This window comes from Streptosporangium sp. NPDC005286, assembly GCF_040607515.1.
In the GTDB taxonomy this organism is placed as follows: Bacteria; Actinomycetota; Actinomycetes; order Streptosporangiales; family Streptosporangiaceae; genus Streptosporangium.
The window spans coordinates 1-55,074 of the sequence record NZ_JBEXGU010000020.1 but is presented as its reverse complement, the minus strand read 5'-3'; the positions used below and the strand labels follow the sequence as shown (position 1 = coordinate 55,074).

Here is a 55,074-nt window from a genome sequence, read left to right as displayed (position 1 = left end):
TGGCCGGTGACCTGGTCCTGCAGGGCGTCGTCGGCGAGGAGGTCGGCGACCACGAGGCGGGCACCACCGCGGTGCTGGAGGCCGGGTTCGGCGCGGACGCGGCCATCGTCTGCGAGCCGTCCGGGCAGGCGGGCACCCTGCCGGCGTCGGTGCCGGTGACGCCGGGCCTGCTCTGGTTCAGCGTCTCCCTGGAGGGCAAGACCGCGCACTCCGGGCTGCGGGGCATGACCGTGCACCCGACCCTGGAGGGCGACGCGCTCGGCGTCAACACCGTCGACAAGTTCTGGGTCGTCTACCAGGCGCTGCGCGCGCTGGAGGACGACTGGGCCCGGCACAACCGGCACCCGCTCTTCCCGCCCGGCTACTTCAACCTGCTGCCCGGCGTGCTGCGGGCCAACCCCTCGGGCATCCTGGTGCCCTTCTTCCTCGCCGACGAACTGGTCGTGGAGTACTGCGTCTACCACCACCCCGACCGGTCCAACGAGGAGGTCATGGCCGAGATCGAGTCCCGGGTCATGGACGCCTGCCGCACCGACCCGTGGCTGCGCGAGCACCCGCCGGTGTTCGAGTGGAAGCTGCTCTGGCCGCCGTACTCGCTGCCCGACGACGCCCCGCTGAGCGCGACGCTGGTCGGCGCGCACACCACGGCGGCCGGCGGGCAGCCGCCGCTGACGACCGGTTTCATGGGCGTGTGCGACCTGACCTGGATGGACCGCAAGGGCATCGGCGGCCTGGTGTACGGCCCGGGCGTCGGCTACACCGCGCACGCGGAGAACGAGTACGTGGAGATCGCCCAGTTGGTGCAGTCGGCGAAGACCTACGCGCTGACCGCGATCGACTGGTGCGGGCTCGCGGACGAGCGGTGAGCACCGGACGGCCGCGAGGCTGGGAACCGCCGATGGGCGGTGGGCGATGGGCCGCGAGCGGCGAGTGAGCGGTGGACGTCCGCCGGGCGGCGCTCGATCCGAGGACGGCGTTCTCTTTTCGTACGGTTCGTGGCATGATCCCTTCCTTGCGACGCGCCGCACGATCCGGCGGTCGTCCATGAGGAGGCAACATGCTCGGCACCCCTGAGCCGCGCACCGTCGCGGCCCAGCTCCGCGACGTGCTGCCCAAGCTGCCCCGTGCGGAGCAGCGGGTCGCCCGCACCCTGCTCGCGGGCTACCCGACCGCCGGTCTGGAGCCGCTGGCGACCGTCGCGAGCCAGGCCCAGACCAGCCCGGCCACCGTGCTGCGGCTGGCCTACCGGCTGGGCTTCGAGGGCTACCCGGAGTTGCAGCAGGCGCTCAAGCGCGAGACCCAGCAGCGCTACTCCTCTCCCCTGGCCCAGTACGGCAGTGCCGAGGAGGACACCGGCAGGGTGCTGAGCCGGTCCCGCCGGGTGCTGCTGGACGCCACCGCCATGACCTTCGACCAGCTTCCCGAGGGAGAGCTGGTCAAGGCCGCGGAACTGCTGGCCGACCCCGGCCGCCGCATCTCGGCGGCCGGTGGCCGGTTCAGCACCATCCTGGCCCAGTACCTCATCGCCCACCTGCACCAGTTGCGTCCCAACGCGACGTACATCGCCGGGTCCACCGCCGACCACGCCGCCCACCTGCTCGACATGGGCCGCCGCGACGTGCTGGTGCTCTTCGACTACCGGCGCTACCAGCGCGAGACGATCGCCTTCGCCCGCGCCGCCGCGGCGCGCAATGTGAAGATCGTGCTGCTGACCGACCCGTGGCTGTCGCCCGCCGCCACGGTGGCGGATGTCGTGCTGCCCGCCCAGGTCCGCTCGCCTTCCCCGTTCGACTCGCTGACCCCGGCGGTCGCGCTGCTCGAAACGCTGGTCGCCGCGGTGGTCGAGCAGCTCGGCGAGGCGGGCAGGAGCCGGGTGGCCGAGTACGACCAGATGGCCGACGACGTGCTGCGCGAGGACGACGGGCCGCTCACCCCGACCGGCCCCGGCACCGAGCCGCCCCGCGGGACCCGGACGACCTCGGAAACCCACTCCTGACGACACTCCCGACGGTGCCCCGTACGCGTTGACCGCCACCGTGTGCCAACGAGTACGGGTCACGCCCGATGCCCTCGGAGGCTCGGTCGTCAGGCCGCGCAGCCGGCGTACTCGTCGCGGCGCCGGAGCATGGCGGCCAGCATCAGCGGGAACATCGCCACGTGGGCGAGCGCCATCATGGCCCCGCCGTCGACGAGACCCAGCCAGAGCAGCGGGAAGAGTGGCACGACGGGGACGAACATGGCCGCGCACATCTCCAGGGTGGCCGCCCAGCCGTGGCCCCGGTAACGCATCCAGATCGCCATGCCGACGGACATGTCGAACGCCATCAGCAGGTAGGCGAGCTCGGGCTGCCGCTCGTGGGAGAAGCCGAGCCCGACGGCGGACAGGAGCATTCCCAGGACGAACATGCCGGCGAACATCGCGATGACCATCTCGACGTAGTGCCGGGCGAACCTGCGCCGGCGGCGGGTGACGGGTGCTGTCTGAGTCATGCCTCCACCGTGCCGCCGTACCGGCCGCGTACCAAGAAAGGCCGTCGCAGAGGTCCGGAAACCTGGGATTCCTGTCCTTTCTGACATACGCTCGCCCCGTGATCGAACGCCGGATCGCCGTCATCGGATACGACGCGGCGGAGTTGCTCGACATCGCCTGCGTGACCACGACTCTGGAGAGCGCGAACTGGCACGGCGCCGATCCCTTCTACCTCCTTCGCCTGGCCACCCCCGGAGGCCGTCCCATCACCTGCGGCACCGGCCTGACGCTCCAGGCCCAGGAGGCCCTCGAACGGGTCACCGGGCCGCTCGACACGCTCATCGTGTCGGGAGGCATGGGCCACGAGGCCGCGGCCGGCAACCGATTGATCGTCGCTCACGTCCGCCGCCTGGCACGCGAGAGCCGCCGCGTCGCGTCGGTGTGCACCGGAGCCGACATCCTGGCCGCCGCGGGCCTGCTCGACGGCCGGCGCGCCACCACCCACTGGCAGTCTGCGCACGAGATCGCCGCCCGCTACCCGAAGGTCGACATCGATCCCGGCCCGATCTTCATCCGGGACGGGGACACCTACACCTCCGCCGGCATCACCAGCGCGCTGGACCTCACCCTCGCCCTCATCGAGGAGGACCACGGCGCCGAGCTGGCACGGCGGGTGGCGCGGAGCCTGGTGACCTACCTACAACGCCCCGGCAACCAGGCGCAGATGAGCATGTTCACCGCCGTCGGATCTCCGGAGAACGGCCTGGTCAAGCAGGTCGTCGAGCACATCACGGGACACCTGGACACCGACCTGACCACGGCCACGCTGGCGAGCGGCGCGGGCGTGAGCGAGCGGCACCTGACCCGCCTGTTCCTCAGGCACCTCGGGCGGACCCCGGGCCGGTTCGTCCGCCAGGCCCGCACCGAGGCCGCCGCGCACCTGCTGGTCTCCACCTCCCTGCCGATGGCCAGGGTGGCGGCCCGCTGCGGCTTCGGAACCACGGAGACACTGCGCCAGGCATTCGCCGACCGCTACGGAATCCCCCCTTCGCGCTACCGCGCCACGGCGACCTCCACAGGGCAGGATCACCTGAAAGTCGCCGGGAGAACCTCGACACAGTAAGTGATCCTGTCTCGGCGGCAGGCCTCACCCGACAATGTCAGCGCCCTTGAAGACGAGCCTGCCTACGCCACCGCGGAGCACGGAGGTGGCGGCAATGACGACCCCGAGGAAATCAAGGCGGCCGTGCTGGAGGCTTAGGGAGTCCCGAGCCGAGGTCACTCCGCGCTCGGGCGACGCGATTACTTTCTTTCTTTAAGTGTTCTCTTGTATTCAGCGAGAGCGGTACGGATGTCGGCGGTGGCGCTGTCCTTTCCGAACATGCTGTAGACGGTGATCTCATGCTCCGCGGACTCGCCGAAAGGCTCGTCGCCGCCACCGTCACTATCCCACCGGCGCTCTCGCTGGTACTCATCGTAGTGTCCGATGAGGGTGGCGCACCCGGCCTGGACACGTTTCGCGCCCGCCCAGGCTCCACCACACGCCGGACGTTCAGTGAAGACCCAGTCGAGAACGTATATCCTGGGCCAGTCTTCCGTCCTCTTGAGTTCGACGAGCCTCTCGTTGAAATGAAAGAACTGATACTCTGAGTGACTGTCGTTGACTCTGGCCTTCTTCCCATGAATGCCGTACTCCACCATCACCCCAACGCCCGTGCTGGTCGCGGTGAGCACCAGGTCGGGGAATACATCCGGCGAACACAGGGTCGGATTTTTTTCGCGTCGGGTGAAATGGAACGTTGCAATGTTCTGGCCGGGCGTGACTCCCCCGCCCATGCGGAGCCTGGCCGCCGCCGACGTGTACACGCCCTGACCGTACGCCTCATTTTGCACCCATTCGTACTTCATGCATTCCCCCTTTGCCTTGCGGGCTTTCACGACATTCGGACGTTACGTCACGGTACGCAATCTGTCGAGTTATACACATCTCCCCCAAACGCCTATATCACCAGCCACCATCCTTATGCGACAGGGCGTTAATCACCCTGATTTGCCGTGACCATACTCCGCCGCCGCCGACTCGATCATCAATACAAGAAGAAATAATCGTGTACTCAATTCACGTAAGCTTCGGTGGAATCGGGAGACCGGCCGCACTCCGACGGTGTCACCGCACGAGAAACGCCGCCACCAGGGCGAGTTGCGGGAAAAAGCGAGCACCACGCTAACCACGGGTTGAACGTCTGCCGACCTACCCGCTCCTAACGTTTCCATAGTCGACAAAAGTCGGCGTCGGACCGAAGGGGTGGGTCATGCGGCGGCTGAGAAGTGAGCGGCGAAGGCCCGGTGTGATCACCCCCCTGATCGGGCTGGCGGCGTGCGTCCTGTCCGCCTGTGCGGGCGAGCGACCGGCGTCGGCGCCGGGCCCGCTTCACCACGCCGGGGCCGCCGGTGGGACGCCGACCGCCACATCGCCGGGCGGTGCGGCGAGCGCCCCGGCCACCGGATCGGCCGATCCGGTGGACGTCTACGCCCACGACCGGCCCGGCATGCTCAGTCCGGTCGTGGCGAGGTTCCCCGAGCGGGTCTACGTGCCCAACAGCGAGAGCAACACCGTCAGCGTGATCGACCCGCGTACCTACCGGGTGCTCCGCACCTTCAGGGTGGACGGGCGGCCGCAGCACGTCGTCCCCTCGTGGGACCTGAAGACGCTCTGGGTCAACAACAACGACGGCAACTCCCTGACACCGATCAACCCCATGACCGGCAAGGTCGGCAAGCCGGTGTTCGTCGACGACCCCTACAACCTGTACTTCACCCCGGACGGCCGCACCGCCCTGGTGATGGCCGAGCGGGAGAACCGGCTCGACTTCCTCAACCCGCGCACCATGCGGCTCCGGCACTCGCTGCACATGCCCTGCCGGGGGATCAACCACGCGGACTTCACCGCCGACGGGACCCTCCTCCTCGGCAGCTGCGAGTTCTCCGGCCAGCTGGTGGTCATCGACACAGCCGCCCGTAAGGTCCGCGCCGTCATCGACCTGGCGGACGGCACCACGCGCCGCAAGGGCATCCGGCGCACAGCCCCGCAGGGTGACAACGCGTCGTACGAACTGGAACACGACATGGCGCACGACGCCATGCGGCACGGACACATGCCGTACCCCAACATGCCGCAGGACGTGAAGCTCTCCCCGGACGGCACCACCTTCTACGTCGCCGACATGGCCAAGGACGGCGTGTGGCTCGTCGACGCCGGGGAGTTCCGGGTCACGGGTTTCGTCAAAACCGGCGCGGGCGCTCACGGGCTCTACGTCAGCCGGGACTCGGAGGTGCTGTACGTCTCCAACCGGGGCGCCGGATCGGTCTCGGTCGTCTCCTTCGCCCTTCGCCAGCCGATCGACACCTGGCACATCCCCGGTGGCGGTTCACCGGACATGGGCGGCGTGTCGGCCGACGGCCGCCGCCTGTGGCTGTCCGGACGCTATGACGGGGTGGTCTACGTGTTCGACACCGAGAACGGCAGCCTCATCCGCAAGATCGCCGTCGACGCCGGCCCGCACGGCCTGGCCATCTACCCCCAGCCCGGACGCTACTCACTCGGCCACACGGGGGTCTTCCGCTGAGGTCCGACCACGGCCCACCGGAGCCCCAGATGACACGGGTGCGCCCGATGACAGCGGCATCCGCATCGGCGGCGGCTGACACCTAAGGCGGCGTGCGGAGACGCCACCGCTCCGGCGCGGGTGGCGAGGGGTGCCCTACCGGGGGCGGACCAGCGGCAAACCGGACACCTGGGCGACCAAAGCATGAAACGTCCCGGTAACAGATGCAATCAGGCTATTGACCCCTCTTGCGGGAGCCTCCTATGGTTCCCTCCATATTCTATAGAATCCAGAATATGGAGGGGATGGATGAGGGCAGCGGCGCGAGCAGCAGTCGTCATGGACGCCGCAGGGGCGGTGGAGGTCCGCTCCTACCCCGTCCCCGACCCCGGCCCGGGTGAGTTCGTCGTCAAGCTGGAACTGTGCGGCGTCTGCGGCACCGACGCGCACATCTACCAGGGACGCCTCGACAGGATCACCTTTCCCGCCCTGCTGGGGCACGAGATCGTCGGCACCCTGGCCGCTCTCGGCGAGGGAGTGAGCGCCGATCACAGCGGGCAGCCCGTGGCCGTGGGCGATCGTGTCGGCGTCTTCCCCGCGCTGAGCTGCGGGCGCTGCTACCAGTGCCAGGTGCGGCACCGTCCCGCCAACTGTCCTGACCGGCGCCCGTCCTACGGGTTCACCTCACCGGTGACGGCTCCACCGCATCTGACGGGCGGATACGCCGACTACCTGCACGCCGCCAACGCGGGCACGGTGTTCTACCGGACGTCCCTGCCCGCCGAGGTGGCGGTCCTGCAGGAGCCGATGTCGGTGGCACTGCACGGGATCGCCCGGGGCTCGGTCGGCGTCGGCTCCACCGTGGTCGTCCAGGGAGTGGGCGCGATCGGGCTGATGGCCGTGGTCGCGGCCCGCGTGGCGGGAGCGCACCGGGTCGTCGCGGTGGGTGCCCCGGCCGCGCGGCTGGAACTGGCGGCGGCGCTCGGGGCGGACGCGACGGTGAGCATCCAGGAGCTGACCGGCGTGACCGAACGCCGCGATGCGGTGTTCGACGCGCTCGGCGCGCCCGGAGCCGACTGCGTGATAGGCGCCAGCGGCTCGCCGGCCGCCTTCATGGAGGCCATCGGCCTGGTAACCGACGGTGGCGTGCTCGCCGAGCTGGGCAACTTCACCGATCGGGGGACGGTCCCCTTCAATCCCTTCAGCGACCTGCTGAAACGGGACATCACCATCGCCGGCGTCTACGGCGCGGGCCCCGACATGCTGCGCCACTACCGTCAGGCGCTGCTCATCCTGGAACGCGGTGGCCGGCCGTACGACCGTGTGGTCAGCCACCGGGTGCCACTGGAACGGGTGGGCGAGGCCCTTGCCGCCCTCGGCGACGGCTCCCCCCTCGACGGCCGGGACATCGTCAAGCTCGCGATCGACCCCACCCGCTGATTTCTTCTCCGCACCACCCCTTTCCCCACCCCGTACAACCCCCGAGAGGAGGACCGGCCATGCGCCGTTCCCTCCGGTTGACCGCAGCAGCAGCCGCGCTCGGCCTGACCATCACAGCGTGCGGCTCGACGGCGTCCGAGGTCTCCGCCGACGGCGGCGGACTCGGCACGGCGGAGAGCCCCGTGTCCATCAGGGTCATCGCCAACGACGCCTTCGCCAAGCAGTGGCAGGACCAGCTGGTCCCCGAGTTCAACAAGAAGTACCCGAACATCAAGGTCACGGTGGACGGCGTGCCGTACAACGACCAGCTCCCCAAGACCATGCTGGAGCTGACCGGGCCCACCCCGACCTACGACGTGGTGCTCGGCGACGACTCGTGGATCCCGCAGCTGGCCAAGACCGGCGGCCTGATGGACCTCAAGGCCGACGTGAGCAAGTGGACCGACCCGGGCTACGACTGGGCCGACTTCAACCCCACCCCGCTCGCCGCGGGTCAGTGGGACGGCAAGCAGTACGCCGTCCCGGTCCGCTCCAACCTGCTGCTGATGTTCTACAACAAGAAGCTGTACAAGAAGGCCGGTGTCCAGGAGCCCACGGCGGAGACGACGTGGGAGCAGTACTTCGCCGACGCCAAGAAGCTGGTCCAGGACACCGACGGCGACGGCAAGGTCGACGCCTGGGCGGCCGGTACCTACTTCACCAAGGACCCGCTCACCCCGACCGTCTGGCAGACCGTCCTGAACTCCGACGGCGTGGCGCTGCTGGACGACGACCTCAAGGTCGCGTTCAACAACGAGACCGGGGTGAAGGCCCTGCAGACCCACGTCGACCTGCTGAAGTACGCCCCGCCGGGAGCGAGCACCTACCAGTTCAACGAGCCGCTCGAGGCCTTCCGCCAGGGCCGGACCGCCACCATGTTCATGTGGGGCAGCGTCTACAAGGGCACGGCCGTGGACGAGGCGTCCACCACGCTGAAGCCGGAGGAGGTCGGCCTCACCACCCTCCCGGCGGGTTCGGCCGGTCCGGGCGCGCACCGCGGCATCTGGTCGGCGGGCATCGCCAAGAAGACGCAGCACCCGGCCGCCGCGTGGACGTGGCTGCAGTGGGTCACCTCCAAGGAGGGCGAGCAGTTCACCGGCAGCGCGTTCGGAACGTTCCCGGCGCGCAACTCCACGCTGAACGGCACTCCGCCGGCCGAGTGGGCCGCCCCGGTCTATGAGGCGCTGAAGGCCGGTTACGCCGCGGTGGAGAAGAACAAGATGTGGCGGCCGCGGCTCCCCGAGGCCGACGCGGTCCAGCAGATCCTCGCCCTGCAGACGAGCCGGGCGATGTCCGGTCAGGCGACCGCCGAGCAGGCGATCGACGAGGCGGCCAAGGAGATCACCGAGCTGCTGAAGTCCAAGGGTTACCCGCAGTGAGTGTCTCCACCCGCACACACCGGGCAGGGGCCGGCCAGGCCCCTGCCCGGGGGGCCGGTCCCAAGACCGCCCAGCGGTTCCGGCTCGGCGAGCCGGGTACCGCGTGGTTGTTCATGACCCCGGCGCTCGTCCTGCTGGCGGGCATGCTGCTCTATCCGATCTTCTACACGCTCTGGGTGAGCTTCTCCGACTTCGACCTGGCGCTCTTCGAACCCGTCGGCTGGGTGGGCTGGAAGAACTACGAGATGGTCCTGAAGGACCCGGGCTTCCTGGAGTCGCTCAAGGTCACCGGGATCTACCTGGTGATCGCGCTGCCGCTGCAGATGATCCTCGGGTTCGCCATCGCCTTCCTGCTCAACGTGGAGTGGCGGGGCCGCGGCGTGCTGCGCGCGCTGTTCCTCATCCCCATGGTGGTCGCCCCGGTCGTGGCCGGCGGTGTCTGGCGGATGCTGCTCGACCCGCTCTGGGGCGTGGTCAACTACACGCTCGGCCTGGTCGGCATCGGCCCGGTGGAGTGGATCGGCGACCCGACCCTCGCCATGGTGAGCATGATCCTGATCGACACCTGGCGGTGGACGCCGTTCGTGGTCCTCATCGCCGCGGCCGGGATCATGGCCCTGCCGGGTGACGTGTACGAGGCGGCCAAGTCCGACGGCGCCGGCCGCTGGCAGACGTTGTGGCATATCACGCTGCCGCTGCTAGTACCGGTGATGGCCGCGGCCTTCGTGGTCCGGTGGCTCGGTGCGGTGAAGATGTTCGACATCGCGCTCGCCGCGACCAAGGGGGGCCCGGGCAACGCCACCAACGTGGTGAACCTCTACATCTACGAGAAGGGCTTCCGCAGCCTGGAGTTCGGCTCAGCCTCCTCGATGGCGACGATAGTGCTGATCATCACGATCGTTCTCACCTACTTCCTGTTCAGCATCAGCCGTCGTCTGGAGAACCGATGGTGAGCACCGCCGCCCCCGCCTTCGGGAGCCGGAAGACCGGCCGGGCCCGCCTGGGACGGATCGCGACGATCACTGCCGCGATCCTGGTCACGCTGGCCTTCCTGTATCCCGTGATCTTCATGATCAGCATCTCGTTCAAGCTGCCCAAGGACATCTTCACCATCCCGCCGAAGTGGATCAGCGAGATCACCTTCGACAACTACGTCAGCTACTTCCATCAGGCCCGCATCCTGCCCCGCATGATCAACACGATCATCGTGGCGACGGGGGCGGCGATCATCTCGATGGTCGCCGGCTCGATGGCCGGCTACGCGCTGTCCAGGATGAGGATGCGCGGCGCGGGTGTCATGGGCGGCCTCATCCTGGCCTCGCGCGCGGTACCACCGATCGCACTGGTCGTGCCGATGTTCCTGGTGGCCCGCAAGCTGGGGCTGACCGACCAGTACATCACCGTGATCCTCGCCTACGTGACCTTCCTGGTTCCGTACGTCGTCTGGCTGATGCGCGCGTTCTTCAAGAGCCTGCCCAAGGAGCTGGAGGAAGCCGCGATGATCGACGGCTGCTCCCGGATCGGGGCGTTCTTCCGGATCATCGTGCCGTGCAGCCTCACCGGCATGGTCTCCACGTTGATCTTCTGCATCATCCTGGCCTGGGAGGAGCTGCTGTTCGCCCTGATCCTCACCAACGACAAGGCCGTCACCATCCCGGTGGCCATCGCCGGGATCGCGGCCGACACCGAGAAGGGCGGGCTCTGGGGCCCGCTGGCCGCCGTGGGCACGCTCACCGTGCTGCCTGTGGTGATCTTCGCACTGGCCGTGCAGAAGTATCTGATCAAGGGTCTCGCCGACGGCGCGACCAAGGGATGAGGCGGCAATGAGGATCAGAGATGTCCGGGCACGCCTCATTGAACTGCCCTATCCACGCCCCTTCGCCCCGTCGTGGGCCCCCGAGGGCGCCCACCACAGCATGTCCGCCGTGATCGTCGAGGTCGAGACCGACGAGGGCGTGGTCGGCGTGGCGGGCGGCGACATGGGCCACGCCACCGGCCCGTTGCTGCTGGAGACCATCAGGGGATGGATCCGCCCCCGGCTGGTCGGGATGGACCTGTTCGCCACCGGCCACATCGCCAACCACCTGCGCTACGTGGCCGAGTACGTCTTCCCGCGCCCGTGGGTGGTGAGCGTGGCCGTCTGGGACGCCGTCGGCAAGGCCTGCGGGCGCCCGCTGTACCAGCTCTGGGGCGGGCATGCCGGCCAGGTCCGCGCCTACGCCAGCTTCGGCGAGGTCCGCGCCCCCGAGCAGCGGGCCGAGGACGCGCTGCGCGTGGTGTCCGAGGGCTTCACCGGGGTGAAACTGCGCGTCCACGCCGACACGATCGCCGAGGACATCGCCCAGGTGGCCGCGGTCCGCGAGGCCGTGGGCCCGGAGATCGCCATCATGGTGGACGCCAACCAGGCGGCGGCGCGCTGGCGCTACCGGCCCGACGGCAGCCGCATGATGTGGGATTTCGACCGGGCCCTGACCACCGCCAGGGAACTGGCCGATCTCGGCGTCGCCTGGCTGGAGGAGCCACTCCCCCGCCACGACTACCGCGCGCTGTGCGAGCTCACCGCGGCCTCGCCGATCCCGATCGCCGGCGGCGAGCACAACCGGGGCATCGGCCAGCTCGTCCGGCTGCTGGAGGATGACTGCTTCAGCATCTACCAGCCGGATGCCAACGAGAGCGAGGACATCGCGGCGCTGCGCGACTTCGGCGCGATGGCCGCGGCCAGGCACCGCCGGGTCGTCCCGCACGCCTGGGCCACCGGACTCGGGGTGGCGGGCAACCTGCAGCTCTGCGCCTCACTGCCCAACTGCGACTGGCTGGAATACCCCTACGATCCTCCGGTGATCGTTCCGGAGGTTTTCCACGTCATGCTCACCGAACCACTGCTGCCCGATTCCAACGGGGTTGTAGCCGTTCCGGACCGCCCCGGTCTCGGTGTAGAGCTGGACCACGCGGCGATCGAGCCGCTGACCGTCCAACGGGTTTGAGGGGTGTCCAACAGCGATGACAGAGGTGTTCCCCCCGTCCGGCCGGCCGAAGCCGTTCCGTACCAAGGCGGATCTCGCGGCCGACCACATCAAGCAAATGATCATGTCGGGCCAGGCCCAGCCCGGCACGAAGATCATCACCAGGGTGGTGGCCGAGGCCGTCGGCGTCAGCGACACACCGGTACGTGAGGCCATCAAGCAGCTCGTGTCCGAGGAGTGGCTCGTCGAGCGCCCGCACATCGGCGCGGTGGTCGCCGAGTTCACCGTGGACAACGTGCGAGAGCTGTACGGCATCCGCGCCGCGCTCACCTCCCTGGCCCTCCAGCTCCACCCGGCTCCGCTCAGCGGCGCGAGGTTGCTGGAGGTGGACGCCGTCCTGGAGGCCTCGCTCGTCGCCATCGACGGCGGCGACGTCGCCGCCTTCGCCACCCTGAACCGCCGGTTCCACTCGCTGATCTGCGACACCGAGAAGTCCCGCCTGGTGCACCGGATGCTGGTGGGCCTGTGGTCGAAGACGGAGACCGCCCAGCGCGGCTTCCGGTTGGTCCCCTGGCGGCTGCCGAAATCCCACGCCGAGCACGTGGCGATAAGGGACGCGCTCGTCGAGGGGGACATCGGCCGCGCGAGCGAGTTGCAGTACGCCCACGAGATGGCCGCGCTGGCCGCGCTGATCGAAGTGATGGAGGAGGAGAGATGAGAACGGGACAGGCCCTCGTCGGAGGGCGCTGGCGGGACGCGGCGGAACGCTTCACGGTCACCGATCCGGCGACCGGCGAGACCGTCGCCGAGGTGGCCGACTGCGACGGGAGGCTGACCACCGAAGCCGTCGACGCGGCGGCCGCCGCGCTCCCCGGCTGGCGCGCCATGCCCGCGCACGAGCGCGCCGTGATCATGCGCCGGGCCGCCGGGCTGCTGACCGGCCGGGCCGAGGCGATCGGCGCGATGATGACCGCCGAGCAGGGCAAACCGCTGGCGGAGGCGATCGGCGAGGTGGTCGCGGGAGCCGACCACCTCCTGTGGTCCGCCGAGGAGACCCGCCGCGTGTACGGCGAGACCATCCCCTCCACCAGCACCGACACCCGCATCTGGCTGCTGCCGGAACCGGTGGGCGTCGTCGCGGCGATCACCCCCTGGAACTTCCCGGTCTCGATGATCACCCGCAAGCTGGGCCCGGCGCTGGCCGCGGGGTGCACCGTGGTCCTCAAGCCCTCCGAGCTCACCCCGCTGTCGGCGATCGCGGTCGCCGAGTGCCTGACCGAGGCCGGTTTCCCGCCGGGGGTCTTCAACCTGGTCACCACGGCCCGGCCACGGGAGTTCGCCGAGGCGATCATGGCCGACTCGCGGGTCAGGAAGGTCTCGTTCACCGGCTCGACGGCCGTCGGCAGGCAGCTGATCCGGCAGAGCGCCGACGACGTCAAACGGCTCAGCGTCGAGCTCGGCGGCCATGCCCCGGTGCTCGTCTTCCCCGACGCCGACGTGACCGCCGCCGCCGCGGGCGTGGCCCGGGCCAAGTTCATGAACGCCGGCCAGGCCTGCACCTCCCCGAACCGGATCTACGTCCACGAGTCCGTCGCCGCGGAGTTCACCGACGAGCTCGTCAGGCTGGCCGAGGCGATCACCGTGGGCAACGGCATGGACCCGGGCGTCACGATGGGCCCGCTGATCGACGACCGGGCGTTCGCCAAGGTCAGGCGGCACGTCGAGGACGCGCTCACGCACGGCGCCCGGCTGGCGACGACCCGCCGGGAGGGAACCGGAAGGCTGCACCCGCCCACCGTCCTGACCGGCGTCACCGACGAGATGCTCGTGTGCAGGCAGGAGACCTTCGGCCCGGTCGCCCCGGTCCTGACCTTCGGCGCCGACGAGGACGCCGACGTGGACGCCGACGTGGACGCCGACGTGGTGGCCAGGGCCAACGCCACGCCGTACGGCCTGGCCGCCTACCTGTGGACGCGGGACCTGGGCCGGATCGTGCGCGTCTGCGAGGAACTTCAGTTCGGCATCGTCTCGGTCAACGGAGCCCCGCTCGCCCCGCCGCAGGGGCCGTTCGGCGGGGTCAAGGGCAGTGGATACGGCCGCGAGGGCGGCCGTCACGGAGTGGAGGATTTCGTGGAGTACAAGTACGTCAACGTGGGACTGGGCCGATGACCAAGGAGACCTCCCGCCGGATCGTCGAGCGCGAGATCACCAAGCGGGTCGACCTCTGCCGTCCGGATGGGCGCCTCAACCCGGAGGCGGTCGGCTGGAGCCGTACCCCGCTGCACCGGTCCAACATCCGGGGCTGGGGCCGTACGATGCGCTGGGACTACTGGTGCCTGACCAGTCCCGAGCACATCTTCTCCTTCAGCGCCTCCAGCCTGGACTATCTGGCCGGTGAGTCCGTCTGGTACCTGGACCGCACCACGAAGAAGGACGTGTTCAGCCGGAGCCTGCTCGTACCGAGCCAGGGCACCGGATTCTCCGAGCGGAGCGGCGAGGGCAGCGTCAGGATCGCGAAGGGCCCGGTCAAGATCGCCGTGGACGAGGCGGCCGTGGGCACCCGGCTACGGGTGAGGTCCCCCGAGTTCGACGCCGACCTGCTCGTGCACCGCGTCGAGGGCCGTGACAGCCTGGGCGTGGTCGTGCCGTGGTCCTCCCGCCGCTTCCAGTACACCGTCAAGGATCTCGGACGCCCCGCCGAGGGCACGCTGGTCGTGAACGGCCGCCGCATCAACCTGTCCGCCGAGGACACCCTCGCCACCCTGGACCACGGGCGTGGCCGGTGGCCCGGCAACGTGCTGTGGAACTGGGGCGCGGCGTCCGGGCGCTCCGGCGGCCACGAGATCGGCGTGCAGATCGGCGGTAAGTGGACCGACGGCACCGGCAGCGTCGAGAACGGGATCCTCCTGGACGGAAGGCTGCACAAGATCAGCGAGGAACTGGTCTGGCGCTACGACACCGCCGACTGGATGGCCCCCTGGCGGATCACCGGCGAGCGGGTCGACCTGGAGTTCGTCCCCGAGTACGTCCGGTCCTCCGATGTCACCCGGCTCCGCTACATGCGCAGCCGGGAGGACCAGGCCTTCGGTCACTACCGCGGCACCGTCGTCGCCGACGACGGGACCGTGGTCAAGGTCGACGACCTGTACGGCTGGGCCGAGGAAGTACAGCGACGCTGGTAATGGAGCAGAACATGATGATCTCTGAGCGAGAGTGTGAACCGTTCGCGGCCGGTCTGCCCTTCGGAGCGGGCGACCGCCTCGACCCGCTGCGCCGTGACTGTGACCTGGCCGAGGTGACCGGCGGCCTGCTGGACGTCCTGGTGGTCGGCGGCGGCGCGACCGGCGCGGGCGCGGCACTGGACGCGGCCTCGCGCGGGCTGACCACGGCCCTGCTGGAGGGCGGCGACCTCGCGTCGGGAACCTCGAGCAACTCCAGCCGCCTGCTCCACGGCGGCGTACGCTACCTGGAGCAGATGGAGTTCGGGCTGGTCCGGGAGGCGCTGCACGAGCGCGGCCTGCTGCAGGACCTGGCGCCACACCTCGTCCAGCGGATGTCCTTTCTCTATCCGCTGACCCACCGGGTGTGGGAACGCGGCTACGTGGGCGCCGGGCTGACCCTCTACGACGCGCTCGCCGGGATCGGCGACCGGCACGGATTCCGCCGGCACCGGCACCTGACCCACCGCGCCCTGCTCCGCGAGGCGCCGCAGTTGCGCCGTGACGCCGCCGTGGGCGCGCTGGCCTACGACGACGGCCACGTGGACGACGCCCGCCTGGTCACCACGCTCGCCCGTACGGCCGCGCGGGAGGGGGCCACCGTGCTGACCCGGGTCCGGGTCAACGCCCTGGCCTCCCGCTCCGGCCACACGGTGGCCACCTGCGAGGACCTGCTCACCGGTACGGAGTTCACCGTCCGCGCACGCCGCGTGGTGCTGGCCACCGGCCCCTGGTCGGGGCTCACCCAGCAGATGCTCGGCGACCAGCAGGTGGGGGTCCGCGCCTCCAAGGGGGTGCACCTGGTCGTGTCACGCGAGCGGCTGAGGCTCGACAGCGCGCTGATCGCCCGCACACCCCACTCCGTGCTGTTCCTCATCCCGACCGGGGACGTGGTGCTCGTCGGCACCACGGACACCCCGTGGGAGATCGGCCCCGGGCCGGTGCTCCCCACCGGCGCCGACGTTCGCTACCTGCTCGACCAGGTCAACCAGTGGCTGAGCGATCCGCTGACCAAGGACGACGTGCTCGGTGTGTACGCCGGTCTGCGTCCCCTGGTGGACCAGCCCGACCGGAACTCCACCACGGCCATCAGCCGCGAGCACGTGGTGAAGGAGGTCGCGCCCGGCGTCGTGGTCGTCGTCGGCGGCAAGCTGACCACCTACCGGATCATGGCCAAGGACGCGGTCGACGCGGTGGTGCGCGGCCTGCCGAAGGTCCGCCCGTCGGTGACCGAGCACCTCGGGCTGGTCGGCTCCAACGGCTACGCCCAGGCCTGGGCGCGCCGCGACTCCGCCGCCGTGGCCGCGGGGCTCCCCGTGGCGGTGGTGGAACGGCTGGCGCGCCGTTACGGCGCCGACTATCCGGCCCTGCTGGTCATGGGCCGCCGAGACCCGGAGCTGCTGGAACCCGTACCGGGCACGCCCTCACTGCTGGCGGCCGAGGTCCTGTACGCCGCACGGCACGAGGCCGCGATGACCGTGGACGACGTACTGCGCCGCCGCAGCCGGGCCGGGCTGGAGACCGCCGACGGAGGCGTGGGCGCCGCACCCCACGTGGCCCGTCTGCTGGCCGGCGCGCTGGGCCGTAGCGCGAGCTGGGCCGTCGAGCAGGCCGGGAACTACACGCACGCGGCCGAGGTGACGCGCTCGGCGCTGGACACCTCCGCCGACGCCGAGCTCGTCCCCCTGCTCGCCGACCTCGCCGGCCGATGGAGCGGTGCCGCATGAGCGTTCTGGCCATCGACGCCGGGACCACCGGTGTCACCTCACTCGTGATCGCGCAGGACGGGCGTGTCCTGGGCCGCGGCCACCACGAGTTCCCGCAGCACTTCCCCGCGCCCGGCCTCGTCGAGCACGACCCCGACGAGATCTGGGCCGCCACGCTGCGGGCCTGCTCGGACGCGCTCGCCTCGGCGGCCCTGCCGGTCTCCTGTGTCGGACTGACCAACCAGCGCGAGACCGTCGTGCTGTGGGATCGCGCGACCCTGCGGCCGGCGACCCGGGCGATCGTCTGGCAGGATCGCCGCTCCGCCGGGGAGTGTGACCGGCTCAGGGAGCACGAGCCGCGGATCCGCGAACTCACCGGGCTCCCGCTGGACCCCTACTTCTCCGCCACCAAACTGGCCTGGCTGCGCGGGAACCTCCCGGAGGTCTGGGCCGGTGTGCGGGAGGGCCGCACCGCGATCGGCACCGTCGACTCCTACCTGCTGGCCCGGCTCACCGGTGGCCGGCTGCACGCCACGGATCCGTCCAACGCCTCCCGTACCCTGCTGTTCGATCTCGCCACGGCCGGCTGGTCCGCGGAGCTGGCCGAGCTCTTCGACGTGCCACCGGCCGCACTGCCGGAGATCGTCCCTTCGAGCGCGCCCGTCGGCCGCACCGCGCCCGACCACTTTCTCGGGCTGGACCTGCCGATCAGCGGAGTGGCGGGAGACCAGCAGGCCGCGCTGTTCGGTCACGCCGCGTTCACTCCCGGCGCGATGAAGTGCACCTACGGCACGGGCAGCTTCCTGCTGGTCAACACCGGTGACCGGATCGCCCCCGCCGACGCGGGACTGCTGTCCACCGTCGCCTGGCAACTCGCCGGCGAGCCGGTCCAGTACGCCGTGGAGGGATCGGTGTTCGTCACCGGAGCCGCGGTGCAGTGGCTGCGTGACGGGCTGGGCGTGATCAGTGACTCCGCCGAGAGCGAGCGGCTGGCCGGGTCCGTGCCCGACAGCGACGGACTGATCTTCGTCCCCGCGCTCACCGGCATCGGCACGCCGCACTGGGATCCGCGGGCCAGGGGCGCCCTGCTGGGCATCACCCGGGGCACCACCGGAGCCCATCTCGCCCGTGCCGTCCTCGACGGCATCGCCTACCAGATCCGCGACGTCGTGGAGGCCGTCAGCGGCGCGGCGGGCATCCCCGTCTCCCACCTGGCGGTGGACGGCGGAGCCGCGTCCAACGACCTGCTCTGCCAGATCCAGGCCGATCTCCTGGGGCGGCCGGTGGTACGGCCGGACACGACCGAGGCCACCGGCCTGGGCGCCGCCTTCCTGGCCGGCCTGGCGAGCGGGGTGTGGCGCGACCCGGCCGAGATCTCCGAGGTGAGAGGCGGCGGCCGGGTCTTCGAGCCCCGCGAGATCTCTCCGGAGGGGTACCGCCGCTGGCTCGACGCGGTGGACGCGGCCCGGCGGTTCGGGTCATGAGTCCAGCCGCCCCCGTCCCGCCCCCGGGGGGAGGGACGATGACGGGTCCGCTCGATGGGATCCGGATCGCCGACTTCTCCCGGGTCCTGGCCGGACCGTACGCCACCATGATCCTCGCCGAGCTCGGCGCGGAGGTGATCAAGGTTGAGCATCCGGAGCACGGCGACGACACCCGGGCCTGGGGCCCGCCGTACGCGGGCGGCGAGGCCGCCTACTATCTCGCGGTGAACCGCGGCAAGCGGAGTCTCGCGCTCGACATCAAGCATCCCGCCGGCCGTGAGGTCGCCCAGCGGCTGTGCGCCGAGGCGGACGTGGTCATCGAGAACTTCCGCCCCGGGGTCGCCGAGCGCCTGGGCATCGGATACGAGGCGGTACGGCAGACGAACCCGGGCGTCGTGTACTGCTCGATCATCGGGTTCCCCGGCGGCGACCGGCCGGGGTTCGACGCGACGATCCAGGCCGAGAGCGGCTACATGCACATCACCGGCGAGCCCCCGAGCAAGGTCGGGATCGCGATCACCGACGTGCTCGCCGGGCTCAACGCGGCCGTCGCGATCCTGGGCGCCCTGCACCGCCAGGCGACCCGGGGACAGGGCGAGCGGGTTGAGGTGTCGCTCCTGGGATCGGCGCTGTCCGGTCTGGTCAACGTGGCGCAGAGCGCGCTGGTCTCAGGTGAGGAGGCGCTCGCCTACGGCAACGCGCACCCGACGGTGGTGCCTTACCAGACGTTCGAGGCGGCCGACGGCCGCTTCGTGGTCGCCGCGGGCAACGACCGGCTGTTCCGCGCGCTGTGCACGGCGATCGGACGCGACGACCTGAGGGGCGATGCCCGGTTCCGCACCAACGACGGCCGCGTCCGCGACCGCGACGCGCTGGTCGCCGAACTCGGCGCCGTCTTCGCGACCCGCCCGGTGGACGAGTGGATCGCGCGGCTCGAGGTGGCCGGAGTTCCCTGCGGCAAGATCCGGGGCGTCCTGGACGCGATCCGCACGGCCGGCGACGTGACCCTGCGGCTCCAGCACCCGACCGCCGGACCGCTGGAGCTCATCCGCACCGGATTCACCCTGGAGAGCGTCTCCGCCGACCGCGACATCGCTCCCCCGCCGCTTCTTGGCCAGCACACCCGCGAACTGCTGGCCGAACTCGGCATCACCGACGACCGCATCGCCTTCCTCCGGCAGGCGGGCGTCATCCATCAAGCCGTCCAGTCAGCGAGGCCCCCTGTTGAACCCGCATGATTTCCTGGAAGTCGACCGCGACCTGAACGACGAGGAGCGAGCGATCCGCGACGCCGTGCGCGACTACTGCCGCGCCGAACTCCGGCCGCACGTCGCCGGCTGGTTCGAGGCGGGCACCATCCCCGACCCGCACGCGGTGGCCAGGGGCCTGGGCACGCTGGGCGTGCTGGGCATGCACCTGGAGGGCTACGGTTGCGCGGGCACCAACGCGGTGAGCTACGGGCTGGCCTGCCGCGAACTGGAGGCCGTTGACAGCGGGCTGCGCAGCCTGGTGTCCGTCCAGGGCTCGCTGGCGATGACGGCGATCCACCGGTTCGGCTCCGAGGAGCAGAAGCGGGAGTGGCTGCCGCGCCTGGCGGCCGGTGAGGCCATCGGCTGCTTCGGCCTGACCGAGCCCGACTCGGGCAGCGACCCGGGCTCGATGCGTACCCGGGCCCGCAGGGACGGGACGGACTGGGTCCTCGACGGCACCAAAATGTGGATCACCAACGGGTCGGTCGCCGACGTCGCCGTCGTGTGGGCGCGGGCCGAGGACGGCATCCGCGGCTTCCTCGTCCCCCGCGACACCGCGGGTTTCTCCGCCACCACACTGCACGGGAAGATCTCGCTGCGCGCCTCGATCACCTCCGAGCTCGTCCTCGACGGCGTACGGCTCCCGCACGAGGCGGCGCTCCCCCTCGCCGAGGGCGTCAAGGCTCCGCTGTCGTGCCTGTCCGAGGCGCGCTTCGGCATCGTGTGGGGAGCCGCGGGAGCGGCCCGCGACTGCTTCGAGGCGGCGCTCGACTACGCGCGGACCCGCACCCAGTTCGGCCGGCCGATCACCGCCTTCCAGCTCACCCAGCGGAAGATCGCCGACATGCTGGTGGACGTCAACCAGGCGAACCTGACGGCCCTGCGGATCGGCCGCCTCAAGGACGAGGGGCGGGCCCACCACTCCCACATCAGCTTCGGCAAGCTCGCCAACGTGCGCGCCGCCCAGCGGGTGGCCGCCGTCGCGCGCGGCGTGCACGGGGCCAACGGGATCACCCTCGAATACCCGGTGATGCGCCACATGGTCAACCTGGAGAGCGTCGCCACCTACGAGGGCACCGAGGAGATCCACGCCCTCACCCTCGGCCGGGCGGTCACCGGCCACTCCGCCTTCCGCTGACCGGCCGAGCGGGGCGGTCCTCCGCCCGGCCGGCCTGCCGGTCCTGCCGAAGGGCGCGCGATCCCAGGGGGGCGGGGTCAGGCGCGGCGCGCCTCGAACATGAAGCAGCCGTACTCCACGGCCCGTACATGTACCAGCTCCACCTCGGGGTCGGCGAACTGTTCGGCCAGGATGGCCTCCGACGCGATGGCGTCACCGCTGATGTGGTGCTCCACCAGCCGTCCGCCCAGGATGCCGCCCTTGGCGTCGTAGGCGCGGAAGACCCGCCGCTCACCACCCATGCCGGCCGGGAAGCCCGTTCCCTCGGGCCCCTCGCACGACTCGGCGTGCACGAAGACCGGACCCACCTCCTCGTACGGGCCGGGGTCGCCACCGGTCCGCGCCGCCCACCGGCGCAGCGGCGCGTACGAGAGCAGGGCGAGCTCCTCACCGGGGAGACTGTGGCGCAGGCAGCAGCGCAGCGGGGAGCCTCCCTCCGCGTCGGTGACCGGGCGGGGCAAGCGCCCGGCGTCGTCACGGACCCGCAACTCGGCGAGGACCTCGGCATCGATGGCGAAAGTACGGAAGGTGCTCATGGATCAATGCTCGGCCCTGACCGGTCGGTGCGCTGGCGGGAATCAGACCTGGTTGCAGGCCGGACCATCACGCTGTTGAACCGCCGGGGCGATCCGAGGACACAGGTCAAGGATCGAGATGAGACCCTGCCCCGGTTCACCGGGGCGGGGCCGTACCTCATCGGAGTGGCCGGGTCGGCAGGTGGCCGACGCGGTGTTGGTGCCGGTCTCTCAGGCCGCGCTCATCGCGCGGTTCAGCAGCCGGCCCAGGGTCGGTGTGTCGACCTCGGGCTCGCTCTCCGTGTGGCCGGGGGTGTCCGTCGTGACCGGGTCGGGGACGTCCACCACCGAGGCGTCGGGGTCGTCCGTGGGATCCGGGACTGGAGTGGTCGTCGGCGTCTGGCCGGGGTCCTCCCCGTGCGGGAAGTCCGAGGGCTTGGGCGGCCTGGGGGTCTCCAGCTCGGGCTCCTCCTCCACGGGCGGCGGACCGCCGTTGAGGATCTGGTCCACCCGCTCCGGGTTGTCCATGAGCGGCGCGATGACCGGCTCACCCGGCGCCTGCTCGACGAACACGCCCTCGCCGATCGGTAGGTGCACCGAGGCCAGGTAGCCGGCCAGCGCCTGAGGCACGGCCCGTCCCTCGGCCTGGCTGCGCTCCAGGGCGTTGTGCACGTAGAACAGCCCGTGCCCCGCGCTGCCGATGGAAGCACGCAGGATGTCCAGGGGGGTGTGATTGGGCTGCTCGACCTGCAGCCGGATCTGACCGTTCTGCACTCCGAGGCCGAGCTGTCCGGACAGCGTACGGTCCACCCTGACGACGAGGCTGGCGTAGCGGACCGCCGCGTCGGGATCGTCGTAGCCGACGATGGGCGCGGTGCCTGCGCCGTCGTCGGAGCCGAAGGCGATCCCCGGCTCGATGCCGACGATGGTGCCCTCCAGCATTGCCGCCGCGGGGGCGAAGGCACCGGAGGCCGGCGCACCCGGCGTCAGGTCGTCCAGCGAGTCGTAGAGGTACTCGCCCGTCGACTCTCCCACGTTGGAGCGCATCAGGGACCAGAACGGAGGAGCGGGGTCGTTGGACCGGGCTGCGGCCACACCGACGGCGGCCAGCAGGCCCAGGGCGGTGACCAGGGTGAGGCTCACTCCCGCGGTGCGGGATCGGAGCGTCTTCGGCATGTGTTCCGTCCTCAGAATCGGCCGTTGATGTGCGCGACGTCGTGCGAGGTGTAGGTGCGCACGGTGGAGCGGCCTGACTTCATGCAAGAGTCGCTCTGGGAGGAGTGGTCGAGCCCGGTGGTGTGCCCGACCTCGTGGCAGGTCGTCTTCTTACGCTCGTTCTCCGAGAAGCGGCTCATGTCGGCCAGATCGAAGCGGATCTCGTACTGGTCGCACTTCCACCAACCGTTGATGAGCCCCGGGCTGATTATCCGCACGCACTTGGCGTGGGCGTAGATGTTCTTTCCGGTGCTCGACCCGTCCCAGTCGAGGCCCCAGTAGTCGTTGTAGTACTGGTCGAACATCTCCACATCGGTGTGCTTGTCGGGGGTGGAGTCGTAGTGCGTGGCCATGTCGGTCTGGGAGTCCAACTTGATCATGGCGTAGTTGCCCGCGACCTTCATGTACGAGGTCAACGACGAGTAGTTGTAGTAATGGTCCTTGTTGTCGGCCTGCGCGCAGCACCCTGACGGATGCAGATACGACCATCCGAACGCGTTGGCGCTCGCCGGCGGCGCGAACGTGAGGAGCATGACGAAGGCGAGCAGGGTCGAGAGCGCCAAGGTGTGGCCTCGGACTCCCGATTCGCTCGATGGCTTTTTGGGCACCCGTAGTCCTTACAAAAGGCATGACAAATCGTGATGATCTTCGCAGTTTCTTGACCATGTTCGCAACAGGCTTTTCTCACCGCTGACAAGAACGTCCTGACCAGGCACGTCGGCTCATCCGGCCGGACCCCGGGCGCCGCTGGCCGGCGAATCCGGGCGTTCCAGGCGACCCGCGCGTTCGAGGCCGGAACGGCGGAATTCTCGGTGGAGGCGTCAGGATACGGTCGCCGGTTCGGCGGTGACGGCGTCCTCGGCCGAGGAGTCGGCCCGGCGCGCCGGGATCGCGGAGGCGATCGCCGCGGCGACGAGTGCGACGCCGCAGCCGATCAGCAGACCGGTGCGGAAGCCGCTCTCGGACGGCAGGGTGTGCCCGCCCACTCGCATGGTCATCTGGGTGAGGACGACACCGATCACCGCGGCTGACACCGAGGTGCCGATGGAGCGCATCAGTGAGTTGAAGCTGTTGGCCGCGGCGGTTTCCGACCGGGGAACCGCGCCCATGATCAGGGCGGGCATCGCGCCGTAGGCCAGCCCGACGCCTATGCTGCAGAGGCAGGTGACGACCAGCAGGCCCCACGTCGTCCCGAGCAGGGCCATCGAGGAGCCGTACCCGAGCGCCATGACCAGGCTGCCGGTGACCAGGGTGACCTTGGGGCCGCGAGCGGCCGACAGCCGCGCACCCAGCGGCGAGACCACCATCATCATCAGGCCCGACGGGGCCGTCCACAGGCCGGCGGCCAGCATCGACTGGCCCAGGCCGTACCCGGTGGCCTCGGGCAGTTGCAGGATCTGGATCACGATCAGCGCCTGGGCGTACATCGCGAATCCGGCCACGATCGAGGCCACGTTGGTCAGCAGTACCGGGCGCCGGGCGGTGACGCGCAGGTCGACCAGTGGATCAGCAGGGCCGGGGACTTCGGCGGCAGCGCCCGGCGAGGTCCGTAGCGGTCGATCAGCCCGGCTCGCAGCGAGGACAGCGCGGCGCCGGTGAGTCCGAACAGGGCCATGCACGGTTCGAACGACGTCGGCGGCTTTCCGGCGTCGGGCACGGCGGCCAAAAGACCTACGTGTTAGGGACCTCTGGCTGTTACCTCCGAGTCCTGCCCGGTGGTGTGATGGAGGTATGGGAAGACCCCAGTAGACAAGGAGGACACCATGAGCATGCCGATGATCCGCGAGCGGCGAGGCCTCGTCCCCGAGCTGTTCAACTGGTTGGACATGCCCCTCGCCGCCTTGCAGTCGCCGGCGGCGCAGCCCATCAAGTTCGAGGACTACGTCAAGGACGGTCGCTACGTGCTGCGGGCCGAGTTGCCGGGAATCGACCCCGACAAGGATGTCGACATCACCCTGTCCAACGGCCTCCTGACCATCCACGCCGAGCGGCGGGACGAGCAGCGGGACCAGCAGCGGACGGAGTTCCGCTACGGCTCCTTCACCCGGTCGATCACGCTGCCCAGCGACGTGGACGAGAACGACGTCAAGGCTTCCTACGACAAGGGGGTTCTGGAGGTCAGCGTCAAACTCGCTGACACCAAACAGCAGGAAAAGCACATCCAGATCGAGTCCACGCCCCGGAAAAAGTCCTGACGGATCGGGCGGACCCGCTCGACATGACGCGGGTCCGCTCATGACCCGCGGATCGCAGCGATCCTCCGCCCACCGGTCGGCCGCGAGTACTTTCTGTCATAATTTGATATACTCAGGGTAGTAATGCGGTTAATCCGTAGATTTGTCATAGTCGGCAAGGGTTTTGCTTTCCTGGAGTGTTGATCGTGCCCACGGTCACGTCATCCGGAGCCGCGAGGAGACCTTGGACACTCGCGGGGCCGGCGTGGAGGCGAGCGCCCATGTCGTAAGGCGTGGGCCGCCAGAGCACACTCACAAGCAGGTACGGAAGTCCCGCCCGGCCGGGGCCTTCTGCCCTATCCATATACAAGGCCCCTGACCAGCGTGGAAGCAGGACAACCCACGGGGGGATCATCATGATCACTTTGAGTGTCATCAAGGCCGACACCGGGGGGTTCGTCGGCCACTCCGCGGTGCACCCGAACATGATGGCCGAGGCCCGCCGCGAGATCGACCGGGCGACCGCCTCGGGACTGCTCATCGACGGTCAGGTCGCCAGTTGCGGTGACGACATCTCGCTCATCATGACCCACACCTACGGCGCCGACGCGGGGCTCATCCACTCCTTCGCCTGGGACACCTTCCAGGCCACCACCCACATCGCCAAGGGACTCGGCCTGTACGGCGCCGGCCAGGACCTGCTGTCGGACGCCTTCTCCGGCAATCTGCGGGGCATGGGTCCCGGATATGCCGAACTGGAGTTCGAGGAGCGCCCATCGGAGCCGGTGCTGTGCTTCCTGGCCGACAAGACCGAGCCGGGCGCGTGGAACCTGCCGCTGTACAAGATGTTCGCCGACCCGTTCAACACCGCGGGCCTGGTCATCGATGGAAAGATGCACGCCGGCTTCGGCTTCGAGGTCTACGACCTGTACGAGGAGAAGCGCATCGTCTTCGACTGCCCGGCCGACCTGTACGACATGCTGATGTACATCGGCGCCCCGGCCCGTTACGTGATCCACAGCGTCCGTTCCAAGACCCTGGACGAGACCGCGGCCGCGACCAGCACCCAGCGGCTGTCCCTGATCGCCGGCAAGTACGTCGGCAAGGACGACCCGGTGATGATCGTCCGCTGCCAGTCCGGATTGCCCGCGGTCGGCGAGGCACTGGAGCCCTTCGCCTTTCCGTACACGGTCGCCGGGTGCATGCGCGGCTCGCACCACGCACCGTTCCTGCCGGTCCCGGTCCAGCAGGCGCACCCGTCCCGGTTCGACGGCCCGCCGCGCGTGGTCGCGCTGGGATTCCAGATCCACGACGGGAAGCTGATCGGCCCGCGCGACATGTTCGACGATCCGGCCTTCGACGGCGCACGGGCCCAGGCCGGCGAGATCATGGACTACCTCCGCCGCCACGGCCCGTTCGAACCGCACCGGCTGCCACTGTCGGAGCTGGAGTACACCACCATGCCCGCTCTCGCCCAGCGGCTCGCGAACCGCTGGACCCCGATGACCACCGAGATCGCGACACCCGTCGGATGACCCGCGCGACCGCCCGGCCATCCCGGGCGATCGGCACCTGATCGGGCTCACCACACACTCGGAAGCACGACACCACGAACACCCGTTCGATCGGAGGTTCCTTCCATGGAAGCCAAGCAATGGACCGTGCAGATCTACATCACCGAAGAGGGCGATGACACCTCCGCCCGGGCACTCCTGACCACCAAGAACGACACCCACCTGACCGGGATCGGTCACGCGCGTCGCAATCCGGTCGACCAGTCGGTCCCCGAGATCGGCGACGAGCTCGCGGTCGCCCGCGCGCTGGCCGACCTGGCGGAAAGGTTGCGCACCGTCACCGCGGAGGACATCGCCCATGTCGGCGGGCCCACCTCATGGTGACGGCCCCTCGCCCCGGGCCACCGGGATCGGCATGACCACACCGTCCGCCTCGGCCACGATCCGCGGACGGTGCGCGCCCTTCCCCTGTCGACGCGCAGGGGCCATCCCATGGCGATGAGATCCACGTGCTCCACCTACAGAACCTGAACACACCCGTGGAGTCACCCATGAAGCAGAACCGGAACGGCACGATGAAGATCACCTGGCACGGCGGCGGCCGCTTTGACGTGCAGATACGCCGTCACACCATCCGTGTCGACCAGCCCACGGACTTCGGCGGAGGCGACACCGGTCCCGTCCCGGTCGAGCTGTTCGTCGGGAGTCTCGCGGCCTGCGTCGCCCATCGCGCCGAACGCTACCTTCACCGATGTGAGCTGCCCGCCGGCGTCACCGTGACCGCCCACTACGATCTGGGACTGCGTCCGGCACGGGTCGGCCGAATCGATCTGGTCGTCGACGCTCCCGGCCTTCCCGAAGGTCTTCGGGAATCGTTCACCACCGTCATCGAGCACAGCGCCGTGCACAACTCGCTGCGGCTGCCGCCGGAGATCACCCTTCAGGTCCGCACCGAGGAGGGGGCGGTCATGGAGGCGATTGAAACGACCTGATGCCATCGGTGACCTGAGCCCGGCACATCCTCGGGCCACGGATCGGCCCGAGCGCGTCTGACAGCACGCGCCGAGCCGGCCGCGCCCGGCGTGTCGATCACCATGACCACTGGCAGGCCGAGGTCCTCGGCGAGCCGCATCCCCCTGCGTGCCTCGTGCGGCACGCCGGTCCCCCTCGGGCGGGAGGTCCGGGCGCGGCGGTCGTGCCCCGCGATCACGCACGAGATCTCGTTCACCCCGGCCAGGGCGAGCAGCACCCCGGGTTCGCTCTCCCCCAGGCCGGTGCCGGCATCGTTGACCAGGACGTCGAGCCGCCCGGCCGACACGGTCCAGCCCTGCTCACCGGTGCCGTCCAGGCCGAAGAACTCCGCGGAGTGACCCGCCTCCCCGGCTCCTTGACGAGCCGGATACCCTCGGTCTCCTCGACCAATAAGATGATCTTCTCGGCAGGGACGACTCTCTCGTTCAACAGCCGCGTGTTCACGCTCCGGCCCGGCGACATCATCGCCACCGGAACGCCGTCCGGGATCGGCTACGCGCGTACACCCCCGTGGCTGCTGCACGACGGCGACGTGGTCGAGGTGGAGGTCGGGAAGTCGAGCGGCGTCCGTACTCCAGTGATCAACACAGCGAGCGCAGAGGACTGGGCATGAGTGAGACCGTGAGCTCCGGGCACGGCCCGGCCGGCAGCCACCCCGTGACCGAGCAGGTCGTCGGCCAGCTCCAGGGTACGGACACCCGATTGATGACCGTCATGGAGAGCCTCATCCGTCACCTGCACGGCTTCGTCGAGGACGTGAGGCCGACGGCGGCCGAGTGGGAGGCGGGACTCGCCTTCCTCGCGCGTACCGGCTCGTTCTGCACGCCCACCCGGCAGGAGTTCGTCCTGCTCTCGGACATGCTGGGACTGACCACACTCGTCGATGACGTGAACAACCAGGGACCGGCCGACATGACGCCGAGCTCGGTGGAGGGCCCCTTCCACTCCGTGGCACCGCCGCGCGAGCTGGGTGACCTCATCGCCGCGGGCCCCGAATGGGGCCGGGCCGAGAGTGCCGTGATCCACGGCACCGTGCAGGACTGCCACGGGAACCGCCTGCCGGGTGCGATCCTCGACGTGTGGCAGGCCGACGACAAGGGCCACTACGACACCCAGGACGCCGAGCAGCCCGAAGGCAACCTGCGCGGTCTGTTCACCGCCGACGAGAACGGCGAGTACTGGTTCCGCACCGTGAAGCCCGCCAGCTACCCCGTACCGATGGACGGCCCGGCAGGCGACATGCTCCGCGCCATGGGACGTCATCCCATGCGCCCCGGCCATCTTCACATCCGCGTCGAGGCAGCCGGGCATCACACGCTGACCACCCACGTGTTCGTCAACGACGACCCCTACCTGGACTCCGACGCCGCCTTCGCGGTCAAGCCGGAGATCATCGTCGACTTCGAGCCGCGCGAGGACCATGCCTCGATCGAGCGGTACGGGATGGACGGGCCCTACCTGGACGTCACGTTCGACATCAGGCTCGCCACCGAGTCGGAGATGAAAAGGTGATCACGGAGAGCCCCGGCACCTGCTCGCCACCCCGCTGGTGACGATCTCCCCGGAGCAGGCCGATCGGATGTCCCCCTCCGGCGGAGGGGGACATCCGCCGCCGGCGGTGTGACCGCCTCAGCTACGGAGGCGATCGACGATGCCCGAGGCCAGGAGGTACTGGGCCGCGACGTAGGTCGCCATGATCACCAGGCCGGTCATCGGCGGGCGGGGAAGGTCCGCCAGGCCGAACGCGATCAGCGCGTCGGAGAGCAGGAACAGGGCGCCCCCGGCCCCGATGCGCGGGCCGAGACCGGCGGCGGTCACCGCGGTGGCGGTCAGCAGCAGCGAGTAGACGGCCACCGGCAGGCGCAGGTCGCCCAGACCGGGCCAGAGGACGAAGATCATGCCCGCCCACAGGACGCCGTAGACCACCGGGATCGCCGGACGGCGGCGCAGCGCCCGAAGTGCCCCCTCGCGGACGAGACAGGTCACGTAACAGACGTGCGCCCCGGCGAACAGGGCCATGCCCGCGAGGAAGAGACCGTCGATCTCCAGGGCCACGTCACCGCCCCAGGAGAGCAGGAGCGCCGCCACCAGCAGGCGCGGTCCCCGCCGCGCCAGCACCCAGGCCGCGAGCAGCGGCATCAGCAGCGCCTTGGTCACCGAGTTCATCGGGCCTTCGCCGGCGGCGACCAGCACCAGATGGACCGCGGAACAGAGCCAGAAGGCGGCCAGCAGGGCGCGTGGGACCACTCCGGCCCTTAGAACATCATTCTGCACATCTGGATGCTAGGGCCTGCCGCCCGGCAGGCCCAAGGCGCCCGTCGCCTTTCGACGGTAGAGGACGACGAAGCGCTCCCCCGCGGGATCACCGTCGACGACGCGGACCTCGTCGGTCGCGGGGACCCCGACGAACTGGATGCGCGCGCCGTACCGATCCGACCAGAAGTACGGGACCGTGGCTCCGTGCCCGTGAAAGCCACCGCCTCAGCCGCGGAGGAGAGTTCCAAGGCCGCTCGAACGCGCGAGCGTATTCTCGACGCGGCGGCGCACGTCCGGGGCGTCGGCCTGTGCCGGCATGGCCGGGGGTCATCGAGCCCCCGGACCGGGCAGGGCCGATCCGGGGCTCCGGGTCAGAACGTGGGGTCAGGACGTGCGGACGGCGAGGCGCCCTACGGCTTGCGGCCCACGCCGCCGTACTGGAAGACGTCGCGGTCGCGGAAGCTGGTCTGCGGTTCGGGCCGCCACTTGGGCAGCGACACCACGCCGGGCTCCAGGAACTCCAGCCCGTCGAGGAACTCCTCCAACTGCTGCCGGGTGCGGAGGGTGAGCGGGGTGGCGGCGCTGGCGTTCCACTTGGCGGCGGCCTCGTCCATCGACGGGCTGTGCACGCTGTGCGCGATGGCCAGGTAGCTGCCCGAGGGGAGCGCGTCCAGCAGCGTGCGCACCGCGCTTTGGGCCTGGTCCCCGTCGGGGACGAACTCCAGGACGCCCATCAGCATCAGCGCGACCGGCCGGGAGAAGTCCAGCGTCCGCGCAGCCTGTCGCAGGATGGGCTCGGGATCGCGCAGGTCGGCGTCGATGTAGGCGGTCTCCCCATCGGGGGTGCCGCGCAGCAACGCCCTGGCGTGGGCCAGCACGATCGGGTCGTTGTCGACGTAGACGATCCGCGCCTTGGGATTGACCCGCTGGGCGACCTGGTGGGTGTTGTCCGCGGCCGGAATGCCGGTGCCCACGTCCAGGAACTGGTCGATGCCCGCCTCACCGGCCAGATGGCTCACGACCCGGCCGATGAACTCCCGCTCGGCCCGCGCGTTGACCGGCAGGTCCGGCATGACCTTCACGATCTCGTCGCCGACCGCGCGGTCGGGACCGTAGTTGTCCTTACCGCCAAGCCAGTAGTCCCACACCCGCGCCGAATGTGGGATCGAGGTGTCGATTCGCGCCAACACCTCGGTGTCGACCTCTGTGATTTCCTCGCTCATCAGAGCCTCCTCACAAGCACACCCCGTAACAACACGATCGAAGCCCACCTTAGATGATCTCCGATCGGCCCGGCGAAAAAAACGCCGTACATCAGGGCAATTCAGCCTATGAACCCCCAAAACATGACGTCCTTACCCGCACCGGTGAGCCGTGACGGCAGGGGCTCCCCCGGTACGGATAGCCGCCCATACCACGGCGTTATGGGATTTTGTGAGGTATTCGTCCGCCTCGCTCGGTGTCAGCTTTGGGGTAGCCCCGACCCTTAGGGCTCCTTGTATCCCTCTTCCCCTCCAGGGACACCGAGAGGAGTCACCCCCCGTGAATCCGAAGACCAAACTGGGCGCCGTGGCCGTACTGGCCGTCACCGCCCTGGTCACCCCCACCGCGGTGAGCGCCGCGTCAGCACCGGCGGACATCGCCGCCCGCACCGTCTCCGCCGACCCTCCGCCGTACTCACCGCCGGACGCGGAGGCGCGCGACCGCGCCGTGACCACGGCCAACGCCACCATCGCGATGAGGTCGGAAGCCCTCCTCAAGGGGCAGAACGAGAAGTTCACCCTGACCGCCAACATCTCCGGCGCCAAGGGCCTGCAGTACCTGACCTACGCGCGCACCTACCGGGGGCTGCCGGTGTTCGGCGGTGACGTGATCGTGTCCACCGACCGGGCCGGCGAGCTGGTCGGGTCGGTGAGCTCGGGCCAGCAGTCCAGGATCACGGTCGACGTCACGAGCAAGGTGGACGCCGCCGCGGCGACCGCCACCGCCCGGGCGCAGGTGTCCACCGTGGAGAGCGTGAGCACCCCCCGGTTGCTCGTGCACGCCGCCACCACCACGCCCAGGCTGGCCTGGGAGGTGGTCGTCACCGGCACCAACGGCGAGATCCCGAGCGTCCTGCACGTCTTCGTGGACGCCGTCGACGGGTCGATCTTCGACTCCTACGACGACGTCCGCGCCGGCACCGGCAACAGCTACTACAACGGCAACCCGGTGACCATCCAGACCTCGGGTTCCGGCAGTTCGTACTCGATGACCGACACCACCCGTCCCGGCCTGCGCTGCGGCGGGCAGGGCGGCACCGCCTACACCGGGACCGACGACGCCTGGGGCACCGGCTCGGGCACCAACCTGGAGACCGCCTGCGTCGACGCCCTGTACGCGGCGCAGAAGGAGTGGGACATGCTCCGCAACTGGCTGGGCCGCAACGGGTTCAACGGCTCCGGCGGCGCGTTCCCGGCCCGGGTCGGCCTGAGCGCCGTCAACGCCTACTGGACCGGCAGCTACACCAACTTCGGGCGTAACCAGGCCAACAACCGGCAGGCCACCCCGATGGACGTGGTCGGCCACGAGTTCGGTCACGCCGTCTTCCAGTACTCCGGGGCCCCCGTGACCAACACCGCCGAGGCCGGCGGCCTGAACGAGTCGACCGGCGACATCTTCGGCGCGCTGACCGAGCACTACGCCAACCAGCCCGCCAGCCTCGACCCGCCGGACTACCTGGTGGGCGAGGAGGTCAATCTGGTCGGCTCGGGCGAGATCCGCAACATGTACAACCCCGGCGCGCTCGGCGACCCGAACTGCTACAGCTCCCCCTTCAACTTCGAGGTGCACGCGGGAGCGGGCCCGCAGAACCACTGGTTCTACCTGCTCGCCGAGGGCACCAACCCGGTGGGCAAGCCGGCCAGCTCCGTCTGCTCGGGTCCGGCCACGCTGACCGGTATCGGCATCCAGAAGGCCGGCCAGATCTTCCAGGCCGGGCTGAACAGCAAGACCTCGCCGTGGACGCACCCCAAGGCACGGAAGGCCACCGTGGCCGCCGCCAAGGCGCTCTTCTCGGGTTGCGTCGAGGTCAACGCGGTCAAGGCCGCCTGGACCGCGGTGAACGTCCCGCTGCAGAGCGGCGAGGCGACCTGCCCGTAGCACCGGGCGACTCCCCGCTCCGCAGATGAGCCACCGTTCGGGCCCCGGCGACTCGCCGGGGCCCGAACGGTGATTTGAACATCCGAAAGGGGTACGTATCGGCTGCTGAAAGCCGAAGGCGGAGAACGGGGGCGGCATGCTGGTCCTCAGCCGGTCACCCGTACCGCCCGAAGATCTGGAACGCGGCGGGAGGAGAAGACCGGCGGACCGGGGGGCCGGGCCCCCGCACCGCGCGACCGGATGAGCGACGAGACGACGGCTCTGAGAGACCAGGAGGGAGCCGACCCACGCCGCTGGAAGGCGCTGACCGTCTGCCTCGTCGCCGGCTTCATGACCCTGCTGGACGTCAGCATCGTCAACGTGGCGCTGCCGGCCATCCGCAACGGGCTGAACGCCCCGCAGAGCGACCTGCAGTGGGTGGTGTCGGGGTACGCGCTCACCTTCGGGCTGGCGCTGATCCCCGCGGGGCGGTTCGGCGACATGCACGGCCGGCGCAACGTGTTCGTCCTCGGTGTCGTCCTGTTCACCCTGTCCAGTGCGGCGGCCGGGATGGCCGGGGACCCGAGGTTGCTGGTCATCGCGAGACTCATCCAGGGGATGGCCGGCGGGGTGTTGAATCCGCAGGTCAGCGGATTGATCCAGCAACTCTTCCGGGGAGCGGAGCGGGGCCGGGCGTTCGGGTTGCTGGGCACCGTCATCGGCTTCTCGACCGCGATCGGCCCGCTGCTCGGCGGGGCGCTCATCCAACTCGGCGGCGGCCCCGACGCCTGGCGCCTCGTCTTCTACGTCAACGTGCCGATCGGCATCCTGGCCGTGGTCCTGGCGTACCGCTACATCCGGCCTCCGGCGCGCGAAAGGCGCCCCCGGGAGAGCATGGATCCGGTGGGCGTGCTGCTGCTCGCCCTCGGCGTCGTGCTGGTGCTCCTGCCGTTCGTCGAGGGGCAGCAGTGGCAGGGCGCGGAAAGGTGGCCGACGCTGTTCGCCGGGCTCGTCGTGCTCGCCGCCTTCGTGGCCTGGGAGCGCCGGTACGGGCGGCGGCGCCAGCCGGTCGTCGACCTGTTCCTGTTCCGCAGACGCTCGTACGCGCTCGGCGCCCTGCTCGGCACGCTCTACTTCGCCGGCTTCAGCGCGATCTTCTTCATTCTCACCCTCTACCTGCAGAACGGCCTGGGCTACTCGGCACTGGAGGCAGGGCTGGCGACCACCCCCTTCGCGGCGGGGTCGGCCGTGGCCGCCACGCTGGGCGGCCGGACCGTCACCCGGCTGGGCCGGCCGCTGGTGGTGGCGGGGCTGCTGCTGGTCGCGGCCGCGCTGGGCATCACGGCGCTCGCCGTGCGGCTGGTCCCCGGCGAGCACGTGGCCTGGGCCATCGCGCTGCCGCTGCTCCTCGCCGGCCTGGGCAGCGGCCTGGTGATCTCCCCCAACCAGACGCTGACCCTGTCGGAGGTGCCGGTCGCGATGGCCGGCACCGCCGGCGGGGTGCTCCAGACGGGACAGCGGCTCGGCACGGCCGTCGGCATCGCGGCGATCGGCTCGGTGTTCTTCGCCGAGGTCGCCTCCTCCCGCGGCGACTACGCGACGGCGTTCCGGCACTCGCTGCTGGTCGCCATCGCCTTCGTGCTGGTCTCGCTGGTCGTGGCCGTCGTCGACGTGGTCACCGCCCGGCGTGCCGGGCTCCGCTGAGAGCGAGGGCGGTCACTCCGTGAGCACGCAGCGGGTGCCGGAGTAGATCGTCGACATGCACCGGTTGCAGTGGATGCACCGGGATTCGACGGCCCGGTTCTTCATGATCCGGTTGGGCAGGTCCGGCTCCATGAGCAGGGCCCGGCCCATGGCGGCGAACTGGAAGCCCTCGCGCAGGGCCAGTTCCATGGTCGCCAGGTTGGTGACGCCGCCGAGGAGCACCAGCGGCATCCTCAGGGCGGCGCGGAAGGCGCGGGCGTCGTCGAGCAGGTAGCCGTCCCGGTAGGGGTAGGAGCGCAGGAACCGGCCGCCCAGCAGCCGCACCCCCAGCCGCTGCGGCTGCCGCAGGGCCGCGGCGAAGTCACGGATCGGGGCGTCGCCCTTGAACAGGTACATCGGGTTGAGCAGCGAGCTGCCCACCGTCAGCTCGATGGCGTCGAGTCCGCCGTCCGCCTCCAGCCAGGTCGCGACCTGGAGGCTCTCGTCGGGTGTCAGGCCGCCGCTGACCCCGTCGTCCATGTTGAGCTTGGCCAGGATCGCGATCCGGCCGCCGACGGCCTCCCTTACGGCCAGGGCGACCTCGCGCGCCAGCCGGGCCCGGTTGGCCAGGCTGCCGCCGTAGCCGTCGGTCCTGTTGTTGAGCCGGGGGCTGAGGAAGGAGCTGACCAGGTAGTTGTGCCCCAGGTGGATCTCGACGGCGTCAAAGCCCGACTCCTCCGCCAGGAGCGCCGCGTCGGCGTGCGCGCGGACGATGCGCTCGATGTCCGCGACGGTCGTCGCCTGGGTCATGCTCATGCCCAGCCAGTTGAACCGCCGGGACGGGCCCAGCGCGGGGAGCCTGTTGGAGGCGGGGTTGGCCACCGGGCCGGCGTGGCCGATCTGCGCGGAGATGGCGGCGCCCTCGGCGTGTACCGCCTCGGCGAGGCGGCGCAGGCCGGGCACGGCCTCCGGGCGCATCCAGATCTGCCGCCACTGCGTGCGGCCTTCCGGTGCCACCGTGCAGTAGGCCACCGTGGTCATGCCGACGCCTCCGGCGGCCACCCGCCGGTGAAAGTCGATCAGCTCGTCGGAGACCAGCGCCTCGGGGGTCATGCCCTCGAAGGTGGCCGCCTTGATCAGGCGGTTGCGCAGGGTGATCGGCCCGAGCTTCGCGGGTGCGAAGACGTCGGCGGCGGTTTCTGCCATGGGCCAGTGTTACCAAACAAGCGCTTGGATGCCAAGAGGCCGGGGGCACCGCTCCGTCGCCGTACCGCTCATCCGCCGTCAGGCCGGCGCGTACGTGAGGCAGTCGATGTCCTTCTGCGCGTAACCGACGACGATGCCGGAGGCCTGGCATTCGTACTGGACGTTGTGCTGGCAGTCGGACATCTTGCAGGCGCCGACGCGGCCGGTGGCGGCGGGGTCGCCACCCTTCAGGTCGACCTTGAAGAAGGTCTCGCACTCCGCGTGATGACTGTTGCCGACCGTGATGGCCAGCGCGTGGCAGACGTGGTCCGCGTTGTAGGCGCACGCATCGACCTGGCACTCGTTGACTGTGGGCATTTTCATGGCTGACGTCTCCTAGGACTCGGGCCGGCCCCGGACGCGACCAGCCGTCGTCGGGGCCGGTCCCCCGACGCTCTGTTCGGTATCACCGCGCGGCGGTGCCGACGCGTCCGGCCGGCACTCGGGCCGTCAGGTCCTCATCACGCTCTTTCGCGCTCACGAGTCGGACATGACACGGCCCCCGTTCCCGCACGCGGACTATCCGGTTTAGTACCGTGCCCGGATCACCGCCACGCTCATCCGTACCCCAAGGCTTCTCCAAGAGCGAGGCGCGGTGGTCACCGTCCGAGCAGGTGGGCGTAGCCGGGCTCCAGACCCGCCCGCGCGACGATGCTCGCCGTACGGACCTCGAAGTCCTTCTCGTCGGCCGACGTCACGTTGCCCTCCATGGTGACGCCCTCCGGCGGGTCGTCCCAGCCCACCGGGTCGGCATCCCAGAAGTTGCCGCGGAAGACGACGTTTTCCAGTGGTGGCCAGACCCGCAGGACGGCCGTGTTGTCGGCGCGCTGGACGGCATTGCCCTCGACGGTGACCCAGGCGGCGCCGTAGTCGGTGTAGAGCGCGAAGTTGTACGGCGTGAGCGTGTCGCGCACGACGTTGCCGCGGACGACCGCGCCGTTGTCGTGGGAGTCGCCCTGCGGGCCCGACAGGTAGATGCCACCGCCGTCGGCCAGCACCTTCAGCGTGTTGAAGGTGAGGTTGCGCAGGACCCGGGTGCTCTTGCCCGCGCCGACCACGATGCCGCAGTGCGGGACGTCGTTCACCTGGTTGTGCGCGAGCGTGGAGTCCTCGCTCCCGGTCACCGCGATACCGGGCGAGCCGGAGTACTCCAGGCCGACGTCGTGGACCCAGTTGTTCTCGACCCTGGCGCCGCGGCTCCCGCCGATCGAGATCCCGCCGCCGCAGAGGCTCTCGAACACGTTGCCCCGCACCAGGATGTCGGCGCTGTCGCCGGAGAACCGCAGGGCCGTGGCCCCCAGCCTGGTGAAGCGGCAGCCCTCGATCGCGACGCGCGCGGCGCCTTCGAACACGACGTTCGCCGGAATCTCCGACGACGCCCCCGGCACCGTCACCCACGCCCCTTCGCCGAACGACACCTTCTCGATGGGGCCGCCCTCGTAGTAGCCGGTGCCGTGGTAGTGCAGGAAGCCCTCTGGGCGGCTCGGCCGCAGCCAGGTGGCGTCTGCGAAGGTGACGCCGAGGAAGGCGACGTCGCGAGCGCCCGTGACCTTGACCAGCGTCTCCAGTACGGGGGCGACGACCTCCGTCCGCTCGGGGTCCTCGCCGGGGCGCGGCCGGTAGCTCAGGACGTGGTGACCAGGGCGGGACCTGTCGAGGGCGAAGGTACCCGGCTCCGTTAGGAAGCCCGCGCCGTTCTCCACCCGGGTCGGCAGGCCAGGGCCGTAGGACTCCCCTCCGCCCTCCCAAGGGACCACCGAGTTGTAGAGCTCGATCGCCCAGCCGAAGGCGGGTTGGGCCATGGTGATGGTGGTCGAGTACTCGTCGCCTTCGACGGCGGCGACGCCGAAGCGGGCCTCGGTCCACGGGTAGACGCCGCGGAAGACGAACTCGACGTCGGCGGGATTGCCCCAGCTTTGCGGGGCCGTACTGTCGGTGACGTAACCCGTGTCGGTTCTGGTGGCCTTCCCGGGAATCGCGTCGATCGCGGCCCGTTCGGCCCTGCGTCCTTCCACGTAGAGCTGGCGGGTGTCGAGGTCGCCGACCTCGGCCAGCCAGACTCCGTCCCGCTCGCGCCAGCCGGTGACCCGGCGGCCACCGCTGACGACGGCCTCCCCCAGTGCCCGGTAGGTCACGCCGGAGTCGGCCTCGGTGAGCTCGAACGTCTCGGCGAGCCGGTGGGTGCCTGCCAGCAGGTGGACAGCGGCGCCCGCGCCGCGGGCCAGGTCCCGGGCATGGGCGAGGGTGGCGAAGGGTCGTTCCAGGGTGCCGGGCCAGGTGTCGTCACCGGAGGGGGACACGTAGAAATCGTTCAACGGGCGCTCCTCATTTATAATGTAAATAACGTATACAGCATAAACAGATACTCGGGTCGAGCGTCAAGCGGAAGGAGAACGGGTGGCCTTCGAGGAGGATCCGGACCGGACCGTCGAACTGCTGTGGCGGGGGTCCCGGGACGCCGCGCCCCGGCAGGGACTGAGCGTCGGCGCGATCGTGCGCGCCGCCGTCGAGATCGCCGACGCCGACGGCGTCGAGGGGCTGTCGATGCGACGGGTCGGCGAACGTCTCGGCTTCACCAGCATGTCGCTCTACCGGCACGTACCGGGCAAGGCACAGCTCATCGACCTGATGTGCGACACGGTGATGGGCGACGTGGCGACGAGCGGGACGGACGGCGGCGGCGCGGCCGGCACGCCGCACGGCTGGCGCGAGGCGCTCGAGGGGTGGGCGAGACGGTGCTGGGCCCTGTGCCGCCGTCACCCCTGGCTGGCCGAGGTGCGCGGCACCCGGCACGTTCCCGGCCCGAACTCCGTCGCCCAGTTCGAGTACGCGCTCGGCACCGTGGCGGGAATCGGCCTGAAGCCCGCCGAGATGGTCGCGGTGGTGGGCCTCGTCGGCCGGTTCGTGGACAGCGAGGCGGCCAGGGCGGCGGAGGTCGCCAGGGCCGAGCGGCACACGGGGGTCTCCGAGGAGGAGTGGTGGGGCGCCCGGGAGTCGCTGTACGAGAAGCTCCACCTCTATCCCACGCTGACCCACGTCTGGGAGGCGGGCGGCTACGACGAGCCGGAGGACTCCTTCGAGTTCGGCCTGCGGCGCGTGCTGGACGGCATCGAGGTACTGGTCCGCGAGCGTGATGAAAAGCGTGATGAAAGCGCCTCGTGTGCGACCTGCGGCACGGGCATGGACCGGGCGGAGACGGGTCGCCCGCGCGCCTACTGCTCGCGGGCCTGCCAGCAGCGTGCCTACCGCAGGCGCCGCCGGTCCACATCGTGACCGGGTGACACCCCGGATCGAGCGGGTTCCGGCCGATCCCGTCCACGATCGTCACACCGGAACCCGGGAGCCGCTCGTCCCGAGCGGACGCCTACTTGCGCGAGTCGCTCAGCACCGTGAAGGTGATGCCCGCCCGCACCAGGCGGCCGATCAGCGCGTCGCCCATCGCCACGGCGGTGGTCAGCTGACCGGAGACCTCCGGGAGGTCGTCCGTCGCCAGGCAGAGCGCCGACTCGCCGAGCATCTTGGCGGTCTCGCCGTAGCCGGGGTCGCCGCCCGCGACCTCGGTGACGACGCGCGCCCCGCCGCCCAGGCCGAGGAAGGTGACCTTGAACCAGCTCCTGGCCCGCTGCTCGACGCCGGGCCCCTCACCGGGTGCGAAGCGGCGCAGCAGCAGGGAGCGCGCCGGTGGGATCTGGGCGAGCAGCGCGAGGGCGCCCACCCCGGCGGCGAGGCCGAGCGCGACGGGCAGTCGCCTGACCGCGAAGTGGTGGCGGTAGGTGAAGTCGGGGCCGTAGCGGTCCAGCGCGCGGGCCGAGCGGGCGACGATCTGCGGGTCGAGCGTGGGCAGCGGCAGTGCCCACCCTCCGACGTGGCGCACCGATCCGGGCATGCCACGCGTCCGCCTGGTCCCGGAGGCCGCGGACCCGCCTTCGAGCTCGCGCCGGATGTGCGCGGCCTCGGCCGTCTGCCGGAAGCGGGAGATCGCCATGACGGCGGAGTGCGCGGTGCCGCCGGAGGCGGCGCCGGAGGCCCGGACGAAGCCGCTGACCTCCAGCGGCACTCCCTCGGGCAGCCGCCTGACCGTGAAGTAGGCGCCGAGGTCGTGCGGGACGGAGTCGAACCCGCAGGCGTGCACGAGCTTGGCCCCGGTCCTCCTGGCCCGCTCGTGATGGCGGATGAACATGCGGTCGACGAACTCGGGCTCGCCGGTGATGTCGGCGTAGTGGGTGCCCGCGTCGGCGCAGGCGGCCACCAGCGGCTCGCCGTAGGAGACGTAGGGGCCCACGGTGGTCGCCACGACCCTGGCCTGCCTGGCGATCTCCACCAGGGAGGCCGGGTCGGTCACGTCGGCGTGCAGCAGCGGCAGCTCGGGCAGGCCGATCCGGTCCCTGACCGCTTCGAGCTTGGCCCGGTTGCGCCCGGCCAGTGCCCAGCGGAGGGCGGGACCGGCGTTGCGCGCGAGGTATTCCGCGGTGAGCGCCCCGGTGAACCCGGTGGCGCCGAACAGCACGATGTCGTACGGGCGGTCGTCAGGCATGCACCGAGATTCCTCCCCGCGGAGATCACGCGCAAGACGGGCTCGCCGGATGTGGCCGTGATCACCCCTGGACGGGCGCGGCGACGCGGGGAAGCACGTTCTCGCCGAACCAGTACGCCTCCTCCAGGTGGGGATAGCCGGACAGGACGAACTCCTCGATGCCGAGCGAGGCGTACTCCTCGATCCGCTCGGCGACCTGGGAGTGGCTGCCGACCAGCGCGGTGCCCGCACCGCCCCGCACGAGGCCGACCCCGGCCCAGAGGTTCGGATGGATCTCCAGGTCGCGGGCGGTGCCCCCGGTGAAGCCCTCGTGCAGCTCCAGCATGCGCCGCTGGCCGACCGACTCGCTACGGCCGAGCAGCTTCCTGGCCGAGACGATGTCGGCCGGGTCGATGGCGGCCAGCAGCCGCTCGGCCTCCGCCCAGGCGTCGCGCTCGCTGTCGCGGGTGATCACGTGCAGCCGGATGCCGAAGCGGAGCTTACGGCCCTGCTCCTCCGCCAGCTCCCGGATCCACTCGATCTTCTTCGCCACCTGCTCGGGGGGCTCGCCCCAGGTGAGGTAGACGTCCACGTGCCTGGCCGCGACCGGTCCGGCAGCCCGCGAGGAGCCGCCGAAGTAGATCTCCGGGACGGGATCGGGCGTCTCGGCGACCATCGCGCCCTCGACGCGGTAGTGGCCGCCGTCGAAGTCGTAGGGGGTACCGCTCCAGGCGCCGCGCACGACCGACAGGAACTCGTCGGTGCGCGCGTAGCGTTCGTCCTTGGACAGATGGTCGCCGAACCTGGCCTGCTCGGCGCTCTCCCCGCCGGTCACCACGTTGAGCAGGAGCCTGCCTCGCGAGAGCCGCTGGTAGGTGGCGGCCATCTGCGCGGCCAGCGTCGGTGACATGAAGCCTGGCCGGAAGGCGACGAGGAACTTCAGCCGCTCGGTCTCGCGGGTCAGCGCGGCGGTGACCAGCCAGGCGTCCTCGCACCAGGTGCCGGTCGGGGTCAGGACCGCCTCGAAGCCGAGCTGCTCGGCGGAGCGGGCGACCTGCGCCAGGTACTCGATGTCCGGCGGGCGGAACGTGGCCGCCTCGGAGCGGCCGTGCCCCCTGCTGAGGCCGTGGCCGCCCCCGGTGAGGACCCGGCTGTCACCGGCGGTGGGCAGGAACCAGTGGAACTTCATCGGATGCCTCCAGGCGTGGATCTCCCGGGCACGGACCTCGGGGCGGGCGTCACGAGGGGTTGTCCAGGGTGGCGTCGAAGCTGGTGTCGACGAAGTCCGCGAACGTGACGGGGGCGGGGATGAGCTTGGCCTCGCTGAACGCGTCGGCGACGAGCTGCTCGCGGTCGACGACATCGCCGGCGAGCTTGAGGTCCCGGTACGAGCTGCGCCTGACCGCCGTACTGATGATCGCCTGGTCCAGCCCGGTGAGCTCGGAGAAGACCTTGGACCACTCGTCCTGGTGGTCGTTGGCCCACTGATGTGCCTTGCGGATGCGCGCCACCCAGTCGCTCAGCGCGGCCGTGCGGGCCGGGTCGGCGAGGGCCTCCTTCCCGGCGATCTGGAACTCGAAGCCGTTGGCGTAGCCCTCGCCGTCGACCAGGACGCGCGCCCCGGTCTGGGACTCGGCCTGGGCGGTGTAGGGATCCCAGATGGCCCAGGCGTCGATCCTGCCGGAGGAGAGCGCGGCCAGGGCGTCCGGCGGCTGGAGGTACTGGGGCTGGATGTCGGTGAAGCCCAGTCCCTCCTTCTTCAGTACCGCCAGCAGGTGGAAGTTGGCGGAGCTGCCCTTGGCCACGGCGACGCGCTTGCCGCGCAGGTCCGCCGGGGTCTTGATGGGCGAGTCCGCGGGAACGACGACCGCCTGACCGCCGAGGCCCTTCTCGGCGACCGCGATGACGGAGATCTTCGCCCCGGCGGCGGCCGCGAAGACCGGCGGCGCGTTGCCGACCGCGCCGAAGTCCACCGAACCGGCGTTGATGGCCTCCAGAATCGGTGGCCCCGAGGTGAACTGTGACCAGGTGACCTTGTACTTGACGTCGTCGAGCTGGCCGGCCGCGGTCAACAGCGCCTGCAGGCCCGTGCCCTTCTGGTCGCCGACGCGGAGCGTCACCTGTGACAGGTCGACCGAGCCGTCCGCACGGACGCCCCGTTCCTCCCCGGCTCCGCAGGCCGCGGTGAAGGACAGCAGCAGAGCCACGGCGATCGCCGCGGTGACACGACGTTTCATACGGTTCCCTCCGGGGTGACGCCCAGCCGGTTGAGCAGGGTGGAGCGCAGTGCGATGAGATCGGGGTGGTCGCGGTGGCGGGGGCGGGGCAGTTCGATCCCGGACTCGTGGGCGATGGCGCCCCCGTCGAGCACCAGGACGCGGTCGGCCAGCAGCATGGCCTCATCCACGTCGTGGGTGACGAGCAGGATGCCGGGGCGGTGCCGCACCCACAGGTCGAGCACGAGCCGGTGGATGGTGATGCGGGTCAACGCGTCCAGGGCACTGAACGGCTCGTCGAGCAGGAGCAGGCCGGGCTCGCGGACCAGCGCCCTGGCCAGGGAGGCCCGCTGTGCCTCGCCGCCGGACAGGGTGAGCGGCCAGGCGTCGCGCAGGGCGCCGAGACCGACCTCCTCCAGCGCGGCCAGCGCGGCGGCGCGCGGGTCGGGGGCGCGCAGCCCGAGCGCGACGTTGGCCAGGACCCGTTTCCACGGCACGAGCCGGGGCTCCTGGAAGGCCACGGCGGCGGTGCCGCAGACCTCGACCTCGCCCTCGGCACCGGGGTCGAGTCCCGCGAGCACCCTCAGCAGCGTGGACTTGCCCGAGCCGCTCCGGCCGAGCAGGGCGACGAACTCGCCACGGCCGATCTCCAGGTCGACCCCGTCGAGAACCCGCCGCTCCCCGAAGGCCCGGGTGAGTCCCCTGACCGCGGCCACCGGGGCCGCCGCACGGGGCGGGGCCGCCGCGGGGAGCGGGAGCACCGCACGCGACGAGGTCAACGTGACAGGAAGCTCTGCCGCCATGACAGGGCCCTCCTCTCCAGCAGGCGTACCAGCGCGTCGGTCAGCAGGCCGAGGACCGCGTAGACGATCAGGCCGACGACGATCACGTCGGTGCGCAGGAACTCCCGGGCATCGTTGATCATGTGTCCCAGGCCGGCGTCCGCGTTGATCTGCTCGGCCACGATCAGCGCCAGCCAGGCCACGCCCAGGCTCTGCCGCAGGCCGACGAGGGTCTGCGCCAGCGCGCCGGGCAGGACGATGTGGGTGATGGTCTCCGTACGGCTCAGCCGCAGCACCCGGGCCACCTCGGCGAGCCTGCCGTCGACGCCGCGGATCCCGGAGAAGGTGTTGAGGTAGAGCGGAAAGGCCACGCCGAGGGCGACCAGCGCCACCTTGGGCGTCTCGCCGATCCCGAACCAGAGGATGAACAGCGGGATCAGGCCGAACAGCGGAAGCGCCCGCAGCATCTGCAGCGGCGGGTCGACGGCGTTCTCGCCGATGCGGCTGAGCCCCGCCACGAGGGCCAGGCCGATCCCGGCGACCGCGCCGAGGGTGAAGCCGATCACGGCCCGCCGGAGCGAGACGGCGATCGCCTCGGGCAGGACTCCCTCTCCGACGAGCCCGGCGGCGGTGGTGAGGACCTTGACGGGCGAGGCGAGGAGTTGTCCCGGGAGAAGTCCGGCGGCGCTGGCGACCTGCCAGACGACGACGATGACCAGGGGGCTGACAAGGCGCTGCCAGACGGCGGCGGAGGGCAGGGGCGCACGTGACCGCGTTCGCGCGGCCCGCTGCGGCGCCCCCACGTCGACGACGGGAGCCGGCACGGAAGACCTCATTCGTGGCTGGGGGCTCGGTTCCCGCCCATCGTCGGCCAAATAACCCACAAAGTCAATCGGTAATACCGGTTATGCTCGGCGTCACTCGACAAAACCCGAGTTGGTAGGTTCTCCTGGCAAGAGAATCAGTCATACACACGCAAGGAGCTGGCACGGTGGAGGTCGAGCAGACGGCACTGCCAGGTATAGGGCTGCGGCACGAGTTCACGACGCGGTCAGGCAGGCGAATAGGAATCGTCTCTCACCGCACGGGCCGTCGTGACCTGGTGCTGTACGACCCGGATGATCCCGACCGCGCATGCGAGACCATAAAACTGAACGACGAGGAGGCCGACGCGCTCGCCGAACTGCTCGGCGCCCCGCGCATCGTGCAGCGCCTCAACGCCCTGCACAGCGAGGTCGAGGGGCTCGTCAGCCTGCAACTGCCGATCGTGCCCGGTTCGCCGTACGCCGGCCGGCCGATGGGTGACGCGCGCGTCCGCACCCGCACCGGCGCCTCCATCGTGGCCGTGGTTCGCGAGGGCCAGGTGTTCGCCAGCCCCGCCCCTGATTTCGGGCTGCTCGGAAACGACGTGGTGGTCGTGGTGGGCAGCCCGGAGAGCACCTCCGCCGTCTCCGACATCCTGTCCGGCGGGTAGGAAACCTGGTGCACACGGCTATTCTTTTTCTTGAGCTCGGTGCTGTCCTTCTCGGGCTCGGCATCCTCGGCGCACTGGCCCTTAAAGTCGGCATCTCGCCCATCCCCCTGTACCTCATCGCCGGACTGGCCTTCGGCACCGGCGGCATCCTGCCCCTGGCCACCAGCGAGGAGTTCACCTCTGTCGGCGCCGAGCTCGGCGTCATCCTGCTGCTGCTCACCCTCGGCCTGGAGTACAACGCCTCCGAGCTGGTGACGAGCCTGAAGGGCAACGCCCGCGCGGGCGTGGTCGACCTGGTGCTCAACGCCGCGCCGGGCGCGATCACCGCGCTGCTGCTGGGCTGGGGGCCGGTGGCCGCCATCGCCATGGCCGGTGTCACCTACGCCACCTCCTCCGGCATCACCGCCAAGGTCCTGTCCGACCTGGGGTGGATCGGTAACCGCGAGACACCGGTGGTGCTGTCGCTGCTGGTCTTCGAGGACCTGACGATGGCCGTCTACCTGCCGATCCTCACTGCGGTGCTGGCCGGGCTGAGCTTCGCCAGCGGTGCGATCGCCGTGGCGATCGCACTGGGCACGGTCAGCGTCGTGCTGCTGGTCGCGCTCCGCTACGGCAGGTTCATCGAGGCGTTCGTCTCCAGCCCCAACTCCGAGGTGCTGCTGCTGAAGGTCATCGGTCTCGCGCTGCTGGTCGCCGGGGTGGCCCAGCAGCTCCAGGTCTCGGCCGCGGTCGGCGCCTTCCTGGTCGGCATCGCCCTCTCCGGCGAGCTGGCCGAGGACGCCCAGGAACTGCTCACCCCGATCCGCGACCTGTTCGCCGCGGTGTTCTTCGTCTTCTTCGGCCTTCAGACCGATCCGACCAAGATTCTCCCGGTTGCCGGGCTGGCCGTGCTCCTCGCCGTGATCAGCATGATCACGAAGCTGCTCACCGGCGCCTACGCCGCCCACCGGGCGGGTATCGCCAGAGCCGGACAGGCTCGGGCCGGAATCGCGCTCATCCCCCGGGGCGAGTTCAACATCGTGATCGCCGGTCTCGCGGTGGCCGCCGGGGTCCATCCCGACCTGGGCCCGCTGGCCGCCGCCTACGTGCTCATCCTCGCCGCGTTCGGCCCGCTGGCCGCCCGGATCATGCAGCCCTTCATCACCGCCATCGCCAAACGCGCCTGACGCGCCCGACCTGATACCCGACCTGATACGTGGGCCCGGCCGCGGCGACGGACGCGGCCGGGCCCACGGGCACTCCTACCTGTCCTGGAGCACGGACAGGACGTTGCCGGCGGGGTCCCTGAACCATGCGATGCAGGGGCCGCCTTCCCGCATGACGCCCCTGTCGTCCTGCGTGAAGCCGTCGTAGCGCTCGAAGGTCACACCCCGTCCGGCCAGTTCGTCAACGGCGGCGTCGATGTCGTCCGCCCGCCGGACAGGTCATCGCCCCGCCGCGGCGAGATACTCCTCGCTGAGCTCGATGATCTGGATGTAGTTGCCGTCCGGGTCCACCAGCGTGCCGAACAGCCCGGCGTCCCGCCGCTCGACCTCGACCAGCCAGGTCGCCCCCAGGCCGTCGAGGTGCGCGGCTGTGGCACGGGCGTCCTCCACATGGAAATTGAAGATCACCCGACCGGGCTCGGCGGTCGCCGGAGCGATGTCGGTGCGGTTTTCGAAGAGGACCCGGACACCGCCGAAGTCGATGAAGCCGTCTCCGAAGTGCTCGGGTGCCAGCGCGGCGAGGTACCAGGCGTGGAGCCTGACGGGGTCGACGCTGCCGAGCAGGATGCTGCCGAGGGCAGAGCTCTTCATGTCTTGTCCTTTCCCGCACCCGGCACGGGGCGGTTCTCTTCCGGCGGCGAATCTCAGGACGCCCTCGTCGGGGGCGTCTCACCTGGGACGTCGGAGTCGACGACGCGTTCTCGACATCACGCCGGAAATATCTTCGGCCGCCACCGGGTGCAGGAAGCCGGGGAGGCCGAGTACGGGCGGCCTCCCCGGCCTTGGGCGCGCCGGGACGGTGTCCGCCCGGCAGGCCGTCTCGGGCTCAGGCGACGAGCCTCGACCACTCCTCGGCAAGCAGCTCGTAGGAGCGGACCCGGTCGGCGTGGTCGTGGGTGATGGTGGTGACGAGCAGTTCGTGGGCGCCGGTGACGTCACGCAGGACGCGCAGCCTCTCGGCGACGGTACGCGGGGAGCCGACGAACTGGGTGTCCAGCCGGTCGGCGACCAGCGCGCGGTCCTCCTGGCTCCACTCGTGGGCCGCGGCCTCCGCCGGTGTCGGGAACGGGATCGCCCCGGCACCGCTGCGGATGCTGCGGACCCAGAGCCCGTACGGGGAGGCGAGCTCGCGGGCCCTCTCGTCGTCCTCGGCCACCACGACGTCCGCCGAGACGATCAGGTGGGGTTCCGCCAGGGTCTCCGAGGGCTTGAACGCCTCCCGGTACGCCTCCGCGGCCTCCAGCACGCCGGACGGGCTGACGTGGTAGTTCGCCGCGAACGGCAGCCCCCGCTCCCCCGCCACCTGCGCGCTCTGCCCGCCGCTGCTGCCCAGGATCCACAGCCGCAGGTCCGCGCCCTCGCCGGGCACCGCGTGCGCGGCCACCCCCTCCGGGGAGCGGTAGGTGCCGGCGATCAGCGCCGCGATGTCGTCCACCTGGTCGGCGAAGTCAGGACTTTCCGCGCCGGGCTGCTGGAGCAGCGAGCCGTACAGGGAGAGCAGCGGCGACCTCGCGAGCGCGGTGAAGGAGAAGGGTTCGGGGATGAGCAGGCCGTCCACGACCCTGGCGGGCCTCGGCGCGGGCGGGGCCTTCTTCGCCAGCTCGGCGAACTCGGCCTTGCGCTGGCCCGACCGGCCCAGGCCGAGGTCGACCCGGCCGGGGTGGAGCGCGTCGATGAGACCGAACTGCTCGACCACCGACAGCGCGGTCTGGTGCCCGAGCTGTACGGCTCCCGAGCCGACCCTGATCGTGCTGGTCGCGGCGGCCACCAGGGCGATGAGCACGGCCGGGGCTGCGCTGGCGACGCCGGACGCGAAGTGGTGCTCGGCCACCCAGTAGCGGAGGTAGCCGAACTCCTCGGCCCGCCTGGCCAGGTCCAGGGTGTTGCGCAGCGCGTCGCCCGGCGTGCCACCGGACGGGACGGGGGCCAGGTCGAGGACGGACAGGGAGGTCATGAGCGCCCCCCGTCCCGCGCGCTCTCGTACCGGGGGAACGGTCTGCTGGGGATCTCCACGCGCAGCACCGGGGCGATGTCGCTCTGGAAGAGCTCCAGTGCCGTCCGGTGCTGCTTGTCGGTGAGGCCGTCCGCGTCCGCGTGCAGGTGCATGACCTCGTGCCCGAGCCGCTCGTGGTAGCGGTGCACCTTGTCGATGATCTGCTGCGGGCTGCCGACCAGGATCGAGCTGCGCTCGATCGCGTCCTCCAGGGTGTGGAAGACCGGGTCCACTCCGACCTTCTTGAACAGCTCCAGCCTGGCGTTGAAGATCGGCCGGTAGGTCTCGATCGCGTCCTGGGAGTTCCTGGCCGCGTAGTACCCGGCGGTGCCCGCTCCCACCAGGGCGTCGGCGGGGTCGTGACCGTGGAACTCCCAGCGTTCCCGGTAGTAACGGATCAGCTCGGCGTACGGCTCGACCGGGTTGCTGACGTTGGCGGAGAACAGCGGGTCTCCGTACTGGGCGGCGAGGTCCACCGACTCCTTGCTGGTGGCGCTGCCGTGCCAGACGCGGATGGGCCGCTGCAGCGGGCGCGGCCAGGTCTCGGCGTCGGTCAGGGACGGCCTGAACTTACCGGACCAGGTCACCCTGTCCTCCCGCCACAGGCGGCGGAACAGCTCGTAGCCCTCCCTGTTGCGCTCCCACTGGTCCTCGCCGGTCACGTGGAAGAGCTGGGCCTGCGCGGCTCCGTTGCCCTTGCCGATGATGAGCTCCAGGCGGCCGTCGGAGAGGTGGTCGAGGGTGGCGTAGTCCTCGTAGGCCCGTACCGGATCCAGCAGGCTCAGCGTGGTGACCGCGGTGAACAGTTTGATCGTCGACGTCTTCGCCGCGATGTGGCTGAGCACGACCGGCGGGGAGGAGGAGATGAACGGGCGCTCGTGCCGCTCCCCGACGCCGAAGCCGTCAAAACCGAGCTCCTCGGCCAGCACGGCGTTCTCGACCACCTCGCGCAGGCGCGCGTTGGTCGACTTGAGCTCACCGGTGACGGGGTTGGCGCCGTGGACGATGAGGGTGATGGCGAGGAATTTCAACGGTGCTCCTCCAGCCCCAGGTGGCCGCGTAGCGTGGCGGTCTCATACTCCGCGCGGAGGACTCCGCGCTCCTGCAGCAGCGGGACGACCTTGTCGACGAAGTCGTCGAGGCCGCCGGGGGTGAGGTGCGGCACCAGGATGAAGCCGTCGGCGGCGTCGCTCTGCACGAACTCGTTGATCTCCTCGGCGACGCGCGAGGGCGAGCCGATGAAGGACTGCCTGCCGGTCACCTCGATGACCAGGTCGCGGATGCCGAGCCGTTTGGACTCGGCCAGGGCCCGCCACTCCGCCGCCGTGGCGAGCGGGTCCCTGGACATCCGGGTCCGGCCCTTGATGATCGAGTCTTCCGAGACGTCCGGGTCGATCTCGGGCAGCGGGCCCTCGGGGTCGTAGGCCGACAGGTCGCGGTTCCACAGCTGCTCGAGCAGCAGGATCGCGGTCTGCGGGCTGACCTGCTGGCGGCGGATGTGGTCGGCGTTCTCCTGGGCCTCGGCGTCGGTGTCACCGAGCGCGAACGTGACACCGGGGAGGATCTTCAGCGAGTCGGGGGACCTGCCGTGCGCGGCCAGCCTCGACTTGATGTCGCGGTAGAAGGCCTGCCCCTCTTCGAGCCTGCTGTGCCGGGAGAAGACGGCGTCGGCGGTGGCCGCCGCGAAGGCCCTGCCGCCCTCGGAGTCTCCGGCCTGGATGGTCAGCGGGCGGCCCTGCGGTCCGCGCGGCACGGTGAAGTGGCCGTCGATGTCGAAGTGGGTGCCCCGGTGGGCGAACTCCCCGGCCTCCCGCCTGGCGAACGTGGCCGTCGCCGGGTCCGCGACGAGGTCGCCGGCGGCCCAGGAGTCCCAGAGCTCGCGGACCGTCCGGACGAACTCCTCGGCCCGCTCGTAGCGTTGCGAGTGCTCCAGGAAGCCGCCCCTGCGGAAGTTCTCGCCGGTGAACGCGTCGGAGGAGGTGACGACGTTCCACCCGGCCCGGCCGCCGGACAGGTGGTCGAGGGTGGCGAGCTTGCGGGCGAGCTCGTACGGCTCGTTGAAGGTGGCGTTGATGGTCCCGGCCAGGCCCAGGTGGTCGGTGACCGCGGCCAGCGCCGAGAGCACGGTGAGCGAGTCGGGGCGGCCGACCACGTCGAGGTCGTGGATCCTGCCGCGCTGCTCGCGCAGCCGCTGCCCGTCGGCCAGGAAGAAGAAGTCGAACCTGCCACGCTCGGCGGTCCGCGCCAGGTGGACGAAGGAGGCGAAGTCGATCTGGCTGCCCGAGGCCGGATCGCTCCAGACCGTGTGGTTGTTCACGCCCGGGAAGTGGGCGGCGAGGATGACCTGCTTCATCGTCGGCTCCCTGCGTAGCGGCTGGCGGGTCGGGGCAGGTGGAGGTGGCCGCGGAGCGTGCCGGCCTCGTACGCGTGGCGGAAGGCGCCGCGTCCGCGCAGCTCGGGCACCAGGCCGCGGGTGATCGCGGTCAGGTCGGTCGGCAGCACGGCGGGCCGGAGCCGGAACCCTTGCAGCCCGGCCGCGCGCCACTCCAGGAGCAGGTCGGCGAGCTCTCCCGGGGTACCCGTGAAGATCGCGGCGTCGGAGGTGTACGTGGCGCCGTCGAGCTCGTCGAGCCGTGCCCTGCGTTCGCGGGCGCCCTTCGCGTCGTCGTCGAGGAGGACGACGAGGTCCGCGAATATCCTCAGCTCCTCCGCGGCCGGATCGCGCACCTGCCCGGAGATCTCACGTACCTCACGCACGATGGCCCGCGCCTGCTCACTGTCGTGTGGCGTGACGTAGACGACGTCGGCGCCGCGCGCGGCGAACTCGTACGGGAGCCGGGAGTGGGCCAGCGCGGTGACCAGCGGCTGCCCCTGGGGCGGCCTCGGCACGATGGAGGGCCCCTTGACCGTGAAGCTCGTCCCCTCGAAGTCGACGTAGTGGAGTCTGTCCCGGTCGACGTACCGGCCGGTGGCCACGTCGCGGATGACCGCGTCGTCCTCCCAGCTGTCCCAGAGGCGCCGCACGGCCTCGACGGCGTCGGCGGCGTCGGCGAACAGCTCCCGCACGACGCCCGCCTTGTCGAGGTCGCCGAGGTTCTCGGGGCGGAGCTCGGGAACCTCCCGGCGGCCGAAGTGGGCCGCCTCGGTGCGGCGCCCGGAGATCTGGGCGCGCCATCCGGCCCGCCCGGTGCTGACGTAGTCGAGGGTGGCGATGGAGCTCGCGACGTGGAAGGGCTCGGTGTGCGTGGTGGTCGCCGTGGGCACCAGCCCGATCCGGCTGGTCAGGGGGGCGATCCTGGAGGCCACCAGGACGGCGTCGAACCGGCCGCGCACCTGGTCGACACGGCCGTCGTGGCCGTCCAGAAGAGTGGTCTGCAGGGCGAGGGAGTCCTCGATGGTGACGAAGTCGAGCAGGCCGTGCTCGGCTTCGGCCACCAGTTGGGCCCAGTAGGCGGCGGTGAACAGGGCTTTCGGGGAGGCGGCGGGATCGCGCCAGGCCGCGGGGTGCCATCCGGCGCCGTCGAGAGCGACGGCGAGATGCAGGGGAACTGCCGACATACAACGACAGTAACACCAAAACCCGCAATCTCTACATGTTTAGTTGGTTATATCGTGAGAGATCGACCGGCAGGCCCGACGTGCCCCGAGGCACACTTCCGGGAGCCGCGGCTCGGAGTAGATCTCCAGGAGCGGGTTCCGGCGGAATCTCCATGGCACGGACCATCACGGAACGCCCCGGAGCGATCCCTCCCAGAGGCCGTCCTCCTGCCGCCGACGCCGGGATCTGGTAGGCATTTGTCCCGTGATGCGTTTGCTGACGGTCCTCGCGACCGCCTTCCCCCTCCTGGCGGCCCCCGCTCCGGCCTCGGCCACCGCCCGCGGCAAGCCGCATGTCCCGGCCGGGGTGACCGCCGGTTACGTGGTCTTCGACCGGCAGACCGCGAAGGTGACCGAGTACCGCAACGCGCATCGGAGGTTCCGGTCGGCGTCGGTGGTGAAGATCCTCATCGCGATCGACCATCTGGAGTCGCACAGCGGCGTCTCCAAGAAGGACCTGGCGCTGCTCAAGGTCATGCTGCGGGTCAGCGACGACGCCGCCGCGACCTCCTTCTGGAGCAGAGGCGGTCAGGGAAGAATCATCCAGCGGATGGCACGCAAGCTACAACTCACCGACACCACTCCCCCACCGGCCGACAAACCAGGCTTCTGGGGCTACACCTCGCTCAGCGCGATGGACGTCGTCAAGACCTACCGCTACCTGCTCGACCGGGCCGACCCCAAGGTCAGCGCTCTGATCCTGGGCCACCTGCGCAGAGCCGGACAGTGCGGCTCCGACGGCTTCGACCAGTACTTCGGCATCCCCCGCGGGGTGCGCGGGCCGTGGGCGGTCAAGCAGGGCTGGTCGGGGTATGGCTCCACCCCCCCGGTCCGCTGCCGCCCGGCGACCTCTCCCGCCGCCCGCACCGCCTCCGCCGCCTTCACCTCCGCCTCTCCGGCTCCGGTGGCCCTGGGCGCCACCGCACCGAGCGGGGTCACCACGGCGGCACCCGCCGGGGCCGGTCCCGTGCCCGATCTGGGCCGTCCCGTACTGCACAGCACCGGCCTGGTCGGCCCCGGGGAGCGCTGGATCATGGTCCTGCTGACCGCCCACCCGGCCGGGGCCACCTGGCAGCGCTCCACCGGCCAGACGACGAAGCTGGCCCGGGAGGTCCACCTCAGCGGGACCTCCTGACCACCGGCTCCCCGAAGTGGGTGGCCGCGACCCGCTTGGGCACGACCATCCGCCAGGCGTCCTCGACCAGCTCGCGCAACTCGGTCGCGTCGATCGCCGCGAGCCGGACCCGCACCCAGTTGTAACGCTCGTCGGAGGGCCGGGGCATGTGGAACGTCTCCGGCGCGGACGCGATCAGCGCGGCCCGCTCCTCCTTGGGGAAGGCGAATCCCATCGAGGTCTCGTCGGGCGAGATCGCGGCGTAGACGATCCGGCCCACCCGGAACGTCACCCGGTCCCTGACGAGCCTCTCCTCGGTCCTGGGCAACGCCATGGCGACGCGGCGCACGTCGTCGGCCGTGATCATCGCGACGACTCGTCGAGGGAGGCGATGACCCGGCGCAGGGTCCGCTGCAGGTCGAGGACCTCCGAGGGCGCGAGCCCGGCGGCCTCGAAGATCCGGCCGGGGACGTCGCACGCCCGCTCCCCCAGCTCGACGCCTTCAGGCGTGGGCCGTACCAGTACGGAGCGCTCGTCGGAGGCGCTGCGCTCGCGGCCCACCAGGCCCGCCGCCTCCAGCCTCTTCAGCAGCGGCGACAGGGTGCCCGAGTCGAGCCGCAGCGTGAGACCGAGCTCCTTGACCGTCACCGGCCCGCGCTCCCAGAGCACCGTCATCACCAGGTACTGCGGGTAGGTGAGGCCCAGCTCGCGCAGCACCCTGCGGTAGACCGCGTCCAGCGCCCGCGAGGCCGCGTGCACGTCGAAACAGACGAGGTTCTCGACGGAGATCTTCACGATCCCGATTATACCGAACTTGACTGTTACCAACTAAATTGCACACAATTAAGTTGTCCAAAATCGAGAAGGGGATCCCGATGAGTACGCTCTACACCGCCATCGCCACCGCCAACGGCAGGGAAGGCCGGGCGGTCTCGTCCGACAAGCGCCTCGACGTGACCCTCGCGCCGCCACGGGAGATGGGCGGCTCCGGCGAGGGCACCAATCCCGAGCAGCTGTTCGCGGCCGGCTACGCCGCCTGCTTCGCCAGCGCGCTCCAGCTGGTCGGCCGGAGGGAGAAGGCCGACGTCTCCGAGGCGTCGGTGACCGCCGAGGTGAGCCTCCACCCGGAGGGCAAGGGCTTCGCGCTCGGGGTGACGCTGCGCGTCGAGCTGCCCGACGAGCTGCACGGCGAGACCGGCACCGCCCTCGTGGAGGCCGCCCACCAGGTCTGCCCCTACTCCAACGCGACCCGTGGCAACATCCCGGTCAACCTGGTGATCGAGTAATCGCGCCCCGGAGGAGACCCGCGATCAGGGAAGCGGCCGGCGACCGGCGAAACCCAGCTCGTCGCGGTGGTACCAGGCCAGGTCGCGGTCTCCTTCGAGCCAGCACAACCGCACCGAAACCCCGTCGAGCACCGAGGGGAAGTCGACGAGCAAGGGCGCGACGCCCTTGACCTCGACGCCCCGCTCCTCGAACCAGCCGAGGATCTCCTCCAGCCTGGCCTCGTACGCCTTCGCCTCGGCCAGTCCGCCGGCTTCCGAGGTGCCGGTGCTGCGGAGCTCGTACGCGAGCTCGGCCAGTTCTCCCCGCATCGTCACGAACGCGGCGGCCCGCTCCAGCAGCGCGGGCATGAGCGCCCGCGCCTCCTCGACGGTGAAGGTCCCATCCACCCCTGCACGCTAGCGTGTCCCCGCCCGAAGCGTGCAGGGGGCCAGGAATGTTGTCAGCATAAGCTGACAAAAGTGAATCCGTCAGCTTATGCTGACAACATGGGATCGCTGAGCGAGTTCTCCGAGGCCGTCGACGGCGAGGACCCGGTGGCGGCGCTGGCGGCCGTGGCGGCACTGCGCAGGCTCCTGGAGGAGCTGGAGGCGGCACACGTCATCGAGGCCAGGACCCGGGGCTCGTCCTGGGAGGCCATCGCCGCGGCACTCGGCGTCAGGCGGCAGACGGCGCACCGCAAGCACGCACACCGGATCATCGACAGCGGGAGCTGACAATGTTCGCGAGGTTCACCCCCGAGGCCCGGCGGACCACGGTCCGGGCCGGGCTGCTGGCACTCGACCACGGCCGCACCACGCTCGACGAGGACATGCTCCTGCTCGCCCTGGCGGAGTCGTGGCCGGCGGCGGGTTTCGGTGTCAGCCCGGAGGCGGTCCGCGCGGAGATCGGGGAGCGCGAGGCGGCACGGGGCCTGGCGGGCGACCGCGAGCTGCTGGCCGCCATCGGCGTCGACCTGGACGAGATCAGGCGGCGCCTGCCCGCCCGGCGGGACGACCCCCTGGCGTGGCGGCTGTCGCGCTCCCGGCTGCGCCCGCTGAACGTGCTGCTCAGCGGCCCGGCCGGAGACCTGCCCCTCACCGCGAGGGCGAGGAAGGTCGTCGAGGTCGCCGTCAGCACCGGCGGCCACTCCGGGGTGACCGGGGAGGACCTGCTCAAGGGCCTGCTGGCCGACGGCTCGAACGCCTCGGTCTCCATCCTGCACCGCCTCGGCGTCGACCTCCGCGGTCTCGCCGTGAGCATCGGCTTCCTGCACCGGTCGGCCTGAGCGGGTCCGGCACGGTCAGACCTCGATCCCGTAGAAGCGCGCGGCTGCCCGATGTGGTCGCGCACAATGTGAGCGTGATGATCGTTCAGGCGGACGGGGCGGGTTATGCGATCGAGCATGATCCGGAGCAGGCGCGTCAGGCGA

58 protein-coding genes and 1 pseudogene (1 of these 59 only partly in view) are annotated in these 55,074 nt (G+C 70.4%); 31 read left to right on the top strand and 28 right to left on the bottom strand.

The features are described from left to right. Positions 1–866, top strand: partial view of an ArgE/DapE family deacylase gene (locus tag ABZU75_RS10710; protein ID WP_355551795.1) — the 3' portion only. 460 nt of this gene lie to the left of the window's left edge; only the last 866 of its 1,326 coding nucleotides appear in the window; its start codon lies beyond the left edge, outside the window; it ends in the stop codon at positions 864–866. Positions 867–1,057: 191 nt separating this feature from the next. Continuing rightward, positions 1,058–1,996 (top strand): MurR/RpiR family transcriptional regulator, encoded by a 939-nt coding sequence (locus tag ABZU75_RS10705; RefSeq protein ID WP_350964437.1) that lies wholly within the window; start codon positions 1,058–1,060, stop codon positions 1,994–1,996. An 89-nt stretch (positions 1,997–2,085) separates the two neighbouring features. On the opposite strand, the gene ABZU75_RS10700 is transcribed toward ABZU75_RS10705, so the two are convergent. Then, the gene (locus tag ABZU75_RS10700; RefSeq protein ID WP_355551791.1) at positions 2,086–2,490 is read right to left on the bottom strand and encodes a hypothetical protein; all 405 of its coding nucleotides are present in this window, start codon (positions 2,488–2,490) and stop codon (positions 2,086–2,088) included. Positions 2,491–2,588: 98 nt separating this feature from the next. Between ABZU75_RS10700 and ABZU75_RS10695 the strand changes: the two genes are divergently transcribed. Continuing rightward, complete coding sequence (locus ABZU75_RS10695) at positions 2,589–3,593, top strand: GlxA family transcriptional regulator (RefSeq protein ID WP_355551789.1); 1,005 nt, start codon at positions 2,589–2,591, stop codon at positions 3,591–3,593. A gap of 179 nt (positions 3,594–3,772) precedes the next feature. On the opposite strand, the gene ABZU75_RS10690 is transcribed toward ABZU75_RS10695, so the two are convergent. Beyond that, positions 3,773–4,378 carry a hypothetical protein gene (locus ABZU75_RS10690; protein ID WP_355551786.1) on the bottom strand — a complete coding sequence of 202 codons (606 nt, stop codon included), beginning with the start codon at positions 4,376–4,378 and terminating at the stop codon, positions 3,773–3,775. A gap of 404 nt (positions 4,379–4,782) precedes the next feature. On the opposite strand from ABZU75_RS10690, the gene ABZU75_RS10685 reads away from it, so the two are divergent. From ABZU75_RS10685 to ABZU75_RS10625, 13 genes are all read left to right on the top strand, one after another. Then, positions 4,783–6,096 carry a YncE family protein gene (locus ABZU75_RS10685; protein ID WP_355551783.1) on the top strand — a complete coding sequence of 438 codons (1,314 nt, stop codon included), beginning with the start codon at positions 4,783–4,785 and terminating at the stop codon, positions 6,094–6,096. Between the two features lie 288 nt (positions 6,097–6,384). Beyond that, positions 6,385–7,515 carry an alcohol dehydrogenase catalytic domain-containing protein gene (locus ABZU75_RS10680; protein ID WP_355551780.1) on the top strand — a complete coding sequence of 377 codons (1,131 nt, stop codon included), beginning with the start codon at positions 6,385–6,387 and terminating at the stop codon, positions 7,513–7,515. 59 nt (positions 7,516–7,574) lie between these two features. Continuing rightward, positions 7,575–8,933, top strand: coding sequence for a sugar ABC transporter substrate-binding protein (locus tag ABZU75_RS10675; RefSeq protein ID WP_355551777.1), 1,359 nt, complete (start codon positions 7,575–7,577; stop codon positions 8,931–8,933). After that, entirely contained in the window at positions 8,930–9,886 is a 957-nt protein-coding gene (locus ABZU75_RS10670) for a sugar ABC transporter permease (RefSeq protein ID WP_355551774.1), read from the top strand. Before ABZU75_RS10675 ends, ABZU75_RS10670 begins: the two co-directional genes overlap by 4 nt. After that, positions 9,880–10,749, top strand: coding sequence for a carbohydrate ABC transporter permease (locus tag ABZU75_RS10665; protein ID WP_355551771.1), 870 nt, complete (start codon positions 9,880–9,882; stop codon positions 10,747–10,749). The genes ABZU75_RS10670 and ABZU75_RS10665 overlap by 7 nt, the downstream gene beginning before the upstream one ends. A gap of 7 nt (positions 10,750–10,756) precedes the next feature. Continuing rightward, positions 10,757–11,917: a mandelate racemase/muconate lactonizing enzyme family protein gene (locus ABZU75_RS10660; RefSeq protein WP_355551768.1), complete on the top strand. Its 1,161-nt coding sequence runs from the start codon at positions 10,757–10,759 to the stop codon at positions 11,915–11,917. Positions 11,918–11,933: 16 nt separating this feature from the next. Next, positions 11,934–12,614, top strand: coding sequence for a GntR family transcriptional regulator (locus ABZU75_RS10655; protein ID WP_355551765.1), 681 nt, complete (start codon positions 11,934–11,936; stop codon positions 12,612–12,614). Beyond that, positions 12,611–14,065, top strand: coding sequence for an NAD-dependent succinate-semialdehyde dehydrogenase (locus ABZU75_RS10650; protein ID WP_355551762.1), 1,455 nt, complete (start codon positions 12,611–12,613; stop codon positions 14,063–14,065). Before ABZU75_RS10655 ends, ABZU75_RS10650 begins: the two co-directional genes overlap by 4 nt. Further along, on the top strand, positions 14,062–15,078 hold the full coding sequence (locus tag ABZU75_RS10645) for a DUF2804 domain-containing protein (protein ID WP_355551759.1): 1,017 nt from the start codon (positions 14,062–14,064) through the stop codon (positions 15,076–15,078). The genes ABZU75_RS10650 and ABZU75_RS10645 overlap by 4 nt, the downstream gene beginning before the upstream one ends. Positions 15,079–15,089: 11 nt before the next feature. Beyond that, positions 15,090–16,841 carry a glycerol-3-phosphate dehydrogenase/oxidase gene (locus tag ABZU75_RS10640; RefSeq protein WP_355551756.1) on the top strand — a complete coding sequence of 584 codons (1,752 nt, stop codon included), beginning with the start codon at positions 15,090–15,092 and terminating at the stop codon, positions 16,839–16,841. After that, a complete protein-coding gene (locus ABZU75_RS10635) occupies positions 16,838–18,304 on the top strand; it encodes a glycerol kinase (RefSeq protein WP_355551752.1) in 1,467 nt (488 codons plus the stop codon). The genes ABZU75_RS10640 and ABZU75_RS10635 overlap by 4 nt, the downstream gene beginning before the upstream one ends. 38 nt (positions 18,305–18,342) lie before the next feature. After that, positions 18,343–19,542, top strand: coding sequence for a CoA transferase (locus ABZU75_RS10630; RefSeq protein ID WP_355551749.1), 1,200 nt, complete (start codon positions 18,343–18,345; stop codon positions 19,540–19,542). Further along, positions 19,529–20,692: an acyl-CoA dehydrogenase family protein gene (locus ABZU75_RS10625; protein WP_355551746.1), complete on the top strand. Its 1,164-nt coding sequence runs from the start codon at positions 19,529–19,531 to the stop codon at positions 20,690–20,692. The genes ABZU75_RS10630 and ABZU75_RS10625 overlap by 14 nt, the downstream gene beginning before the upstream one ends. 77 nt (positions 20,693–20,769) lie before the next feature. On the opposite strand, the gene ABZU75_RS10620 is transcribed toward ABZU75_RS10625, so the two are convergent. The 5 genes from ABZU75_RS10620 to ABZU75_RS10600 form a co-directional block, all read right to left on the bottom strand. Beyond that, on the bottom strand, positions 20,770–21,267 hold the full coding sequence (locus ABZU75_RS10620) for a DUF1203 domain-containing protein (protein ID WP_355551744.1): 498 nt from the start codon (positions 21,265–21,267) through the stop codon (positions 20,770–20,772). Between the two features lie 210 nt (positions 21,268–21,477). Further along, the gene (locus ABZU75_RS10615; protein WP_355551742.1) at positions 21,478–22,422 is read right to left on the bottom strand and encodes a hypothetical protein; all 945 of its coding nucleotides are present in this window, start codon (positions 22,420–22,422) and stop codon (positions 21,478–21,480) included. 11 nt (positions 22,423–22,433) lie between these two features. Then, positions 22,434–23,024 carry a matrixin family metalloprotease gene (locus ABZU75_RS10610; RefSeq protein ID WP_350927495.1) on the bottom strand — a complete coding sequence of 197 codons (591 nt, stop codon included), beginning with the start codon at positions 23,022–23,024 and terminating at the stop codon, positions 22,434–22,436. A gap of 258 nt (positions 23,025–23,282) precedes the next feature. Next, complete coding sequence (locus ABZU75_RS10605; protein ID WP_355551865.1) at positions 23,283–23,954, bottom strand: MFS transporter; 672 nt, start codon at positions 23,952–23,954, stop codon at positions 23,283–23,285. After that, positions 23,921–24,118 carry a hypothetical protein gene (locus ABZU75_RS10600; protein ID WP_355551869.1) on the bottom strand — a complete coding sequence of 66 codons (198 nt, stop codon included), beginning with the start codon at positions 24,116–24,118 and terminating at the stop codon, positions 23,921–23,923. Before ABZU75_RS10600 ends, ABZU75_RS10605 begins: the two co-directional genes overlap by 34 nt. Before the next feature lie 106 nt (positions 24,119–24,224). Here ABZU75_RS10600 and ABZU75_RS10595 point away from each other — a divergent pair, with 106 nt between their 5' ends. From ABZU75_RS10595 to ABZU75_RS10580, 4 genes are all read left to right on the top strand, one after another. Then, a complete protein-coding gene (locus ABZU75_RS10595; RefSeq protein ID WP_355551738.1) occupies positions 24,225–24,656 on the top strand; it encodes an Hsp20/alpha crystallin family protein in 432 nt (143 codons plus the stop codon). A 395-nt stretch (positions 24,657–25,051) separates the two neighbouring features. Beyond that, positions 25,052–26,170 carry a fructose-1,6-bisphosphate aldolase/phosphatase gene (gene fbp, locus ABZU75_RS10590; RefSeq protein ID WP_355551735.1) on the top strand — a complete coding sequence of 373 codons (1,119 nt, stop codon included), beginning with the start codon at positions 25,052–25,054 and terminating at the stop codon, positions 26,168–26,170. Between the two features lie 105 nt (positions 26,171–26,275). Further along, positions 26,276–26,533, top strand: coding sequence for a DUF1876 domain-containing protein (locus ABZU75_RS10585; RefSeq protein WP_355551732.1), 258 nt, complete (start codon positions 26,276–26,278; stop codon positions 26,531–26,533). Positions 26,534–26,700: 167 nt separating this feature from the next. Beyond that, positions 26,701–27,141, top strand: a complete 441-nt coding sequence (locus tag ABZU75_RS10580; protein ID WP_355551729.1) for an OsmC family protein — start codon at positions 26,701–26,703, stop codon at positions 27,139–27,141. On the opposite strand, the gene ABZU75_RS10575 is transcribed toward ABZU75_RS10580, so the two are convergent. Next, positions 27,090–27,467, bottom strand: a complete 378-nt coding sequence (locus ABZU75_RS10575; RefSeq protein WP_355551726.1) for a hypothetical protein — start codon at positions 27,465–27,467, stop codon at positions 27,090–27,092. The genes ABZU75_RS10580 and ABZU75_RS10575 overlap by 52 nt on opposite strands. A 48-nt stretch (positions 27,468–27,515) precedes the next feature. Between ABZU75_RS10575 and ABZU75_RS10570 the strand changes: the two genes are divergently transcribed. Next, the gene (locus tag ABZU75_RS10570; protein WP_355551723.1) at positions 27,516–27,794 is read left to right on the top strand and encodes a fumarylacetoacetate hydrolase family protein; all 279 of its coding nucleotides are present in this window, start codon (positions 27,516–27,518) and stop codon (positions 27,792–27,794) included. Continuing rightward, positions 27,791–28,693: a dioxygenase gene (locus tag ABZU75_RS10565; protein ID WP_355551720.1), complete on the top strand. Its 903-nt coding sequence runs from the start codon at positions 27,791–27,793 to the stop codon at positions 28,691–28,693. Before ABZU75_RS10570 ends, ABZU75_RS10565 begins: the two co-directional genes overlap by 4 nt. A gap of 117 nt (positions 28,694–28,810) precedes the next feature. Here ABZU75_RS10565 and ABZU75_RS10560 read toward each other — a convergent pair whose 3' ends face one another. From ABZU75_RS10560 to ABZU75_RS10550, 3 genes and pseudogenes are all read right to left on the bottom strand, one after another. Next, positions 28,811–29,455: a lysoplasmalogenase gene (locus tag ABZU75_RS10560; RefSeq protein ID WP_355551717.1), complete on the bottom strand. Its 645-nt coding sequence runs from the start codon at positions 29,453–29,455 to the stop codon at positions 28,811–28,813. Positions 29,456–29,464: 9 nt separating this feature from the next. Beyond that, positions 29,465–29,614: pseudogene (locus tag ABZU75_RS10555) on the bottom strand (oxidoreductase C-terminal domain-containing protein); the annotation flags it as partial. Positions 29,615–29,847: 233 nt separating this feature from the next. Then, a complete protein-coding gene (locus ABZU75_RS10550; protein ID WP_355551714.1) occupies positions 29,848–30,660 on the bottom strand; it encodes an SAM-dependent methyltransferase in 813 nt (270 codons plus the stop codon). Between the two features lie 319 nt (positions 30,661–30,979). Between ABZU75_RS10550 and ABZU75_RS10545 the strand changes: the two genes are divergently transcribed. After that, positions 30,980–32,578 (top strand): M4 family metallopeptidase, encoded by a 1,599-nt coding sequence (locus tag ABZU75_RS10545; protein WP_355551711.1) that lies wholly within the window; start codon positions 30,980–30,982, stop codon positions 32,576–32,578. 240 nt (positions 32,579–32,818) lie between these two features. Beyond that, positions 32,819–34,261, top strand: a complete 1,443-nt coding sequence (locus ABZU75_RS10540; protein ID WP_355551708.1) for an MFS transporter — start codon at positions 32,819–32,821, stop codon at positions 34,259–34,261. A 12-nt stretch (positions 34,262–34,273) separates the two neighbouring features. On the opposite strand, the gene ABZU75_RS10535 is transcribed toward ABZU75_RS10540, so the two are convergent. The 3 genes from ABZU75_RS10535 to ABZU75_RS10525 form a co-directional block, all read right to left on the bottom strand. Beyond that, entirely contained in the window at positions 34,274–35,446 is a 1,173-nt protein-coding gene (locus ABZU75_RS10535; RefSeq protein ID WP_350957683.1) for an NADH:flavin oxidoreductase, read from the bottom strand. Positions 35,447–35,524: 78 nt separating this feature from the next. After that, positions 35,525–35,809: a DUF1540 domain-containing protein gene (locus ABZU75_RS10530; RefSeq protein ID WP_350957686.1), complete on the bottom strand. Its 285-nt coding sequence runs from the start codon at positions 35,807–35,809 to the stop codon at positions 35,525–35,527. Positions 35,810–36,084: 275 nt separating this feature from the next. Continuing rightward, a complete protein-coding gene (locus ABZU75_RS10525) occupies positions 36,085–37,800 on the bottom strand; it encodes a right-handed parallel beta-helix repeat-containing protein (RefSeq protein WP_355551703.1) in 1,716 nt (571 codons plus the stop codon). Positions 37,801–37,882: 82 nt separating this feature from the next. On the opposite strand from ABZU75_RS10525, the gene ABZU75_RS10520 reads away from it, so the two are divergent. After that, a complete protein-coding gene (locus ABZU75_RS10520; protein ID WP_355551700.1) occupies positions 37,883–38,758 on the top strand; it encodes a TetR/AcrR family transcriptional regulator in 876 nt (291 codons plus the stop codon). 91 nt (positions 38,759–38,849) lie between these two features. Here ABZU75_RS10520 and ABZU75_RS10515 read toward each other — a convergent pair whose 3' ends face one another. The 5 genes from ABZU75_RS10515 to ABZU75_RS10495 all read right to left on the bottom strand — a co-directional run bounded on the left by ABZU75_RS10515 (position 38,850) and on the right by ABZU75_RS10495 (position 43,820). Next, positions 38,850–40,019 (bottom strand): saccharopine dehydrogenase NADP-binding domain-containing protein, encoded by a 1,170-nt coding sequence (locus tag ABZU75_RS10515; RefSeq protein WP_355551697.1) that lies wholly within the window; start codon positions 40,017–40,019, stop codon positions 38,850–38,852. 61 nt (positions 40,020–40,080) lie between these two features. Next, a complete protein-coding gene (locus ABZU75_RS10510; protein WP_355551694.1) occupies positions 40,081–41,187 on the bottom strand; it encodes an LLM class flavin-dependent oxidoreductase in 1,107 nt (368 codons plus the stop codon). 49 nt (positions 41,188–41,236) lie between these two features. Then, positions 41,237–42,235, bottom strand: a complete 999-nt coding sequence (locus tag ABZU75_RS10505; protein ID WP_355551690.1) for an ABC transporter substrate-binding protein — start codon at positions 42,233–42,235, stop codon at positions 41,237–41,239. Next, positions 42,232–43,017, bottom strand: a complete 786-nt coding sequence (locus tag ABZU75_RS10500) for an ABC transporter ATP-binding protein (RefSeq protein WP_355551687.1) — start codon at positions 43,015–43,017, stop codon at positions 42,232–42,234. The genes ABZU75_RS10505 and ABZU75_RS10500 overlap by 4 nt, the downstream gene beginning before the upstream one ends. Further along, positions 42,990–43,820 (bottom strand): ABC transporter permease, encoded by an 831-nt coding sequence (locus ABZU75_RS10495; protein WP_355551684.1) that lies wholly within the window; start codon positions 43,818–43,820, stop codon positions 42,990–42,992. Before ABZU75_RS10495 ends, ABZU75_RS10500 begins: the two co-directional genes overlap by 28 nt. 167 nt (positions 43,821–43,987) lie before the next feature. On the opposite strand from ABZU75_RS10495, the gene ABZU75_RS10490 reads away from it, so the two are divergent. Continuing rightward, positions 43,988–44,470 carry a cation:proton antiporter regulatory subunit gene (locus ABZU75_RS10490; RefSeq protein ID WP_355551681.1) on the top strand — a complete coding sequence of 161 codons (483 nt, stop codon included), beginning with the start codon at positions 43,988–43,990 and terminating at the stop codon, positions 44,468–44,470. 8 nt (positions 44,471–44,478) lie between these two features. After that, the gene (locus ABZU75_RS10485) at positions 44,479–45,636 is read left to right on the top strand and encodes a cation:proton antiporter (RefSeq protein WP_350927405.1); all 1,158 of its coding nucleotides are present in this window, start codon (positions 44,479–44,481) and stop codon (positions 45,634–45,636) included. A 75-nt stretch (positions 45,637–45,711) separates the two neighbouring features. Here the strand turns inward: ABZU75_RS10485 and ABZU75_RS10480 are convergent, their stop codons facing one another. From ABZU75_RS10480 to ABZU75_RS10455, 6 genes are all read right to left on the bottom strand, one after another. Beyond that, positions 45,712–45,837: a hypothetical protein gene (locus ABZU75_RS10480; protein WP_355551677.1), complete on the bottom strand. Its 126-nt coding sequence runs from the start codon at positions 45,835–45,837 to the stop codon at positions 45,712–45,714. A gap of 57 nt (positions 45,838–45,894) precedes the next feature. After that, a complete protein-coding gene (locus tag ABZU75_RS10475) occupies positions 45,895–46,266 on the bottom strand; it encodes a VOC family protein (RefSeq protein WP_355551674.1) in 372 nt (123 codons plus the stop codon). 235 nt (positions 46,267–46,501) lie between these two features. Then, entirely contained in the window at positions 46,502–47,629 is a 1,128-nt protein-coding gene (locus tag ABZU75_RS10470; RefSeq protein WP_355551671.1) for an LLM class flavin-dependent oxidoreductase, read from the bottom strand. Next, a complete protein-coding gene (locus ABZU75_RS10465) occupies positions 47,626–48,699 on the bottom strand; it encodes an LLM class flavin-dependent oxidoreductase (RefSeq protein WP_355551668.1) in 1,074 nt (357 codons plus the stop codon). Before ABZU75_RS10465 ends, ABZU75_RS10470 begins: the two co-directional genes overlap by 4 nt. Next, entirely contained in the window at positions 48,696–50,021 is a 1,326-nt protein-coding gene (locus tag ABZU75_RS10460; protein WP_355551665.1) for an NtaA/DmoA family FMN-dependent monooxygenase, read from the bottom strand. Before ABZU75_RS10460 ends, ABZU75_RS10465 begins: the two co-directional genes overlap by 4 nt. Further along, positions 50,018–51,226, bottom strand: a complete 1,209-nt coding sequence (locus ABZU75_RS10455; RefSeq protein ID WP_355551662.1) for an LLM class flavin-dependent oxidoreductase — start codon at positions 51,224–51,226, stop codon at positions 50,018–50,020. Before ABZU75_RS10455 ends, ABZU75_RS10460 begins: the two co-directional genes overlap by 4 nt. A 247-nt stretch (positions 51,227–51,473) precedes the next feature. Between ABZU75_RS10455 and ABZU75_RS10450 the strand changes: the two genes are divergently transcribed. Next, positions 51,474–52,400 (top strand): hypothetical protein, encoded by a 927-nt coding sequence (locus tag ABZU75_RS10450; RefSeq protein ID WP_355551862.1) that lies wholly within the window; start codon positions 51,474–51,476, stop codon positions 52,398–52,400. Here the strand turns inward: ABZU75_RS10450 and ABZU75_RS10445 are convergent. Continuing rightward, on the bottom strand, positions 52,384–52,746 hold the full coding sequence (locus ABZU75_RS10445) for an MmcQ/YjbR family DNA-binding protein (protein ID WP_355551659.1): 363 nt from the start codon (positions 52,744–52,746) through the stop codon (positions 52,384–52,386). The genes ABZU75_RS10450 and ABZU75_RS10445 overlap by 17 nt on opposite strands. Then, positions 52,743–53,174 carry a MarR family transcriptional regulator gene (locus ABZU75_RS10440; RefSeq protein ID WP_355551656.1) on the bottom strand — a complete coding sequence of 144 codons (432 nt, stop codon included), beginning with the start codon at positions 53,172–53,174 and terminating at the stop codon, positions 52,743–52,745. The genes ABZU75_RS10445 and ABZU75_RS10440 overlap by 4 nt, the downstream gene beginning before the upstream one ends. Before the next feature lie 80 nt (positions 53,175–53,254). Between ABZU75_RS10440 and ABZU75_RS10435 the strand changes: the two genes are divergently transcribed. Then, positions 53,255–53,665, top strand: a complete 411-nt coding sequence (locus ABZU75_RS10435) for an organic hydroperoxide resistance protein (RefSeq protein ID WP_350957725.1) — start codon at positions 53,255–53,257, stop codon at positions 53,663–53,665. Positions 53,666–53,689: 24 nt separating this feature from the next. On the opposite strand, the gene ABZU75_RS10430 is transcribed toward ABZU75_RS10435, so the two are convergent. Continuing rightward, a complete protein-coding gene (locus tag ABZU75_RS10430; RefSeq protein WP_355551652.1) occupies positions 53,690–54,052 on the bottom strand; it encodes a DUF2203 domain-containing protein in 363 nt (120 codons plus the stop codon). A 99-nt stretch (positions 54,053–54,151) separates the two neighbouring features. Between ABZU75_RS10430 and ABZU75_RS10425 the strand changes: the two genes are divergently transcribed. Both ABZU75_RS10425 and ABZU75_RS10420 read left to right on the top strand, forming a co-directional pair. Continuing rightward, on the top strand, positions 54,152–54,379 hold the full coding sequence (locus ABZU75_RS10425; protein WP_355551649.1) for a helix-turn-helix domain-containing protein: 228 nt from the start codon (positions 54,152–54,154) through the stop codon (positions 54,377–54,379). A gap of 2 nt (positions 54,380–54,381) precedes the next feature. Next, entirely contained in the window at positions 54,382–54,930 is a 549-nt protein-coding gene (locus tag ABZU75_RS10420; RefSeq protein ID WP_355551646.1) for a Clp protease N-terminal domain-containing protein, read from the top strand. Positions 54,931–55,074: the final 144 nt, after the last annotated feature.

Excerpts from the sequence above, each read along its gene's own strand:
- ABZU75_RS10510 (WP_355551694.1), bottom strand. The coding sequence starts at position 41,187 with ATGAAGTTCCACTGGTTCCTGCCCACCGCCGGTGACAGCCGGGTCCTC.
- ABZU75_RS10640 (WP_355551756.1), top strand. The coding sequence starts at position 15,090 with ATGATGATCTCTGAGCGAGAGTGTGAACCGTTCGCGGCCGGTCTGCCC.
- ABZU75_RS10685 (WP_355551783.1), top strand. The coding sequence starts at position 4,783 with ATGCGGCGGCTGAGAAGTGAGCGGCGAAGGCCCGGTGTGATCACCCCC.
- ABZU75_RS10635 (WP_355551752.1), top strand. The coding sequence starts at position 16,838 with ATGAGCGTTCTGGCCATCGACGCCGGGACCACCGGTGTCACCTCACTC.
- ABZU75_RS10615 (WP_355551742.1), bottom strand. The coding sequence starts at position 22,422 with ATGCCGAAGACGCTCCGATCCCGCACCGCGGGAGTGAGCCTCACCCTG.
- ABZU75_RS10595 (WP_355551738.1), top strand. The coding sequence starts at position 24,225 with ATGAGCATGCCGATGATCCGCGAGCGGCGAGGCCTCGTCCCCGAGCTG.
- ABZU75_RS10535 (WP_350957683.1), bottom strand. The coding sequence starts at position 35,446 with ATGGCAGAAACCGCCGCCGACGTCTTCGCACCCGCGAAGCTCGGGCCG.
- ABZU75_RS10690 (WP_355551786.1), bottom strand. The coding sequence starts at position 4,378 with ATGAAGTACGAATGGGTGCAAAATGAGGCGTACGGTCAGGGCGTGTAC.
- ABZU75_RS10700 (WP_355551791.1), bottom strand. The coding sequence starts at position 2,490 with ATGACTCAGACAGCACCCGTCACCCGCCGCCGGCGCAGGTTCGCCCGG.
- ABZU75_RS10515 (WP_355551697.1), bottom strand. The coding sequence starts at position 40,019 with ATGCCTGACGACCGCCCGTACGACATCGTGCTGTTCGGCGCCACCGGG.
- ABZU75_RS10540 (WP_355551708.1), top strand. The coding sequence starts at position 32,819 with ATGAGCGACGAGACGACGGCTCTGAGAGACCAGGAGGGAGCCGACCCA.
- ABZU75_RS10425 (WP_355551649.1), top strand. The coding sequence starts at position 54,152 with ATGGGATCGCTGAGCGAGTTCTCCGAGGCCGTCGACGGCGAGGACCCG.
- ABZU75_RS10620 (WP_355551744.1), bottom strand. The coding sequence starts at position 21,267 with ATGAGCACCTTCCGTACTTTCGCCATCGATGCCGAGGTCCTCGCCGAG.
- ABZU75_RS10550 (WP_355551714.1), bottom strand. The coding sequence starts at position 30,660 with ATGAGCGAGGAAATCACAGAGGTCGACACCGAGGTGTTGGCGCGAATC.
- ABZU75_RS10505 (WP_355551690.1), bottom strand. The coding sequence starts at position 42,235 with ATGAAACGTCGTGTCACCGCGGCGATCGCCGTGGCTCTGCTGCTGTCC.
- ABZU75_RS10500 (WP_355551687.1), bottom strand. The coding sequence starts at position 43,017 with ATGGCGGCAGAGCTTCCTGTCACGTTGACCTCGTCGCGTGCGGTGCTC.
- ABZU75_RS10470 (WP_355551671.1), bottom strand. The coding sequence starts at position 47,629 with ATGACCTCCCTGTCCGTCCTCGACCTGGCCCCCGTCCCGTCCGGTGGC.
- ABZU75_RS10445 (WP_355551659.1), bottom strand. The coding sequence starts at position 52,746 with ATGATCACGGCCGACGACGTGCGCCGCGTCGCCATGGCGTTGCCCAGG.
- ABZU75_RS10565 (WP_355551720.1), top strand. The coding sequence starts at position 27,791 with ATGAGTGAGACCGTGAGCTCCGGGCACGGCCCGGCCGGCAGCCACCCC.
- ABZU75_RS10455 (WP_355551662.1), bottom strand. The coding sequence starts at position 51,226 with ATGTCGGCAGTTCCCCTGCATCTCGCCGTCGCTCTCGACGGCGCCGGA.
- ABZU75_RS10475 (WP_355551674.1), bottom strand. The coding sequence starts at position 46,266 with ATGAAGAGCTCTGCCCTCGGCAGCATCCTGCTCGGCAGCGTCGACCCC.
- ABZU75_RS10680 (WP_355551780.1), top strand. The coding sequence starts at position 6,385 with ATGAGGGCAGCGGCGCGAGCAGCAGTCGTCATGGACGCCGCAGGGGCG.
- ABZU75_RS10675 (WP_355551777.1), top strand. The coding sequence starts at position 7,575 with ATGCGCCGTTCCCTCCGGTTGACCGCAGCAGCAGCCGCGCTCGGCCTG.
- ABZU75_RS10630 (WP_355551749.1), top strand. The coding sequence starts at position 18,343 with ATGACGGGTCCGCTCGATGGGATCCGGATCGCCGACTTCTCCCGGGTC.
- ABZU75_RS10660 (WP_355551768.1), top strand. The coding sequence starts at position 10,757 with ATGAGGATCAGAGATGTCCGGGCACGCCTCATTGAACTGCCCTATCCA.
- fbp (WP_355551735.1), top strand. The coding sequence starts at position 25,052 with ATGATCACTTTGAGTGTCATCAAGGCCGACACCGGGGGGTTCGTCGGC.
- ABZU75_RS10435 (WP_350957725.1), top strand. The coding sequence starts at position 53,255 with ATGAGTACGCTCTACACCGCCATCGCCACCGCCAACGGCAGGGAAGGC.
- ABZU75_RS10450 (WP_355551862.1), top strand. The coding sequence starts at position 51,474 with ATGCGTTTGCTGACGGTCCTCGCGACCGCCTTCCCCCTCCTGGCGGCC.
- ABZU75_RS10420 (WP_355551646.1), top strand. The coding sequence starts at position 54,382 with ATGTTCGCGAGGTTCACCCCCGAGGCCCGGCGGACCACGGTCCGGGCC.
- ABZU75_RS10650 (WP_355551762.1), top strand. The coding sequence starts at position 12,611 with ATGAGAACGGGACAGGCCCTCGTCGGAGGGCGCTGGCGGGACGCGGCG.
- ABZU75_RS10530 (WP_350957686.1), bottom strand. The coding sequence starts at position 35,809 with ATGAAAATGCCCACAGTCAACGAGTGCCAGGTCGATGCGTGCGCCTAC.
- ABZU75_RS10655 (WP_355551765.1), top strand. The coding sequence starts at position 11,934 with ATGACAGAGGTGTTCCCCCCGTCCGGCCGGCCGAAGCCGTTCCGTACC.
- ABZU75_RS10705 (WP_350964437.1), top strand. The coding sequence starts at position 1,058 with ATGCTCGGCACCCCTGAGCCGCGCACCGTCGCGGCCCAGCTCCGCGAC.
- ABZU75_RS10585 (WP_355551732.1), top strand. The coding sequence starts at position 26,276 with ATGGAAGCCAAGCAATGGACCGTGCAGATCTACATCACCGAAGAGGGC.
- ABZU75_RS10665 (WP_355551771.1), top strand. The coding sequence starts at position 9,880 with ATGGTGAGCACCGCCGCCCCCGCCTTCGGGAGCCGGAAGACCGGCCGG.
- ABZU75_RS10460 (WP_355551665.1), bottom strand. The coding sequence starts at position 50,021 with ATGAAGCAGGTCATCCTCGCCGCCCACTTCCCGGGCGTGAACAACCAC.
- ABZU75_RS10580 (WP_355551729.1), top strand. The coding sequence starts at position 26,701 with ATGAAGCAGAACCGGAACGGCACGATGAAGATCACCTGGCACGGCGGC.
- ABZU75_RS10645 (WP_355551759.1), top strand. The coding sequence starts at position 14,062 with ATGACCAAGGAGACCTCCCGCCGGATCGTCGAGCGCGAGATCACCAAG.